Raw genomic sequence first — 42709 nt, forward strand, 5'->3', positions numbered from 1 at the left:
TCAGCCACTCAGACACCTCACCGTGTTCGTTACAGCGCGCACGTTGCAACGGGGCGCTACTATAGGGAGACCGCCGCGAAGGGTCAAGAAAATTTTCAGCGTTTTGTGTCAGGCGCTCAGAGTCTGTTCGCCGGGAGAATGCCGTGGCTGGCGGATTTTGAAAGCGCCCAAAAACAAAAAAGGCTCTGATTTTCATCAGAACCTTTTTTGTTTAATGTGGTGGAGAGAGAGGGGTTCGAACCCTCGATACGATTGCTCATATACACACTTTCCAGGCGTGCTCCTTCAGCCACTCAGACACCTCTCCAGTCGTCGGCTGCACCGCAGTGCTGCTGACCGGCGCTAATGTAGGGAAAAGTCGCCTCACCGTCAACACTCTTTTGCAGGTTCCATGCCGTTTAGACAAACTTAGAGCAATCTGATGATTTAAAGAGCAAAAAATGCGTTAAGGATGAACAGCCGGTATCTGGTTGCAGGGCGTGATTAAAATTGCTTATCAGAATGCATAAATAAGTAGAATTTTTGCATGAAAGCACAATTATCCCGCAAACACTTTTTGTTACGGCTAAATAGCAAGATATGTTGTGGTAATCATTCAGGGTAGCGGTATAACAATGCACTCTGAAAAAATGCTTCGCATAAGAACTGTACAAGTCATCCTTTGAAGCAGGGTTATTTATCACATAAGGGCAGGGGTTATTCTTGAGTCAGTCAAATAACGCGACCGCGTCGCAACACCGGACGGCAATTCCTGCCGGAGCGGGCACATTATTCTTCGTTCAGACATTCGCAACGCTCGGCTTTGCGGTGCTGTATTCCACGCTGGTCCTGTACGCCACCAAAAAACTCGGTTTCAGTGAAGATAACGCCAACGCCATCATGGGCGTGTTCGGCGCATTCAACTACGGGCTGCATATGTTCGGCGGCTACCTTGGCGGGCGTTATCTCAGCAACCGTAATCTGTTCGTGCTCGGCATGGTGTTGCAGGTCTTTGGCTGTGCGCTGATTGCGCTGGAAGGTGTGACCGGGTTGTACTGGGGATTAGCCATGTTCCTGACCGGCAGCGGACTGAATGTGACCTGTCTGAATATGATGCTGACCCAGCGTTTTGCACCGGACGATGACCGCCGTGAATCGGCCTTCCTGTGGAATTATGCCGGGATGAATCTGGGCTTCTTTATAGGCTTTGCGGTCGCCGGTTATTTCCAGCTCAGTGAAAACTACCGCGCGCTGTTCCTGTTCGCCACGTTAGGGAATGTCGCGGCGATTGTGGTGACACTTTCCCGCTGGTCGATTCTGGCCGATATCAGCACGCCGCTGAAAGAGGCCAGCCGCAGCCAGTTACTGCGCCGGATGGCGGTCGGTATTGCCATCCTGATTGTACTGGTGCCGGTTATCCGCATGTTGCTGACCCACGCAGAATTCAGCAGTTATTTTGTGGTCGCGCTGGGCATTGTGATTTTCGCATTAATGGCGCTGGTCACTTTTCGCCATCGCGATGCGGATGAACGCCGCCGCATGAAGGCGTATCTGCTGCTGGCGCTGGGTTCGTTAGTTTTCTGGACACTGTATCAGCTGGCACCCATGGGGCTGATGCTGTTCTCTGAAAACAACATCAACCTGAATGTATATGGTATCCGCGTGGCACCGCAGTGGATCCAGAACATTAATACCGTGGTTATCGTGATCGGGGGGCCGCTGATGGCACTGTGGTTCAACCGCCTGCGTCAGCGCGGCTGGAACATCGATATTCCGGCGCAGTTCTCCGCATCCCTGTTCTGTATGGGGCTGGGCATGCTGGTGCTGCCGTTGGGTATTCATCTGGCGGGCGGCGACGGCCTGGTGGCGTTTAAATGGATTGCCCTCAGCTATCTGCTGCAAAGCATCGGCGAACTGCTGATTTCACCGATCGGTTACGCGATGATCGGTAAGCTGGCACCGCCGCGTTATCAGGGTGTGATGATGGGCTGCTGGATGATGGTCACCGGCGTGGCGTCGGTGCTGGCCAGTTACATTTCCGGGCTGATGCCGCAGAACGCGGGCAGTACGCCAGCGCTGACCAATCCGGGCTACAGTCAGGTGTTTAATGCGCTGGGCTGGGGTTCCGTTATCACGGGTGTGGTGCTGCTGGTGCTTATCCCGCTGCTGCGCCGGATGATCCACCGTGAGCCGGTTGCCGCCTGATTTATTCGCAGTCTCCGTCACTCACTTCACAAGCCCCGAATTCCGGGGCTTGTTCTTTTTTACGCCACAGGGTTGCATCCCGATGATATTCAGGGAAATCTATCTGTTCACAGGAGGCTTCCCCGATGAACATTATTTTTTACCACCCTACATCTGATGCAAAACCCTGGATTGACGGAATAACAAAAAGATTACCGCAGGCCAACGTGCGTGCGTGGAAGGCGAATGATCAGGACCCGGCAGATTACGCGCTGGTCTGGCGGCCACCGCATGCCATGCTCGCGCCGCGCACGATGCTGAAAGGTATTTTCGCGCTGGGGGCGGGAGTGGATGCCATCCTGACACAGGAACAGCGTCAGCCGGGCACATTGCCCGCCGGCGTACCGTTGCTGCGCCTGGAAGATACCGGCATGGCGTTGCAGATGCAGGAATATGCGCTGGCGACGGTATTACGTTATTTCCGCCGGATGGATGAATATCAGCTCTTCCAGCAACAAAAACAATGGCGCCCGCTTGTTCCGCATTCACGCAGTGAATTCATTATCGGTATTCTTGGTGCCGGTGTGCTCGGCAGCAGCGTGGCGAAAGCACTGGTGGATATGCAATTCACCGTGCGTAGCTGGAGCCGCAGCGCCAAGTCGCAGGAAGGCGTAGAGAGTTTCTATGGTGACGATCGGTTGGCAGCGTTTGCCAGCGGCTGCAAAGTGCTGATCAATCTGTTACCCAACACGCCGCATACCGCCGGTGTTCTCAATCATAAACTGTTCACAAATCTTTCGCATAATGCGTACCTGATTAACCTTGGTCGTGGCGGACATCTGGTGGAAGGCGATTTGCTGCGTGCGCTCGACAGCGGGCAGATTGCCGCTGCCACGCTCGACGTTTTCGTTGAAGAACCGTTGCCGGGCATGCACCCGTTCTGGTCGCATCCGCGGGTCAGCATCACGCCACACGTCGGTGCGGATACGTTGCCGGAGCAGGCGATGGACAGCATCGTGAGTAACATTCTGGCGATAGAGGCAGGGCGCGAGCCGACGGGACGTGTCGATCCCGGCCGGGGTTACTGATATTCATCTGCTAACATTATAAATGCTGCGGTTATGTTGCCGCAGCGGAATACTTTCAAGGAGAGTACATGCCTTACCCGGTTGATTTACATATGCATACCGTTGCCAGCACCCACGCCTACAGCACGTTACATGATTACATTGATGAAGCCGCCGAAAAGGGCATTAAGCTGTTTGCCATCACTGATCATGGTCCTGATATGGCTGATGCGCCGCACTACTGGCATTTTATGAATATGCGGGTCTGGCCGCGTCTGGTGAATGGCATCGGTATCCTGCGTGGCATCGAGTCGAATATTAAAAACATTCATGGTGATATCGACTGTACCGGCCCGATGCTCAAAGAAATCGACGTGATTATTGCCGGTTTCCATGAGCCGGTGATGCAGCCCGTCGATAAAGAAACCCATACCGCTGCGATGATTGCAGCGATGGCGGGGGGTGAAGTGCATATTATTTCGCACCCGGGCAACCCGAAATACCCGATTGATATTCCTGCTGTGGCGGCGGCTGCCGCGAAATATAACGTCGCGCTGGAGCTGAATAACTCATCGTTTATTCATTCACGTGCGGGCAGCGAGCCAAATTGCCGTGCGATTGCGCTGGCAGTAAAAGAAGCCGGTGGCTGGCTGGCGCTGGGGTCAGATTCGCACATCGCTTATTCACTCGGGGGCTTTGAACATTGCGAACGTATCCTGCGTGAAATTGATTTTCCGCAAGACCGTATTCTTAATGTCAGCCCGCGTCGTTTCCTCGATTTTCTCGAGGCCCGGGGTCGCGCGCCCATTGCTGAATTAAGCGAACTGTGACATTGTCGCGACCAAATTGCGGGGGATTAACCCTTTTCATTGTCTGAGCAGGTTACTGTTATGAATGAATTTTCGATTGTCTGCCGCGTGCTGGGCACGTTGTTTTACCGTCAGCCGCAGGATCCGTTGCTGGTTCCGTTGTTTGGTCTGATTCAGGACGGAAAGCTGCGTGAACACTGGCCGCTGGAGCAAGATGCATTGCTGATCCGCTTGCAGGAAAGTGCCAATCCGCAAGCGCTGGCCGCTGAATTTAACCGTCTGTTTGTCGGTTCAGAATGTGCGGTATCGCCGTTCCGCAGTGATTACGTTGACGGCGCAAATGAAATGGATGTGCGCACATTCCTGCAACAGCGCGGTATGCCGCTGGGCGAAACGCCTGCTGATCATTTCGGTGCCATGTTACTGGCCGCCTCCTGGCTGGAAGATCAGTCGCAGGAAGATGAAGTCAGCGCGCAAATTACGCTGTTTGATGACTACCTGTTCCCGTGGTGCGGTAAATTCCTCGGTAAAGTGGAAGCCCATGCAACCAGCGGTTTCTACCGCACGCTGTCTGAAATCAGCCGCGAAGCCTTGCAGGCGATGCGCGACGAACTCGAAGAGCAACTGCCGCCGGATCTGGATGACGCGGAAGAAGACGACCAGTAATCCTGAACACAGCATGTAAAAAGCCCGGCGGTGAGTCATCACGCCGGGCTTTCTTATTATCGGTTTACTCAGACTAATCAGTAAAAGGTATCACCAACTGACCCGGTTTCACTTCAATTCCTTTCGCCAGTTTCTTCGCCATCGCTTCACCTTTGCTGTGATCGCCATTGAGCACATAAGCCGGACGCTGGTTGAAATAGGTGTTCAGCGAATTGTTCAGATAAGGCATCAGGCCTTTCATCACGTTGTCCATTTTCTCAGGCTTGATGGTGTAATCCACCACCTGCATATCCCGCAGGAAAATGGCGCCTTTCTCGCGATCATAAGTTGGATGCGCTTTCAGGGTCAGGCGCATATCGGCTTTCTGCGGGCCGAACAGTGAGGATACATCGACATGGGCGTCGCCGGTCAGCGTCACGATACCGGGTTCAGCCCGGCCAATCTGGCTGCTGAGATTGGTCAGCACCAGTTTGGCATCCACCAGTCCCGGAACGCCCAACTGTTTTTCAAAGTTGTTGTTCTTTTGCAGGTAATCATTCACCTGCTGCTCACTGATGGTGTACTGCGTCAGTTGATTACAGCCTGCCAGTAAGCTTGCACACATCAGTACTGCGGCACCCAGAAATCGCTTTGTCATTCTTCCCTCATTACGTAAAAACTATTTCGTCAGCATGACCGTAAAGCATCATGGCTCCAATCAGACAACGCTGATTAGCCTAAGTGCTGAAGGGAGGGAATAAAAGGGAAAATTGCCGGAAGCGGACTTCCGGCAAAAAGTATAACGGGCTTAGCTTGCGAGACGGGAGAGAAGATTTACCTGAGTCTGTTTCGCCATATTATCGCGGTAGGCCTGAACCCGTGAAGGCCAGTCGATGCCTTGCACAATCGACAGCGAACGCAGCAACGGCCAGAGATTAATGTCATCTTCGGAAAGCTCGCCGTTCACCGCATTCGGCTCGACGATCAGTTTGTCGAGTGCGCGCAAATCCTGACTGATTTTCTTCACCAGACCTTCGGAATGTTGCAGATGCTCCTGAAAACTGCCGCTGGCAGCCTGCTTTTTATCGGCGAAGTATTTACGGGCTTCCGGCGTGGAGAATTCTTCCAGTGGTGCGGTGGCAAAACGCGGCAACAACAGACGTCCGGTATATTCAGAAACCTGACGCAACCACGCGGCAACAGACGCGTTCAGCGGGCCGGTCAGCAGCGGTTTACCGTCACTTTTGTCGATGTAATGCACGATATCCATACTTTCCGGCATGAAGCCGCCATCCTCTTTTTGCAGGACAGGCACCATCTTTTTACCCACCATTGAAATGGGTGTTTTTTCATCGTCGTTGAGCAGCACCTTGATCTCAACCGGGATGTTCTTCAAACCGAAAATCATGCGGGCTTTCACGCAGAAAGGGCAATGTTCGTAAACGTAAAGTCTCATAGTACGTAGCTCCTGTTATCGCCGGCGGTGACCTGTAGGGTGCATGAAAACTGCCGGATGTAGGTTCGGATTTTGTCTAACGCTATGATTCAGTATGGGTATAGATGGATGTGAGATCAAACCGCATTCTCTGGAACGCGGTTTCCATCAGGGTACTGCATAAGAAATTACGGAAGATCAACTGCCGCTGAGCATGGCCGGTTCGATGCGGCGCAGGTTGAACTGCCAGTACAAACCGGTGAGGGTGATGAAGCCAACGACGCCGAGTAATAACCACGGCAATTCAGGCAGTTCGAGCGCACGGCCGGTGTCGTACATCCAGCCGCCACCGGTATAACCGATGACGCCGCCCAGAGCCAGTCCCAGACGGCTGAAGCCCATGTAGCTGCCGCGTGCGCGGGCGTCGGCCAGAGATGCACCCAGGGTTTCACGCGCCGGTTCGGCGATGATCGAACCAATGTAGAAAAAGCCAATCAGCAATAATAACGGATTGATTGAGGTAACCAGCCCGACCGGCAGCAGGCTCAATGTCATGATCAGCAGACCGAACATCAGGCGCTGTTCAAGACGGAAACGTTTTTCGCTCCAGCGGGCAATCGGATACAACAGCGTCAGCGACAGTACGGCTTCAATGGCGTACATCCATTTCACCGCCGACGGGCTGCCCGCGACATCATTGACCGCAATCGGCAACATCAGCATCACCTGCACGGTCAGCATGTAATAGCCAGTCAGCGTCAGCACGTAGGCCAGAAAACGACGGTCGCGCAGCACGCGCATCATGCCTTCGCGCATAGGGGTGCGCAGGGTGGAAATGCGGTAAGCCGGTAACAGCCAGGCGTTGCAGGCCGCGGCCAGACAAAAGATTGCGGCTCCGGTCCAGCACACGTAATGGAAATCATATTGCAGCAGCCAGCTACCGATCAGTGCGCCAATGACGGCACCCGCGCTGTCCTGCATCATCATCAGGGAGAAGAAGCGGCTGCGCTCGTGCGGACGGGTCAGTTTTATGACCAGCGCGGTACGCGGCGGATCAAACAACGTGCCGCCAAGACCGGAGAGAATACACGAACAGACCAGGATCCACGGTTGATCGGCCATCGCCATCGTGGCAAAGCCCGCCGCGCGCAATAACATGCCGGTGATAATCATGGGTTTCGCCCCAAACCGGTCAGCAATCGCCCCGCCAAAAATGCCCAGTCCCTGTTGCGTAAGCTGACGAACGCCGAGTGCCAGGCCGACGGCCATTGCCGCCCAGCCAAGCTGATCGACAAATCGGATCGAGATCAACGGAAAAACCACGAAAAAGCCTAAAATAACCAGCGCGTTGTCTAATAACAGAAAATACTTACCCAAGCTCCGAGCTTGTGATACCAGAGACATGCTTCACCATGAGCGATTATATGTATCCTGTCCGGCAGATACAGAAAGGAGAAAAGACCGTTCCAGTCTGAACCGGAAACAGGCATTTAGATAGGGCGCTATTGATAATATTTTTTTATCGTCAAGCCGCGCTCTGACTGGCAGAATTAGCGGTGATCTGTCGTTTCCTATAAATTCTATTTATCGACCCATGCGGGATGTGGAGGGAAGGGATGTTTGGCTACAAATCTGCCGTGCCAAAGGTGCGGCTTACCACTGATCGGATGGTCCTGCGCCTGGTTCATGACCGTGATGCGCACCGGCTGGCTGAATACTACGCTGAGAACCGCGCGTTTCTGAAACCGTGGGAGCCGGTCAGGGATGAAAGCCATTGTTATCCCTCAGGATGGCAGGCGCGTCTGGGGCTGATTACCGAGATGCAAAAACAAGGCAGTGCGTATTACTTCATCCTGCTCGACCCCGATGAAAATCGCGTGATGGGCGTGGCGAATTTCAGCAATGTGCTGCGCGGTTCTTTCCATGCCTGTTTCCTCGGGTATTCGCTCGGCCAGGAATGGCAGGGTAAAGGTCTGATGCAGGAAGCGTTGCAGACGCTTATCCGCTATATGCAACGCCAGCAAAAAATGCACCGCATCATGGCCAATTACATGCCGCACAATAAACGCAGCGGCCAGCTTCTCGAACGTCTCGGCTTTGAACGCGAAGGTTACGCCAAAGATTACCTGCTGATTGACGGCAAATGGCAGGATCACGTGCTGACGGCATTAACCTGGCAAGAATGGACACCCCCGTCCCGATAAGGAGAGCAACATGAAACACGAACTCAGCGCCCGGGAGGCCCGTGTTGTGGGCTGTTTACTGGAAAAACAACTCACCACGCCAGAACAGTATCCGATGACCCTTAACGGCCTGACCACGGCCTGCAATCAGAAGACGAACCGCGAGCCGGTGATGGAACTGAGCGAAAGTGACGTTCAGCAAACGCTGGATTTGCTGCTGCGCAAACACATTATCCGCACCCTGAGCGGCTCACGTACCATGAAGTATGAGCACCGTTTCTGTAATTCTGAATTCGGCAATCTCAAATTTTCCCCGCAGGAAGTGGCTGTAGTGACCACGCTGTTGTTGCGCGGCGCACAAACGCCGGGCGAGTTGCGTACCCGCACTAACCGTCTGCATGATTTCTCGGACGTTGCCGAAGTTGAACAAACGCTGACTGAACTGACAAACCGCGAAGACGGCCCGTTCTGCGTGCGTCTGGCCCGAGAACCCGGGAAACGTGAAAGCCGCTATATGCATCTTTTCAGCGGCGAAGTCAGCAATGTGGCCAGTACCCATGAAGAACCGCTGTTCAGCGCCGGGGCACAAAGCGCTGATCTGACTCTGACCGCGCGCGTGGAAACACTGGAAGCTGAAGTGGCGGAGCTGAAACAGCGTCTGGAAAATTTGTTGCAACATCTGGCTGATTAACAGGAGCGGGTTGTGAGTAAATTACGTATTGGTGTTATCGGGCTGGGTGGGATTGCGCAAAAAGCCTATCTGCCGGTACTGAGTCACGCTGAAAACTGGACGCTGGTCGGTGGTTTTTCCCCCAATCAGCAAAAGGCGCAGGCCATTTGCGACAGTTATCGTATGGCGTGTTTTTCCCGCATGGATGAACTGGCGGGCCAGTGCGACGCGGTTTTTGTGCACAGCAGCACCGCCAGCCATTTCGATGTGGTTGGACAACTGCTGGCGCAGGGCGTGCATGTGTATGTCGATAAACCGCTGGCCGCTGAACTTGAGCAGGCTGAGCAGTTGGTTGAACAGGCGCGCAAGGCAGGCAAAACGCTGATGGTCGGCTTCAACCGTCGCTTTGCACCGTTGTATCGTCAGCTCAAAGATAACATGCAGAGCGCCGCATCTTTGCGCATGGACAAACACCGGACCGATAGCGTGGGGCCAAACGATCTGCGATTCACCTTGCTGGACGATTATCTGCACGTGGTCGATACCGCGCTGTGGCTGGCAGGCGGTAATGCCAGTCTGGAAAGCGGTCTGATTCAGATTAACGAAGCGAATCAGATGTTGTACGGCGAACATCATTTCCTCTGTGGCGAAACGCTGGTGACGACATCGATGCACCGCCGGGCAGGGACTTTCCGCGAGAGCGTGCAGGCGGTGACTGAAGGCGCGGTGTATCAGCTGGACAATATGCAAATCTGGCGCGAGGAACAGCAGGATATTCTCACACAACTGCCGGTACCGGGCTGGCAAAGTACCCTGACACAGCGCGGATTTGTCGGTGCCATTGAACACTTTGTGGCCTGCGTGAGTAATCAGACGGCGCCGGAAACCAGCGGCGAGCAGGCGATTTATGCGCAGGCAATGATCGAGAAGATTCTGAATTCTTAACAAAAAAGCCGCGCGGGATGGCGTGGTTAACACTCTATAACAACATAAAACAACTGCCGGTGGCTATTGTATTGCGGATGCGTAGACTAAGCGCATCTTTGAGCCATGCGGCTTCATCTCTCACGCTGCTGATGCAGGCGTGATGGTTTAACTATTTGATATACATGTAAACCGGTAAACAAGAAAAGTGACATGAATCTACTTAAATCTCTGGCAGCCGTCAGTTCCATGACGATGTTTTCACGTGTATTAGGTTTTGCCCGCGATGCCATTGTGGCACGTGTATTTGGCGCCGGAATGGTCACCGACGCCTTTTTTGTGGCGTTCAAACTGCCCAATTTGTTGCGCCGTATTTTTGCCGAAGGCGCATTTTCACAGGCGTTCGTGCCAATTCTTGCCGAGTACAAAACTCAGCAGGGCGAAGAAGCTACGCGCACCTTTATTGCGTATGTCTCCGGGTTGCTGACGCTGGTTCTGGCGATTGTCACCGTGCTGGGCATGCTCGCGGCGCCGTGGGTGATTTATATCACTGCGCCGGGTTTTGTGGATTCACCGGACAAATTTGCGCTCACCAGTTCTCTGCTGCGGATCACCTTCCCGTATATCCTGCTTATTTCTCTGGCCTCGCTGGTCGGAGCGATACTCAACACCTGGAACCGCTTCTCGATACCGGCGTTTGCGCCGACCTTCCTGAACGTCAGCATGATCGGTTTTGCGTTATTTGCCGCGCCGTATTTTCACCCGCCGGTGCTGGCGCTGGCCTGGGCCGTGGTGGCCGGTGGCTTGCTGCAACTCGGTTATCAGCTGCCACACCTGAAGAAAATCGGCATGCTGGTGCTGCCGCGCCTGAACCTGAAAGATGCCGGTGTATGGCGCGTAATGCGCCAGATGGGACCGGCGATTTTGGGTGTTTCCGTCAGCCAGATTTCACTGATCATCAACACGATTTTTGCCTCGTTTCTGGTCTCCGGCTCAGTTTCATGGATGTATTACGCTGACCGCCTGATGGAGTTTCCTTCCGGTGTGCTGGGCGTGGCGCTGGGCACGATTTTGCTGCCTTCGCTGGCGCGAAGCTTTTCCAGCGGAAATCACGGTGAATACAATCGCCTGATGGACTGGGGCTTGCGTCTGTGTTTCCTGCTGGCGTTGCCAAGTTCCGTCGCCCTGGGGATTCTGGCCAAACCGCTTACGGTGGCATTATTCCAGTACGGCAAGTTCAGCGCGTTTGATGCTTCGATGACGCAACGTGCACTGGTGGCCTATTCCGTCGGGCTGATGGGGCTGATCGTGGTGAAAGTGCTGGCTCCGGGCTTTTATTCACGTCAGAACATCAAAACGCCGGTGAAAATCGCCATCATTACCTTGCTGATGACGCAGGTGATGAACCTGGCCTTTATCGGCCCACTCAAACACGCGGGGCTTTCCCTGTCGATTGGTCTGGCCGCCTGTCTGAATGCTTCGCTGCTTTACTGGCAACTGCGTAAGCAGGATATCTTCCAGCCTTTGCCGGGCTGGAGAGTGTTCCTGATTAAGCTGATTGTCGCGGTGGTTGCCATGTCAGCAGCATTGCTCGGCATGATGTGGCTGATGCCTGCATGGGATGTGGGGGGAATGGCGTATCGTCTGGCGCGTCTGGCGGCAGTGGTTGCTGTCGGCGTAGTCGCTTACTTTGCCGTGCTTGGCCTGCTGGGCTTCAGGGTGAAAGAATTTGCCCGTAAGCTGGACTGACGCAGATTACAGAAACACAAAAGGGCGCATGAGCGCCCTTTTTTAATATCCACAACCGTGCGTTACATGCGTTCTACGGTTTCGATACCCAGCGTATCCAGACCGGTTTTCAGCGTGCGTTGTGTCAGCAGTGCCAGTTTCAGGCGGCTGTTACGGCTGGTTTCATCTTCTGCATTAAGGATCGGGCAATGCTCGTAGAAGCTGGAGAACAGGCCAGCCACGTCGTACAGATACGCACACATGGTGTGTGGCGTGCCTTCGCGGGCGACAACGGTCAGTACTTCTTCGAACTGCAACAGACGGGTCGCCAGCGCAGCTTCACGTTCCTCGCTCAGTACAACCGGTTGAGTCAGACTGTTCACGTCGATATCTGCACGTTTAAAGATAGAGGCTACGCGGGTATAGGCGTATTGCATATACGGCGCGGTGTTACCTTCAAACGCCAGCATGTTGTCCCAGTCGAAGATGTAATCGGTAGTACGGCTTTTTGACAGATCAGCATACTTGATTGCGCCGATACCCACCGCGTTAACCAGTTTTTCCAGCTCCCCGGCGTCTTTCATTTCCGGATTCTTTTCGGTGATCAGCTTACGTGCGCGATCAATCGCTTCATCCAGCAGATCAGACAGTTTCACTGTGCCACCTGAGCGGGTTTTGAACGGCTTACCGTCTTTGCCCAGCATCATGCCGAACATATGGTGTTCCAGCGCCACAGAATCCGGCACGTAACCGGCTTTACGCGCTATGGTCCATGCCTGCATCAGGTGCTGGTGCTGACGGGAGTCGATATAATACAGCACGCGGTCGGCCCCGAGTGTTTCGTAGCGGTATTTCGCGCAGGCGATATCGGTGGTGGTGTACAGGTAGCCGCCATCTTTTTTACGGATGATGACGCCCATCGGATCGCCTTCTTTATTTTTGTATTCATCAAGATAGACAACAACTGCGCCTTCGCTGTCGACGGCCAGACCTTTGGCCTGCAGGTCGGAAACGATGCCCGGCAGCATGCTGTTGTACAGGCTTTCACCCATCACATCGTCTTCGGTCAGGGTGACGTTCAGACGATTGTAGGTTAGCTGGTTTTGCTTCATGGTCACGTCAACCAGCTTGCGCCACATCTGCAGGCAGTATTCATCGCCGCCTTGCAGTTTCACCACGTAGCCACGCGCCCGCTCGGCGAAGGCTTCGTCTTCGTCGTAGTTTTTCTTCGCCGCGCGGTAGAATTCTTCCAGATCAGCCAGATTCATGTCACCGGCGTTTTCGTTCTGTACTTTTTCCAGATAGGCAATCAGCATGCCGAACTGTGTACCCCAGTCGCCAACGTGGTTAGCGCGGATCACTTTATGGCCGAGGAATTCATTGGTGCGCACAGCCGCGTCGCCGATAATGGTGGAGCGGATGTGGCCAACGTGCATTTCTTTCGCCACGTTTGGCGCAGAATAATCGATGACGATAGTTTGGGGTTCAACCGGTGTGATACCCAGTTTTTCATCGTTCAGAGCGCTGTCTACATGCGCAGCAACAAAAGCAGGATCCAGGAAGATATTGATGAAACCCGGCCCGGCGATTTCGACTTTATTCGCGATGCCGCTCAGGTCTAACAGTTCAACGACTTTCTCTGCCAGTTGTCGCGGTGGCATACCGAGTTTTTTTGCCACGGACATAACACCATTAGCCTGATAGTCGCCAAACTGAGCTTTAGCGGACTGACGGACTTGCGCTTCGCTGTCGGCTGAGGCGCCTGCAGCGATCAGCGCCTGGCTGACTTTTTCTGAAAGAAGTGACTGAATATTCACCGAAGTACCTTTATTTAGGAATGTGGTTGTTTGCTGTTCATCCCATGGTGGACGAACCTAAAATGATGCGTGTTTATATCATATTAGCCTTGCGGCGTCAGTATCACCGCACGTCCGGGCTAAGGAAAACGCGATTGTGCGGCATGTCTCTGGCAACCGGATGAAAGGCTGTGTAAATTACCCGACCCTGAAGATCTGCAAACGAAAACAAGATAGGATGACCGCCATGAATCACGTGCCGGAGTTACAGGATTTAGCTGATGATTTACCGCGCTTTGTCGACGTACTGACGGCGTTCGCTGCAAAATTGCACATTAATCTGGATGGGTTTCACGCAGATCATATTTCAGTGCGTTGTCATCAGAACACGACGGCGGATCGCTGGAAAACCGGCCTGGAAAAGTGCGGCAGCCTGTTGAATGAGACCCTGATTAACGGCCGGCCAATTTGTCTGTTTTCGCTCAACGAACCTTTGCAGGTCGGGCCGCTGAGTATTGATCTGGTCGAGTTACCATATCCCGGCGATAAACGTTACCCGCACGAAGGCTGGGAACATATTGAGATTGTCCTGCCCGGTGCTGAAGACGAATTATATACACGGGCGCTGGCGCTGATTGCTGATGAAGCGCTAATGACGCCCGGTATTAAGCTGAAACAAAGTGCGCCCAAAGGGGAGAACGAGCGTTTGCCTAACCCGACGCTGGCGATCACTGACGGCTCTGTGACCATCAAATTTCACCCGCACAGCCTGCGGGCGATTGTCGCCAGCGAAAGGGAAGACGGTTAACGTTGCAGCGTCAGTAACGCCGCTTCCATGCGATCCAGCGCTTTTTCCAGTAACGCGCGCTGGCAACCCAGATTGATACGCACATAAGCCGGTGCGCCAAAATCAGCGCCACCTGAGAAACCGACCCCGGCGTCCACAAAGAAATGGTAAGGGTCCTGCACCGGCAGTGCGCTGGCATCAATCCAGCCAAGGTATGTGCCTTCCGGCGCCAGCATGCGCAATCCTGGCATAGCGTTGATTCTGGCTGTCACCCGTTCGCGGTTACCTCGCAGGTATTCGAGCTGTGCGTTAAGCCATTCCTCGCCATCGCGATAAGCGGCGGTCGCGGCGACATACGCCAAAATATTGACGTGCGGCACAATGCCGTGACTGGCCTCAAGGAATTTCCGGCGTAGTTCCGGGTCAGGAATAATCGCCATCGACGCGCCCAGACCGGCAAGGTTGAAGGTTTTGGACGGCGACATCAGCGTGATCGAACGCTGTTCGGCATCGGCATTGAGTGAGGCGAACGGGATGTGTTTCAGGCCCGGTTCGAGGATCAGGTCACAGTGGATTTCATCCGAACACACCACAAGATCGTGACGTTGCGCGAAGGCCTGCTGTTCGAGTAATTCCTCGCGACGATACACCGTGCCACCGGGGTTATACGGGTTGCAGAGCATCAGCAGCTTTTCGCTGCCATCCAGTAGATTGTCGGCCGTGGAAAAATCGGCCACCCAGCGCTGTTGCTGCTCAGTTACATTAATGGATTTAAACTGACGCCCTTCAGCCTGAGCCGCCTGCATAAACGGCGGATAAATGGGCATGGGCATCAGACTGGAGTTTTGTGGTGCAACAGTGGCGCGGACGGCGACGTTTAATCCGCACACCAGGCCTGGTAACCAGACGATCCATTCGGGCTTAATAGCCCATTCGTAACGATCCGCCAGACGTTTTACCACTAAATCAATGAGTTCCGGCGGTGTGAAACCATACCCAAATACGCCTTCTGCGACCCGTTGCTGCAACTCTTTGATAACCTGAGGCGGAGAAGTGAAGTCGGTATCGGCAACCCAAAGCGGTATCACATCCTGATTATTGTATTTATTCCACTTAACGCTATCACTGTGACTGCGGTCTACCCATAAATCAAAATTGAGTGTCATAGTTAGCTTTCCTAAGCAAACAGATTGGGTGGGGATGCTCATCTCAAAGCCTACGCGACATGGCCGGCTGCAGACAAGTGTTGTAGCATAATGCCGTAATCAGGAGAGATCACATGACTAAATTAGAAGTGTGTTGTTACAGCGTGGACTGTGCATTGACAGCAGAACAAGCCGGGGCCGATCGTGTTGAATTGTGCGCCAGTCAGGCTGACGGGGGCATTACGCCGAGTTACGGTACCCTCAAACTGGCAAGGGAAAAAGTGACCATCCCTGTACATCCGATTGTCCGTCCAAGGGGGGGTGACTTTTGCTACAGCCAGAGTGAATTTGAGGTGTTGAAAAGCGACATCGCTTGTATTCGCGATCTCGGCTATCCGGGTCTGGTGGTCGGCATGCTGGATGCGGAAGGGCATATTGATATGGCGAGAATGTGGGAGGTGATGGCGCTGTGCGGCGATATGGACGTAACATTCCATCGCGCATTCGACATGTGCCTTAACCCGAAGATTGCACTGGAGCAGTTGACTCAGTTAGGGGTGGCGCGCATTCTGACCTCCGGGCAACAACAAAATGCTGAAGTCGGTTTACCGATGCTTCGGGAACTCAATCAGCTGACGCGTGGTCCAATTATTATGGCTGGCGCGGGTGTGCGTCTGACGAATTTGCAGAAGTTTGTGGATATCGGGCTGACGGAGTTACACAGTTCAGCAGGGCGTCAGGTGAAATCCGCCATGCGCTACCGGAAAGCCGGTGTCACTATGAGTTCTGATACTGACTTTGATGAATTCAGTCGTTATTGCGTGGATGGCGATATTGTTGCCGCAATGAAAAGCACATTGCAGTTTGACGATGAAATATCCCGCACGGCGTAATAACTCAAAGATTTAACCGGGTCACACGACCCTTATTGCGTCGCCCTGCGCAAGTACCAGGCCCCGTCATGTTGGCGGGGCTTTTTTTGTGCTCCTGATTCTGCTGTCGTTGCGTAATTGATTCGGATAATCTGTCTGCTCATCAAATTGTTACCGCCGGACAGGGACATGAAAAAGTTAGTGATTACTCTCGCGCTGTTGGGATTTACGCACTCATTATTTGCCGCTGATAAACAACCCAGCAGTGTTCTGGATAATGGTGCTGAGACATTTGCCATTGACTGTGCAGGCAACCCTCAGCAAACGACGCTGGATATGAACGATTGTTATGCGGAAAAAATCGACAAGCTGAATTGGGTGAAACAGACGTACCTTGTGGCGGCCAGAAAACGTATTGAGCAAACGGCTACAGGTCCGAACCCGGATCCTGACGCAGCAGCTGTGCTGAAAGCGTTTGATGAGGAAACTCAGGCGTGGGATGCGTTTGAAGAGAAAGCCACTTTTGCGACGTACACTGACTATCAGGGCGGGACGATCAGAGGCGTGATGTCGCTGTCGCGGAAAATGGAACTCATCGAGTTGCGTGTTAAAGATATCTGGAGCAACTGGCTGCAATATCAGGATTCAACGCCAGCGGTATTACCCGAACCAAAATTTAAAGATGACCATTAATCCGGTTTTCTTGGCCTGAAAAAGCGCCCCGGGCGGCGCTTTTTATGACGGGCAACACTCAGCCCCAGGTCAGCAGCGCCACACCGAACATTCCTGCTTTCACCACCAGGCACATCACGAAAAGGCCTAGAACAATAACAGCCCGATCCATGAGGAATCGAATTCTTCTGCGCATTAATTTCTCCACGAAATACTTGCGTACGGATAAATTGGTTGGCCGAATTTATACACGAAATGCTATGAATCAATCCAATGATATAGCGTCAAAACGTGGAGCTTTACAAAGGGCTGTGGCTGACGCGGAAACAATTACTTCTCGTAAAAATTTTTTATTCTGATAGCGACGTCAATATTTGCCCAGTGCAATTCGTTTTCCTTGTGCAGACTGCTGCTGCCATCTTCCCAGGAAACGTAATACGACACGATGTCGTGCTCTGATTCAAAAGTATTCATCACGGTACCTTTGATATCGCCAGATCTGTGTTTAACGATGCTGCCTTTAGGGAACTTCATACTTCCTCCCGTAATGCGAACGACGATCTCCGTCATAACAAACCGATAGCCTTCTGAAAGGTTAGACCTTTTTACAGCGTGATGTACAGAGTGACGTGACTGAAAGTGAGGATAAAGTGTGAGCAATGACTTCCGCCAGACAGGAAGATGTCTGGCGGAGGAGGAAGGTCGTTATGGTTTGCGGGCGATGAGCAAGGCGCGGCGAGGAGCCGGATAACCTTCGATAGTTTTGGTCGGATCATTCGGGTCGAGGAATTCAGCCAGTGATTCGCTGGTCATCCAGTCGGTACGGCGCTGTTCTTCAAGTGTCGTGACGCTGACATCCGCAATACGCACATCCACAAAGCCGCATTTGATCAGCCAGTTTTTCAGGGCTTCAGCAGAAGGGATGAAATAAATATTCCCCATCTGCGCGTAACGGTCACCCGGCACCAGGACCTGCTCGCTGTTACCTTCGACAACCAACGTTTCGAGCACCAGTTCCCCTTCGCTGACCAGCTGATTTTTCAGTTGCAGAAGATGATCTAATGGCGAACGGCGGTGATACAGCACGCCCATAGAAAAAACGGTGTCGAAAGCGTTCAGCTCGGGTAATTGTTCGATGCCCAGCGGCAGCAAATGTGCGCGCTGATCGCCCCCCAGTAATTTACGCACGGCCTCGAACTGACACAGGAACAACTGCATCGGATCGATACCCACCGCCAGATGTGCGCCTGCACCAATCATGCGCCACATGTGATAACCGCTGCCGCAGCCGACATCTAAAATCGTGCGGCCAGCAAGGGAGGAAATGTGCGGCAAAACGCGATCCCATTTCCAGTCAGAGCGCCATTCAGTATTGATTTCAACGTCGTACAGCGAGAATGGTCCTTTGCGCCATGGCATCATATTACGCAGCAGGTTTTCAATCCCTTCGCGCTGACCGGCAGGCAAAGGGACTTCCATATTGGCGCTGACGCTGTGCAACAAATCCAGACGTTCCGGCTGCAACAGCGGCAAACGATCCACCGAGTTAAACCACAGTTTGAATTTGCCGTGCAGAGATTCTTTCTGCCACGCGGTCAGTTGCGAAGGCAAAGTATTGAGCCACGGACTTAACGGCCCTTTGGCGATAACGCGATAAAAATCACCGAAATCAATCATTGTGCTTCTCCGGCTTTCAGCGCAATCAGTGAGCCGAAATTAAAACACTGGAACCAGACTTCCGTGTGCTGGAAACCGGCCTGATGCAGGCGGGCTTTATGCGTTTCGACGGAATCGGTCAGCATAACGTTTTCGAGCATGCTGCGTTTCTGGCTGATTTCCAGCTCGCTGTAGCCGTTCGCACGTTTGAAGTCGTGATGCATATTGAACAACAGTTCGCCGACGTCTTTGTCTTCGAAGCTGAATTTTTCTGACAGCACCAGCGCCGCGCCCGGACGCATGCCCTGATACACCTGATTCAGCAAACGCTGGCGGTCAGCCGGTTCGAGGAACTGCAGGGTAAAGTTGAGCACTACCATCGAGGCATTTTTCAGCTCGATATCGAGAATATCGGATTCGATCACGCTGACCGGTGTATCCGCGCGGAAAGCATCAATGTGACGACGGCAGCGTTCCACCATGGCGGGAGAGTTATCGACAGCAATAATTTCGCAGCCCGGCACCTTAATGTTACGACGCATCGACAGCGTGGCAGCACCCAGCGAACAACCCAGATCATAGACATTGGAGTCGGGCTGAACGAAGCGCTCGGCGAGCATGCCAATCATCGAAATAATGTTGGAATAGCCCGGAACAGAGCGTTGGATCATGTCGGGAAAAACTTCCGCGACGCGTTCATCGAACGTCCAGTCGCCAAGCTTATCTATAGGTGCAGAAAACAGCGTATCGTGGTTTGCCATAGCGGTGAGTCAGGCCAAAAAGAATGTGGGTAAAAAGTTGAGGGCAGATTTTAGCAGATACTGGCGCAGGCAGATACCTGCGCGCCTGGGAGTTGTTTCAAAAGGGCATCAAATCTGTCTGGCAAATGTTCAGTGCTCAGTCAAAGTTGAGGAATTGCGACCACGGCAGATAGATAATATTGATCACGACCATCAGCACCAGAGAAATATAGGTGGCAGCCATGCCATTACGGCGCCAGGCAAATTCGCGGTTTTTCAGCCCGTAATAATGGAATAACCGGCCGAGGATCAGTAATAGGCCGCAGGCGTGTACAGTCCATATCGCCGCGCCGTTCATTTCCATATACAACAATAATAAACAGCCAATCGGCAGATATTCTACAGCGTTGCCGTGTACACGTATGGCGGTTTGTAATTCGTAGGATCCGCCGTCGCCGGTGGCGATACGGTATTGCATCCGCAGACGGACAACATCGAAAGAGAGTTTGATCAAAAGTATGGCGGCAAGCACGACATATAACGCGCTAATCATGATGACTTCCTTGGTTATTCCCTGTATCCCGGCGGAACAGCACTGATTTTCCGCTGCGTAGCTATGATAACGGGAAGGCATAAAACTGTCGTCAGAAAAACCTGAATATTCTTAGAACAACGCATCCTGCTCCGGCCAGTCCGGCGCGGGCTGGACCGAAGGAATGTGCTGACGCAGATCCTGCCACAGGTAGCGTGCCTGCTGGGGCGCGTCGGAACAATCGGGCGTATGAATAAACAGATACGGTGACAATCCCTGTGATTGCCAGTCGTTGAGTTTTGCAATCCACTGGCCGAAAAGTGGACGGTTTGCCTCAAGACTGTCGCCGCCGATAAAGCGGACAATCGGGCGGGAGGATGTCGCCAGCGCGTGCAGCGGCAGTATCGGTTTTTTGCGTTTGGCTTCGAGCACCGCTTCGGTGGTGGAGGTTGAGCTGTGAACCGGGCGACTGTCAAGGATCGCACGATTAATGCCGCGCAGATGTAATCCCTGATTCAGCGCCCGTTCTTCCTCACCTTTATTGAAGAAATCCGCATGGCGCACTTCAACGCCGTAATCGAAACCGGCGGGCAGGGCATCAAGAAATTGCCACAGGCGATCAAGATGTACGGGCGCAAATGCGGCAGGAAGTTGCAGCCAGAGCTGGCCGATGCGTTCACCGAGCGGTTCGAGCGTGCGGTAAAACATATCGACGTCTTCCTGACAATTCGCCAGTGCGGCTTTATGGCTGATGATGGAAGGAAATTTAAAACAAAAACGGAAAGACTCAGGCGTCATATCACGCCAGCGCATCACCACTTCCTGTTTGGGCAGGGCGTAAAACGTAGTATTGCCTTCGACGCAATTGAAGTACCGCGCGTAATCGGCCAGATCACGCAAACCCATCTTTGCCCAGGCGCTGTGATGCCATTGCGGTAAACCAATATACATATCGATGCTCCCTTTTCCGGGCCAGATCCCAAATAAAACGCCGCCTCAGCGGGCGGCGGGCAGGCATAAAATCAGGGTAACGTTACTCTGGCAACGCGGCAAGCACTTCGGCAGTGGAACGGACACGGCTGATACGCGGGAAAATAAACTGCATGCTGGACTGATGATGGTCATTGTTGTGTGCGCTGCACGCATCTTCTGCGATCACCAGTTCATAGCCATGTTCCCAGGCATTACGGGCCGTAGATTCCACGCCGATGTTGGTGGAAATACCGGCAAGCACGATGCTTTTAATGCCGCGGCGGCGCAGTTGTAAATCCAGATCGGTGCCGTAAAACGCGCCCCACTGACGTTTGATCACCAGCAGATCGCTGTCGGTTACGCCCAGTTGTTCCGGGAATTCCCACCAGCTTGCCGGTAAACCGCCTTCCGGCGCAGCCGCAGGGACATCAACCGGTTGTTTCAGCGCTTCGTCAAAAGAGTCAGACCAGCCCACGCGCACCATGACGACCGGCGCACCCAGTTTACGGAAACGGGTTGCCAGTTCAGTGGCATTATCCAGCACCTGCTGTGCGGTGTGCGGGCCGCCTGCGAACGGTAAAATTCCTTTCTGTAAGTCAATCAGTACCAGCGCGGTGTTTTTTGGATCAAGTTTCATGTTTAGCTCCCGGTTTTCAAAATGGGTAATGAGAGAAAGGAATCATTTAGTGCGTGTACAAAGGGGATTGCGTGAGTCTATGCTAGCGCGGGGAGCAAAAAGATATAATTTTGTTAAATTATGTGTAGCCAGCAACACGAGTGAATTTCCGCGCCAGCGTTGACGTGTTCGCACTTATCCTTCGCCGGAAATTCCTTTATAATAGCCGCCTTTTTTCGACCTGAATAAAACCCATTCCGTGCGCTGCTGAGTTTTGCGGCGGGCGACCAGAGTCAATAACCGTTTCTGTGCCTGTGAGCCATGAGGCCGGGTAGTGGGATCAAAAGGATACCGTTATGCGTACTGTATATTGTGGAAAACTGAATGCGTCCAATGTGGGCCAGGAAGTAACATTGTGTGGCTGGGTTAACCGTCGCCGCGATTTGGGTGGTTTGATTTTCATCGATATGCGTGACCGCGAAGGCATCGTTCAGGTTTTCTTCGACCCCGATCAGGCAGAAGCCTACAAGCTGGCGTCTGAACTGCGTAACGAGTTCTGCATCCAGTTAACCGGCACCGTGCGCGCACGCCCGGAAAGCCAGTTCAATAAAGACATGGCGACCGGTGAAGTGGAAGTGTTCGCCAGTAATCTGAACATTATCAACCGTTCAGAATCGCTGCCGCTGGACTCCAACCACGTCAACACTGAAGAAGCGCGTCTGAAATACCGCTATCTGGATTTGCGTCGCCCTGAAATGGCTAACCGCCTGAAAGCGCGTGCAAAAATCACCAGCTTCGTACGCCGTTTCATGGACAGCCATGACTTCCTCGACATCGAAACTCCGATGCTGACCAAAGCTACACCGGAAGGCGCGCGTGACTATCTGGTGCCAAGCCGTGTGCACAAAGGTAAGTTCTACGCCTTGCCGCAGTCTCCTCAGCTGTTCAAACAACTGCTGATGATGTCTGGTTTTGATCGTTATTATCAGATCGTAAAATGCTTCCGTGACGAAGATTTACGTGCTGACCGTCAGCCTGAATTCACCCAGATCGATGTGGAAACCTCTTTCATGAGCGCCGAACAAGTGCGCGAAGTGATGGAGAAACTGGCCCGCGAACTGTGGCAGGAAGTGAAAGGCGTGGATCTGGGCGACTTCCCGATCATGACCTTCGCAGAGGCCATGCGTCGCTACGGTTCTGATAAACCGGACCTGCGCAACCCGATGGAAATGGTGGATGTTGCGGACCTGATGAAAAACATCGAGTTCAAAGTGTTTGCTGATCCGGCCAACGATCCGAAAGGCCGCGTGGCTGCATTGCGCGTTCCGGGCGGTGCCTCCCTGAGCCGTAAACAAATTGACGAATACGCCAAATTTATCGAAATCTACGGTGCGAAAGGCCTGGCTTATATCAAAGTGAATGAAGTGGCGAAAGGCCTGGAAGGTATCCAGAGCCCGGTGGCTAAATTCCTGAATGAAGAACTGCTGGCTGCCTTGATCGCACGCACTGGTGCACAGGATGGCGACATGATCTTCTTCGGCGCAGCCAGCGCGAAGATTGTGACTGACGCGATTGGCGCACTGCGCCTTAAAGTCGGCCGTGACCTGAAAATCACTAAAGAAGACATGTGGGCTCCGCTGTGGGTGATCGACTTCCCGATGTTTGAAGACACTGACGAAGGCGGCCTGAGCGCTATGCACCACCCGTTCACTGCACCAAAAGACATGAGCGCAGAAGAACTGGCAGCGAACCCGGTTTCTGCTATCGCTAACGCCTACGACATGGTGATCAACGGCTACGAAGTGGGCGGCGGTTCTGTGCGTATTCACCGCAGCGAAATGCAGCAGACCGTGTTCAGCATTCTGGGTATTAACGAGCACGAACAGCGCGAGAAATTCGGCTTCCTGCTCGACGCCCTGAAATACGGTACGCCTCCGCACGCCGGTCTGGCATTTGGTCTCGATCGTCTGGTGATGTTGCTGACCGGCACGGATAACATCCGTGACGTGATCGCCTTCCCGAAAACTACCGCTGCGGCGTGTCTGATGACCGAAGCGCCAAGTTTTGCCAACCCTGCGTCGCTGCTGGAACTGGGCATTGCGGTTGTGGCGAAAAAAGAAGTGACACCAGACACAAATACAGAGAATAACTAATGAGCTATAAGCGTCCTGAGTCGATACTGTGCGTCATCTACGCCAGAAACACCGGCAGGGTGCTGATGCTTCAACGAAAGGATGACCCGAATTTCTGGCAGTCGGTGACCGGCAGTCTGGAAGACGGGGAATCCCCAAATCAAACCACGCAGCGTGAAGTCATGGAAGAGGTCGGTATCGACATTGCAGGTGAAAACCTGACTCTGCAGGACTGCCATCGCTGCGAGGACTTTGAAATATTTGCGCATTTGCGCCATCGCTATGCTCCCGGTGTGACCCGCAATAAAGAACATTGGTTCTGTCTGGCGTTACCCGACGAGCGTGATGTGGTTCTCACCGAACATCATGCGTACCGGTGGCTCGATAAACTGGCAGCGGCAGCGCTGACAGTCTCCCCGAGCAACCAGCAGGCGATTGAAGAATTTGTAAACTATTCGGTCTGTTAAGACTTTAGACTTTTTGGAGATATTTATGGCAGGTCACAGTAAGTGGGCCAATACCAAGCACCGCAAAGCGGCGCAAGATTCTAAACGCGGCAAAATTTTTACCAAAATCATTCGTGAGCTGGTTACCGCTGCGCGTCTGGGTGGCGGCGATGCGGGTTCAAACCCACGTCTGCGTGCGGCTATCGATAAAGCGCTGTCCAACAACATGACCCGCGATACCCTCAACCGGGCTATCGCACGTGGCGTGGGCGGTGACGAAGACACCAACATGGAAACCATCATTTATGAAGGTTACGGACCTGGCGGTTCAGCCATCATGGTTGAATGTCTGAGTGATAACCGCAACCGTACCGTGGCAGAAGTGCGTCATGCCTTCACCAAAACCGGTGGCAATTTGGGTACTGACGGTTCCGTGGCTTATCTGTTCTCCAAAAAAGGCGTGATCACTTTCGCTCCTGGTCTGGATGAAGACGTGCTGATGGAAGCCGCGCTGGAAGCGGGTGCTGAAGACATCATTTCTTACGATGATGGCGCTATCGATGTCTTTACTGCCTGGGAAAATCTGGGCGAAGTGAAAGACGCGCTGGAAGCCGCCGGTTACAAAGCTGATTCCGCTGAAGTCACGATGATCCCATCGACCAAAGCCGACATGGATGCAGAAACTGCACCTAAACTGTTGCGCCTGATCGACATGCTGGAAGATTGTGACGATGTGCAGGAGGTTTACCACAACGGTGAAATCTCCGACGAGATCGCAGAAACCCTGTAATCTCAGTGCCGCCGGTGGCTACCACCGGCTGGCTATCCTGTTGTCCCTCAGCAGTTTATACTCTCCCCAACTTTCCAAAAAAACGACAACACAAGGCGTTGACTGGCTATGGCTATTATTCTGGGGATCGACCCCGGTTCGCGTATTACCGGCTATGGCATTATCCGCCAGACAGGGCGTCAGCTCAGCTATCTCGGCAGCGGCTGTATCCGCACCGTGGTGGACGATATGCCGGGACGTCTGAAACTGATTTACGCCGGTGTGTCGGAAATCATTACGCAATTTCAGCCTGATTTTTTTGCCATCGAATCCGTGTTTATGGCGAAGAACGCTGACTCCGCGTTAAAGCTCGGGCAGGCACGCGGTGCGGCAATTGTCGCTGCTGTCAATCAGGATCTGCCGGTGTTTGAGTATGCGGCGAGGCAGGTCAAACAGACCGTCGTCGGTACCGGTGCGGCAGAAAAAGCGCAGGTTCAGCATATGGTGCGGTCAATCCTGAAATTACCGGCTAACCCGCAGGCCGATGCCGCCGATGCGCTGGCAATTGCCATAACGCATTGTCATATGAGTCAGAATGCTATCCGGCTCAGCAGTGACAAATTACAGATGGCGCGCGGACGGATGCGATAGACGCCGCAAGTCCATTAGGCTGGATATCCATCCAGCCTTTTTTATGATATAAACATCGCTGCTTTTGACCTGATAAGGAAAATGAACGTGATAGGCAGACTACGAGGCATTATTCTGGAAAAACAGCCCCCTTTGGTGCTGCTTGAAACCAACGGCGTGGGCTATGAAGTGCATATGCCGATGACCTGTTTTTATGAATTGCCGGAACTGGGTCAGGAAGCTATCATCTTCACGCAATTTATCGTCCGTGAAGATGCCCAGTTGCTCTACGGATTTAACGATAAACAAGAGCGCGCGCTGTTTCGCGAGCTGATTAAAGTCAACGGCGTTGGGCCGAAGCTGGCGCTGGCGATTCTGTCAGGCATGTCGGCGCAGCAGTTTGTCAGTGCGGTAGAAAAGGAAGAAATCACCGCATTAATTAAGTTACCTGGCGTCGGTAAGAAAACCGCAGAACGCCTGGTCGTCGAAATGAAAGACCGGTTTAAAGGATTAAACGGTGATCTATTTAACAATCATACTGATATCACGCTACCTGCATCGGCGTCGAAAGCTAAAGAATCTGACGCCGAAGGCGAAGCCGTTGCAGCCCTGATATCCCTCGGATATAAACCACCGGAAGCCAGCCGCATGATCAGCAAGGTGGCCAAATCGGGCGCAGAATCTGAAACGTTGATTAGAGAAGCGCTGCGCGCAGCGCTGTGAGGTAAACGATGATTGAAGCTGACCGCCTGATTTCTTCCGAAGTTTTCAGTGAAGAAGAGGTCATTGACCGTGCGATCCGCCCGAAGTTGCTCAGCGAATACGTTGGACAGCCGCATGTGCGTTCGCAAATGGAAATCTTTATTCAGGCGGCTAAGCAACGCAAAGATGCGCTCGATCACCTGTTGATTTTCGGACCGCCGGGACTGGGTAAAACCACGCTGGCCAACATCGTGGCGAACGAGATGGGCGTGAATTTACGTACCACGTCGGGGCCGGTGCTGGAAAAAGCCGGTGATCTGGCCGCGATGCTGACCAACCTCGAGCCGCATGATGTGCTTTTTATTGATGAAATCCACCGTCTCTCACCGGTCGTCGAAGAAATTCTCTATCCGGCGATGGAAGACTATCAGCTGGATATCATGATTGGTGAAGGTCCTGCGGCACGCTCCATCAAACTCGATTTACCGCCGTTTACCCTGATTGGTGCGACGACCCGCGCCGGTTCCCTGACGTCACCGTTACGTGACCGTTTCGGTATCGTACAGCGTCTGGAGTTCTATCAGGTGGCTGATTTGCAGCACATCGTCGGGCGTAGCGCCTCCTGCCTCGGGCTGGAGTTGTCGGAAGAGGGCGCGCATCAGATAGCCCGCCGTTCACGCGGAACGCCGCGTATCGCTAACCGCTTATTACGCCGTGTGCGTGACTTCGCGGAAGTGAAAGGCGACGGTACCATTAATGGTGATGTGGCTAACGGCGCGCTGGATATGCTGGATGTTGATGCCGAAGGTTTCGATTACATGGACCGCAAACTGTTGCTGGCGATTATCGATAAGTTCAGCGGCGGGCCGGTCGGGCTGGATAACTTAGCCGCGGCGATTGGCGAAGAGCGCGAGACGATTGAAGACGTCATCGAACCCTTCCTGATCCAGCAGGGGTTTATTCAGCGCACACCGCGCGGGCGTATGGCGACCAATCATGCGTATAAGCATTTCGGTATTGCCAGAGAATCTGAGTAACAGATCTCCTGAGCATAAAAAACGGACGCCCTGAGCGTCCGTTTTGCTTTCCGTCATCAGGTATTAACGACTGACTTCACAGCGGCTGACCATCCGCCAGTTACGTGGCAACTCGCGTACTTCACCCGCCAGAATCACCTTTCCTGTTGCATGAATATCGGCGCTTGAAGAGCCCACCTGAACTTCAACAGAACCCGGTTCGACGATGCGCTTACCGGTGTGACTGGTGAAATTCAGCATATCGGTCGGAATGCTGAAACTGAGCGTCGCAGTTTGTCCGGCATCCAGTTCAACGCGTTCAAAGGCTTTGAGTTCCTGCATCGGGCGTACCAGTGATGCCACACAGTCACGCAGATAAACCTGCACCACCTCGCTGCCCGCCTGATTTCCGGTATTGGTGACTTTGATTTGTACTGCAATATCGCCATTTTCGATGGCGACCGGTTGCTGATTGAGTTGCAGGTCGTGATAGCGGAACGTGGTGCCGCTCAGCCCGAAGCCAAACGGGTATTTTGCGCCAAAGTGGAAGGCGATCGGCGTGCCGCCACTTTTCAGTTTGTGATTGTAGTAATACGGCATCGCACCGGCGCTTTTCGGTACGGAAACCACCAGCCGCCCGGACGGAGCCTGTTTGCCACTGATAATGTCGCTGATGGCGCGTCCCCCTTCCTGTCCGGGGGCAAATGCCATCAGGTATCCGGCGACTTTTTCTTCCAGCCCGCCAAGGGAATACGGACGACCGCCGGTCATTATCACAATGGTCGGTTTGCCGGTTGCGATCACGGCTTCCAGCAACTGCTGCTGAACGCCCGGCAGTTGCAGGCTGTCTGTATCAGAGCCTTCGCCGACAGTACCGCTCTGGAATAAACCGGCCAGATCGCCGACAAACACCAGTGCGACGTCACTTTCCTGCGCCAGTTTTACGGCCTGCGGGATCAGCGCGGTACTTCGTGATACCGGCGAGCTTTGCATGGGTGTTGCGGCATCGCCGGGGAAGACCGGCGCACCTGCCGTACGTTTTTCGAGAATATGGCAACCTTTGGTATAACGGATATTTTGCTCACCATAGGCCTCGCGTAATGCCTGTAATGGCGTAATGATCTGTTCTGTCTGCGCCTGCATTTCGCTGATGATCAGATGCACCGGGAAACTGTAACCGCTGAGCAACGCCAGCGGATCATCTGCCGTCGGGCCGATCACCGCGATTTTTTGGCCGGATGTGGGTTTCAGCGGCAGGATGCCATTATTTTCCAGCAGAGTGATTGAGCGGACCGCGGCTTTCCAGGCCAGTTCCCGCGTGGCAGGTTGCTGAAGCTGCGGCTCAGGCTCAATGGCGTAAGGCTGTTCAAACAGGCCAAGGCGAAATTTTTCAGTCAGCACGCGTGCGACAATTTCGTCAATTTTCGCCATATCAATCAGGCCACGCGAAACGGCATCCGCCAGATGTTGTGCGCAGTCACCTTTCGGTAATTCAATATCCAGACCCGCATTGAACGACAGCGCGGCGGATTCGGCATCGTCATGGCTGACACCGTGATGCTGATGCAGCAGGCTGACACCACCGTAATCGGCAACAATCAGACCGTCGAACCCCCATTGTTCACGCAAGATTTCGGTCAGCAGGAAGTGATCGCTGTGGCAAGGCTGACCATCAATGTCGTGATATGCCGGCATCACAGAACCGGCATTCGCCAGCTTCACCGCCATCTCAAACGGCAGCAGGAAAGTGTCATTCAGCTCGCGAAAACCAAGATGAACCGGCGCATGGTTGCGCGCCCCTTCGCTGAAAGAGTGCCCGACATAATGTTTCAGCGTGGCCAGCAGGTCCCGCGCTTCGCCCTGTAATCCGCGCACGTAAGCGGTCGCCATCACGCCGACCAGATACGGGTCTTCACCAAAGGTTTCCTCGGTACGTCCCCAGCGCACATCGCGCGACACATCCAGAACCGGTGCCAGCCCCTGATGACAACCAACGCTTTGTGCTTCCTGACGGATAGCACCTGCAATTTGCTCCATCAGTTGCGGATCCCACGTTGAGGCGTAGCTCAGGGACGAGGGAAACAGTGTGGCGTCTTTGCACAATAAGCCGACCAGACATTCTTCGTGGAACATCGCCGGAATACCCAGCCGGGTGTCTTCTACCAGCGTTTTTTGCAGCCGGTTCAGCGCCTGTACGCCTTCTGCCGGGCTGACCACGTGCGTGCCGAGCGGACGGGTGATTTGCCCGGCGCCAAGTGCCAGTTGCTGTTCCAGCGCCTGACTCTGTTTGTGACCGGAAAAATCATCGCTCAGATCGGTACGTTCTTTGTGATTGCCGTTGCTGTCGAGGATCAGCCAGAACGCATGCATCTGCGCGAATTTTTCCTCCGGCGTCATGCGTGCCAGAAGATCGGCGACGCGGCGGGCAACGGGCTGTGAAGCATCCTGATAAAGATAAGTCATCTTACATCTCCTTGATTAATCAAAGGGCGTGAACCGCTGAGCACGGGGTCATCGTCGCCCCCGAAAGAACGTCGCGTTGCGAGGGATAAGGCGATAGTTTGCATGGTGCGGCTGTTGAGTTTGTAGGTAAAAAGCAGCGCGGCCATCAGCAGGAATAACGCACAGGGCACCAGTGTGAACAGTGAATTGATGGTCAGCATCACCGAAGCACTTTGCGTGGCGCCGTTCGGCAGGTAACCGACCATACCAAGCACCCAGCCGACGATGGCACCGCCCAGTGCCAGCCCGAATTTGATGGCAAACAGCGCAGTGGAGAATACCAGCCCGTCAAGCCGGCGGCCGGTGCGGGATTCTTCGTGATCCACAACGTCGGAGAACATCGTCCATTGCAGCGGCGTGGTCAGGTTTTGGATAAAACTGAACACAAGATTGAGGGCGAAAATAAGACTGACGGAAGGGGAGGGAATAAAGAAAATCGCTGCATTACACACCACAAAAGTCAGAATTGTCCATTGATAGGATTTAATCCGGTCGAATTTACCCAGTATTTTCTCAGACAATAGTGCGCCAAATAACGAGGCGATCATGCCAAAAACAATAAAATTAAAAATCAGATCCGGGCGGCCTAGCACATATTTCACATAATACATGGTGGCGGAACCACGGATAACGACGGCACATAATAGTAAGATATTAAAAATAAAAACAATGCGCCATTGTGAGTTATTCCACAGTAATTTCAGGTCGCTCAGCATTGAACCGGAGGTGTCATTGCGCGGTTGATAACGCTCACGCGTCAGTGCGAAACAACAGAAAAATAATACGATACCGAGTAATCCCATCAGGCTCATGGCATAGAAATAGCCTTTCTGCGGGTTACCTGCGCCGAGTTTTGCCACCAGCGGCAGGGCGATCACTGTTACCACCAGCCCCCCGACAAATGACAGTCCGAAGCGCCACGACTGCAGCGAATGGCGTTCGCGCGGGTCGAGTGTTAACGCCCCCGGCATGGCACAATACGGCACATTGATGGCGGAATACACCAGGCTGAGTAATGTATAAGTGACTGCTGCATAAATAATTTTACCGGTCGGTGATATGTCTGGTACATAAAATGTGATCAGGCAACAGACCCCAAACGGTATTGCAAACCACAGCAGCCACGGACGGAATTTTCCATAGCGTGTTGTGGTGCGATCAACCAGCGCACCGATGCAGGGATCTACGCAGGCATCCACGGCGCGTACCACTAAAAATAGTGTGCCCATGATCGCGGCGGGTAAACCAAAAACATCTGTGTAGAAATAAGCGAGAAATAAAGTCGCAGTTTGCCAGACCAGCGCACTGGCCATATCGCCGAGTCCGTAGCCAATCTTATCTTTTACTGAAAGAACCGGAGTGATCACCATTATTTGTTACCTGCTTTCTGTAAGGAGAGATAACCGACGGAAAATAATTCATGTCTTTAACGGAAAAAAAGATAAACAGCCTGGGAAGTAAAATGGTGCCAAAAGTATTGTGAATAGAACTCAGGTAAACAATTGAGGAAATGAATATGCAATTTACGTTTTTTGATTTTGTTTTTTATTTGTGAACGGGATCAAACTGACGGTGGTGTTTGCTTCATCGGCGCGGGGATCCGGACTGGCAAAGGCCCGCGTTGAGCGGGATGCCATCTCCGGTGAAAGGGGGTTTATAACTCTTCCCGCCAGCGGAAATAACCAGTCACCGCTTTTAATGCGGCGGGCAACTGGCGGTGGCCGGGGTAATAGAGAAAGAATCCGGGAAAGGTGACCGACCAGTCTTCAAGCACCCGGATCAGCTTACCTTCCGCCACCAGCGCATCATGTTCAGCACTCTGCGCGCTGTACACCAGCCCGATTCCATCGAGCGCAATGCGGGTCATCATGCTGACGCTGTCGACCACCAGCGGCCCGCTGACGGGCACGGTAATCTGTCGCCCATTTTTTTCGAACTCCCAGCGGTACAGCGAACCGCTGGCAATTTCCCGACGCCCAATGCAGGCATGGTTTTTCAAATCGGCAGGCGTTTGTGGTTGCGGGCAGCGGGCGAAATAATCCGGCGAACCGTACACCGCAGAGTGAAAATCGGCGGTCAGGCGTACCGCACTCATGTCCTGCTGAACATCGCCCCTGATGCGTACGCCTGCATCAAACCCCTCACTGATGATGTCCACGAAACCGTCATTGGTGGCAAGTTCCAGGGTGATATCCGGGAACGCCTGACAAAATTTGGGCAACTGCGGCAGGAAAACCATGTCAGCAGCGATGCGTGGCGTATTAATACGCACCGTGCCTTTGGGTATCCCCCGTAAAGCGTTCACTTTCTCCATCGCATCAGAGATGACTGATAATGCCGGCACCACTTCCGCCAGCAATGCGTAACCCGCTTCGGTGGGCGATACCTGCCGCGTTGTGCGGTTCAGCAATCTGACGCCCAGACGCTCTTCCAGCGAACGTAAGGAATGGCTCAGCGTTGAAGCGGTTAAATTTAGCCGCGCCGCGGCTTTGCGGAAACTCTTCTCTTCCGCTACGGCGACAAATGCTCTCAGTTCTCCGAATTCGTGGGTGCGCATCAGTTTCCTATTGATGAATAAAAGCCAGTAAAGCATGCGATATAACATGGCTTATTCACAATAATCAATGCGCTTATAGTCAGGCCTCGGTTTGGAAAATTCATCAACGGAGAAAAATATGTCGCAAACATTACGGTTACAGGGGCGGGTTGCGCTGGTCACGGGCGGTGGCTCAGGCATCGGGCGGGCAGCCGCACTGGCGTTTTCACGCGATGGTGCGAAAGTCGTGGTGGCAGGAAGACGGGAAACGGCGCTCCAGGAAACGGTGATGATGATCCGTGAACGGGGCGGTGATGCCCTGGCGGTGCCGACCGATGTGTCAGACAGCGCACAGGTCCGGCATCTTATTGCCGCGACGCTGGCGCATTACGGGCGACTGGACGCCGCGTTTAATAATGCGGGTGTGGAAGGTTTTGCGCCAGTCAGTGACATGACAGAAGCGGAATTTGACCGGGTGATTGCCACCAATCTGAAAGGCGTCTGGCTGTCAGTGAAATATCAGCTGGAAGCCATGACCGCCGCAGGGCGTGGCGGTGCGATTGTGAATACCTCTTCCTGGCTGGCGCACGGAGCCAGTATTGGCTCTGCTGCGTATTCCGCCAGCAAAGGCGGGCTTGACGCGATGATCCGCGCTATAGCGCTGGAAACCGGTGCGCAGAATATCCGCATCAATAACGTTAATCCCGGCATTATCGATACCCCGATGGCGCGGCGGATGGGCGCAAATGAAGAAACGCTGATCCCTTTTGTACGCCTGACACCCGCAGGGCGCGTGGGCGAACCGGCAGATGTCGCGGATGTTGTGGCGTGGTTGTGCAGTGATGAAGCGCGATTTGTGACCGGTCAGAATCTGCTGGTCGATGGCGGATTTACGGTGGCGGGGCTGCGTTAGTCAGGACAAAAAAGACCGAGGCTCAGGGACGGGCGTCAGTCTGCACAAAGTCTGAAGCCGATCACAGTTTCATCATCCGGCGAATATTACGACTTGTTTCTGTTTCCGATTCGCCCGAGAATCCGTTTCAGAAAGCAGGATTGTTACTGTCTGACAGGCAAAACCTAAACTTCTCGTTTCTTCGTGTATGACGAAGATACCGGACGTTTAGGTTTTTTTTTGGCCTGAATTCAGGGGCAGGCCGCCCCTTTGCAACGCAACGGCAATGTCGTGCACGACGCCCTTACTCTGATGAGATGACACTATGGAATACAGAACATTAGCCGACGAAATTCTCCGCGGAGTGGGCGGAAAGGAAAACGTCAACAGTGTGGTGCATTGTGCCACCCGTTTACGCTTCAAGCTAAAAGATACCCGCAAAGCCGATGCTGCCGGGCTGAAAGAAAATCCGGGCGTGATCATGGTGGTCGAGAGCGGTGGTCAGTTTCAGGTGGTGATTGGTAATCACGTCGGTGCCGTCTATGAAGCGCTGGTGAGAGGCAGTGCGCTTTCAGACGGCAGCGATGACGACAGGGGTGATAACGGCAGTGTGTTTGCCCGTGCGATAGATGTCATCTCCGGCATATTCACGCCGTTTATCGGCATTATGGCGGCATCGGGGATCCTCAAAGGTTTTCTGGCACTGGCGCTGGCCTGTGGCTGGATGGTGCCGGAAAGCGGTACCTATAAAGTCTGGTTCGCCGCCAGCGACGCTATGTTTTATTTCTTCCCGCTGGTGATCGGTTATACCGCCGGTAAAAAATTCGGCGGTAATCCGTTTGTGACCATGATGATTGGCGGCGCGATGGTGCACCCGCTGATGATCGCCGCATTTGATGTACAGCAGTCCGGCGCGCACAGCGAGCATTTCTTAGGCATCCCGCTGGTCTTTATCAATTATACCTCTTCGGTCATTCCGGTGATTCTGGCCGCGTGGGCATCGAGCTGGCTGGAAAAGCAGTCGATGAAAATTTTACCCGGCGCGCTGCGTAACTTCATCACACCGCTGATCTGCCTGATGGTGATTGTGCCGCTGACATTCCTGGTTATCGGGCCGGTCGCGACCTGGGCCAGTCAGCAACTGGCCCATGGCTACCAGTTTGTTTATCACGTCAGCCCGATGGTCGCCGGTGCCTTTATGGGCGCACTGTGGCAGGTCTGTGTGATCTTCGGTCTGCACTGGGGGCTGGTGCCGTTGATGATCAACAACTTCAGCGTGCTCGGCCATGACACCATGCTGCCGCTGTTACTGCCTGCGGTGATGGGACAGGTTGGTGCGGTCGCGGGTGTGATGCTGCGGACCAAAGATGTCCGTACCCGAGCATTGTCAGGGTCGGCGATCAGCGCCGGGATTTTCGGTATCACGGAACCGGCGGTGTATGGCATCACCCTGCCGCATCGGCGTCCTTTTATTTTCGGCTGCGTCGGCGGTGCGCTCGGCGCTGCGGTGCTCGGTTACTTCCAGACCACGGCGTATTCCTTCGGTTTCCCCAGTGTCTTCACGTTTACCCAGATTATTCCGCCCACTGGTTTTGATAAAACAGTGACCGCCGGGATTGCCGGCACCCTGATTGCGCTGTTGTTTGCCGCACTGGCGACTTATTTCTTCGGTGTAAAACAAGAAGCGGTCGCGCCGGAAGTCAGCGAGAAGGCCCAGGCCGATGCGTTACAGGCGCCGCGCGGCAAAATGCTGATCGCCAGCCCGATGAGCGGACCGTGTATCGCACTCGATACAGTGAAAGATCCGACATTCGCCAGCGGCCTGCTGGGTAAAGGTGTGGCCATTGTGCCTGTCGCCGGAAGGGTGGTCTCACCGGTAGACGGCACGGTGGTTTCACTGTTCAAAACCCATCACGCCATCGGAATTGAATCGGCAGACGGCGCAGAAATTCTGATCCACGTCGGCATCGATACGGTGAAGCTCGACGGCAAATTCTTTACGCCACACGTTGACGTCGATGCGGTGGTGAAGCAGGGCGATTTGTTGCTGGAATTCGACGTGCAGGGGATCACTGATGCCGGTTACGACCTGACAACGCCGGTGCTGGTCACCAACAGCGACGATTATCTCGACGTCATTCCGGCCTGTGTCGGACAGGACGCCAGCGAACAAACCCTTTTACTGACTTTATTACGCTAACGAACAGAGCCAGGAGGTTCATATGAACAAGCCATTTCCAAACGGATTTTTATGGGGCGGAGCCGTTGCCGCTAATCAGGTTGAAGGGGCTTACCTGACCGACGGTAAAGGCTTATCCACATCGGATCTGCAACCGCAGGGTGTTTTCGGCCCGGTGCAGGAACGCACGGAAGGGGATTTCGGCGTGAAAGATGTCGCCATCGATTTCTACCACCGTTATCCGCAAGATATGAAATTGTTCGCTGAAATGGGTTTTACCGTATTGCGTACCTCAATCGCCTGGACGCGTATCTTCCCTCAGGGGGATGAATCGCAGCCGAACGAAGCGGGGCTGGCATTCTACGACCGACTGTTTGATGAGATGGCAAAATACGGTATTACACCGCTGGTGACGCTTTCCCATTACGAAATGCCGTACGGCATCGTAAAAAAACACGGTGGCTGGGGCAGCCGCGATACCATCGGTTTCTTTGAAAATTACGCCCGCACGGTGTTCACCCGTTATAAAGATAAAGTCAAACACTGGCTGACCTTTAACGAAATCAATATGTCGCTGCATGCGCCGTTTACCGGCGTCGGATTGCCGGAAGACAGCAGCAAACAGGATATCTATCAGGCCATTCACCATCAGCTGGTTGCCAGTGCCAAAGCGGTAAAAGCCTGTCACGAGATCATTCCTGACGGCAAAATCGGCAATATGCTGCTTGGCGGAATGCTGTATCCGCTGACCTGCAAACCGGCCGATATGATGGAAACCTTGCAGCAGAACCGCGACTGGTTATTCTTCGGCGATGTTCAGGTGCGTGGCGCGTATCCGGCTTATATGCCGCGTTTCTTTAAAGACCGCGGCATGGAAATTAATATTACTTCTGAAGATAAAGCCGCGTTGAAAGAAACCGTCGACTTTATCTCATTCAGTTATTACATGACCGGTTGTGTCACCACGGATGAAGAACAAAATATTAAAGCGCGTGCCAATATATTAAATATGGTGCCGAACCCGCATCTGCAAAGTTCCGAATGGGGATGGCAGATTGACCCGGAAGGGTTGCGCTTCTTAATGAATGAGCTTTATGACCGTTATCAGAAACCGCTATTTATTGTGGAAAACGGTTTGGGTGCGCGGGATAAAGTCGAAGCTGACGGCAGCATTAATGATGATTACCGTATTCAGTACATCAATGACCATCTGGTTCAGGTGCGTGAAGCCATTGAAGACGGCGTGGAAGTGATGGGTTACACCAGCTGGGGACCGATTGATCTGGTCAGCGCCTCGAAAGCGGAATTCTCCAAGCGTTATGGTTATATCTATGTAGACCGCGACGATCAGGGCAATGGCACGCTGGAGCGCCGCCGTAAGAAAAGTTTCTTCTGGTATCAGGAAGTGATTAATTCAAACGGTGCGTCATTAACATCCTGATCTGATCCGGTCTGAAGGGACTTAAGGCCATCGTCACGTTTTGAGGGCAAAATTTACGTCTGACTGAGGATCGGATCTGGTAAAATCATCAGGCAGATCCCAAGACTGCGGCAGACAAAACCTGATCATCCATACGGACGATCAGGTTTTTCTTTTCAGGGAGTTACAATGAAAATCGCCAAAATACTCAATAATAATGTGGTGGTTGTCGTCAGCGGGCAGCAACGCGAACAGGTGGTGATGGGGCGCGGGCTGGCATTTATGAAGAAAGCCGGGGATGAGCTGGATGAAAGCAAAATCGAGAAAATTTTTGCCCTGCAGAATGACGAACTGGTCGCGCATCTGACGGAGTTGCTGTCGCATATTCCGATGGAAGTGATGACCACCTGTGATCAGATTATTTCGCTGGCGCGGGGACGGCTGGGGAAATTACAGGAAAACCTGTATATCGCACTCACCGATCACTGCAATTTTGCCATTGAACGGCAGAAGAAGGGCGTGCCGATCAGCAATGCCTTGCTGTGGGAAACCCGTCGTCTGTACCCGAAGGAATATGCGCTCGGGCTGGAAGCGCTGGAGATTATCGATTCCCGCCTCGGCGTGCGATTGCCGGTGGATGAAGCCGGTTTTATTGCCCTGCATCTGGTCAATGCGCAGCTTAACGGCGAAATGCCGGAAGTGGCGCAGATTACCCGCGTGATGCAGGAAATCCTCAATCTGGTGAAATACCAGCTGCGTATTGAATACGACGAGGAGTCGCTGAGCTACCAGCGCTTCGTCACCCATCTTAAATTCTTCGCCCAGCGGATGCTCAGCCGCACGGTGGTGGCCGACGATGACATGACCCTGCACGCGGCGGTAAAAGAAAATTACCCACAGGCGTGGCTGTGCGCGGAAAAAATCGGCGATTATCTGGCCGCGCAATATCAGCGCGAACTGACCACGGAAGAAATTATGTATCTCTCCATTAATATCGAACGGGTGAGAAAAGAGTGTCTGCCGAAAGAATCGTCCTGAGCGCACGCAAGCGCAAAATTTGCTGCGCGAAATATGACTGTTCACAATTTTTAATGACGGTTTTTTTTGCCACGGTTAGTGAGAACAGGTAGCATCCTTCGCCGTTATTGCACCAAAACAGTTCCGGCTAAAAAAACTACAGTGGGTAAACCCCATAAACGGCGAGGCTTGCAATCGTTTGCTTGCAGCACCCGGCGTCAGGTGAAGGTTATTTTGGAGAACAACTCATAATGAAGTCTCATAAAAAAACGGCAGAGGCGAAGCACGCGGCTAAACGGCGCTGGCTGGACTCTCACGATCATGGTTATCACAAGAGTATGGGCAACCGTCAGGTTCAGATGATTGCCATTGGTGGTTCTATCGGTACCGGTCTGTTTCTCGGCGCGGGTGCGCGTTTACAGATGGCGGGTCCGGCGCTGGCTATCGTGTATGCGGTGTGTGGTATTTTCTCATTCTTTATCCTGCGTGCACTGGGCGAACTGGTTTTACACCGTCCGACCAGTGGCAGCTTCGTATCCTATGCCCGTGAATTCCTGGGTGAAAAAGCGTCTTACGTAGCAGGCTGGATGTACTTCCTGAACTGGGCGATGACCGGCATTGTCGATATCACCGCAGTGGCTCTGTACATGCACTACTGGGGAACCTTCGGTGATGTTCCGCAATGGATGTTTGCGTTGGGCGCACTGGCGATAGTGGCAACCATGAACATGATCGGCGTGAAGTGGTTCGCTGAGATGGAATTCTGGTTTGCGCTGATCAAAGTGGCGGCGATTGCTATCTTCCTGGTGGTTGGCGTGGTGTTCCTCGGCACCGGCAAACAACTGGACGGTAACACCACCGGTCTGCATCTGATCACCGACAACGGCGGTATTTTCCCGCACGGTTTGTTACCGGCGCTGGTTCTGGTGCAGGGCGTGGTCTTTGCGTTCGCGGCCATTGAGCTGGTCGGTACGGCGGCGGGCGAAACCAAAAATCCGGAAAAAGTGCTGCCGAAAGCCATTAACAGCGTTATCTGGCGTATCGCTTTGTTCTACGTCGGCTCCGTGGTGTTACTGGTGCTGTTGCTGCCGTGGAATGCCTATCAGGCGGGCCAAAGTCCGTTTGTCACCTTCTTCAGCAAGCTGGGCGTGCCTTACATCGGTACCATCATGAATATCGTGGTTCTGACCGCAGCGCTGTCGAGCCTCAACTCCGGCTTGTATTCCACCGGTCGTATTCTGCGTTCCCTGTCGATGGGCGGTTCAGCACCGAAATTCATGTCGAAGATGAGTGCGCAGCAGGTGCCGTACGCCGGTATTCTGGTCACTGTCGGCATTTATGTGATCGGTGTAGTGCTCAACTATTACGTGCCTTCGCAGGTGTTTGAGATTGTCCTGAACGTCGCCTCACTCGGCATCCTCAGTTCATGGGCTTTCATCATTGTCTGTCAGATGAAACTGCGTACTGCGATCAAAGAAGGTCGTGCGAAAGACGTTTCCTTCAAAATGCCGTGGGCACCGGTGACCTCGTGGCTGACGCTGGCCTTCCTGGCGGGCGTTCTGATCCTGATGGCGTTTGACTACCCGAACGGCACCTACACGGTGGCGACCATTCCGGTGCTGATCATTCTGCTGGTACTGGGCTGGATAGGTCTGCGCAAACGTGCTGCTGAAGTGCATGCCGAACAGGCTGCGCAGGAAGAAGCACATCAGGAAAGTATTGAAGCGAAGTAATTCGTTTCGCAGATTCCAGCAAAGGGCTGCCGTCATGGCGGCCCTTTTTCATTCCTGCCCGTAAAAAATCTGAAACAGCCACAATGTCTCTTTCCTTTGACTAGGCTTATTCTTTTATGAGGAGAGGCAAACCTATGTTGAAGATTGTTTTACAAATATTTTCCAGCCCGGAAAAGTTCCTCGGACTGTTCAGCGCCGCAGACATGGAAAATACGCTGGAAGAGGGCGAGCGTATTCTGATTGATGAAAACGGTACGGCATCAGTCAATCCGGCTAATCAGGAGATGCAGCAAGACTTTGCCCGCCACGTCAAACGCATGAGCGTGCTGTAATGGCGACAGCCGTTTTCATGGTGTTAATGGTCTGCGGCTACTGGTATACCACCCGCGACATTTCATCGCGCTTCAAACTTAAACGCACCTTTGGCTGGGACGTCTATTTTCTGGTGGCGCTGTATGGCTGTATTTTTGTCCTGCAGGGTGTACTGGTCATAGCACTGCTATATCTGGCGCTGTGGGGGATTTCCGGTGTTATCAACTGGCTGCCCGCCTTGCCGCATTTGCATCAGGATGTGCACTACCAGCGTGATTTCATCAACTGGAGTTTCTTAGGCATTCAGGCACCGGTGGTGATTATGCTTGCCGTCTCCGTGATGCTGTGTCTGGTCCGCACTACCTGGTCACCGGGCTTACGCCTTAATACTGCCGGACGCAGAGAGTTGTACAAACAACTTACCCGCGCCAACGGCGTGGAAGGACTGTTGTATCAGTGTATGGAAGAGGGCGATATGGTATTCATCACCCTGCAGTCGCGGCGTGTTTATATCGGCATGGTGCATACCGCAAGGTGTGAAACAAGTTCGTCGGACAATGTGGTCGTGATCCCGATGGTCAGCGGTTATCGCGATAAAGACACACTGGAGCTGCGCGTTGAGCATAATTATGCCCGCTATTATCAGGAACATGGCATCACGCCGGTGTCAGATCCGGTGAGCGCGCTGAAGTTTCGTAAGGTGATTTTACTGAGCCAGATAGAAACGCTGTCGCTGTTTGACCCGTCAAGTGCCTGTGCGTTCGAGAAGCTTATTCCGCTGGTTGAAGAAGAAATGGCCCGGAAAATTGGTGAGAAGGACGCCTGAAATAAGGCGTCCTGCATGCATTACACGATAGTGAAGCTGAAATCACTCAGACCTTCGATGCCGCCGGTGATCACATCACCGCGCACTACCGGACCCACACCTGCTGGCGTACCGGTATAGATCAGATCACCGGGCTTGAGTTCAACCGCCTGAGAGAGATAGCTGATGACGTCCGCTACCTGCCAGATCTGGTCGCTCAAATCACCGCGCTGACGTTTTTCACCGTTCACATCGAGCCAGATTTTACCGGCAGCCGGATGACCTGTCTGACTCACGGGTTGCAGCGGATTCGCCGGTGCGGAATCATCAAACCCTTTGGCGAAATCCCACGGACGTCCCAGTTTCTTGGCCTGCGCCTGAATATCACGACGGGTTAAATCTACGCCCACGGTATAACCCCAGACGTGTGACAGCGCGTCTTCAGCGGCAATATCTTTACCGCCTCTGGCAATCGCAACGACCAGTTCTACTTCATAATGCAGATCGTCGGTCAGTGTCGGGTATGGCACATTGCCGCTGGCGGGAACCACGGCATCCGCCGGTTTGCCAAAAAAGAAAGGCGGTTCGCGGTCAGGATCATGACCCATTTCGCGGGCGTGTTCGGAATAGTTACGGCCAACACAATACACGCGGCGCAACGGAAAGCGGGCGCTCTGGCCTTCGACGGCGAGAGACGGAACTTCGGGTGCAGCAATTACATATTCAGTCATCGTATTCACTTCACAAAGTTATCGAATTAACATATTTGCAAAGCGAATCAACATTGACCAGTAAATTTATGTTACTGGTCAATGTGTCACTGTCAGGCCTTGTAACGCGGTGCGGCGTGAGCCTGCAGGAAGTTCGGTACCATTGCACTGCGCAGGGCATCAAATTCATCCCACTGTTTTTCGTCCTGCAATGGCGGAATGGTGATTTTTTCTTTGCGGTCAAAGCCCAGCAAGGCGGCATCCACCAGTTCACCCACTTCCATTACACCCGGCACTTCATCGATATTTTTGCCCGAACGTTCCCAGATTTCTGTACGCGTTGCGGCAGGTAATACGGCCTGAACGTACAGACCGCGCTCGGCCATTTCAAATTGCAGCGTCTGGCTGAAAGTCAGCACAAAGGCTTTGGTGGCGGAATACACCGCAGATTGCAACTCTGGCGTCAGCGCCATCACGGACGCGATATTAATAATCGCCCCGTCTTTATGCTTGATCAGACCGTCGAAAGCGACGCGTGAAAGACGCGCCACCGAGGTGACGTTCAGGGTGATCAGATTCCCGATGGCGTCAGCATCGCTGTTTTCAAAACCGGCTTTCAGCGAAGCCCCGGCGTTATTGATCAGCAGGGAAATCTGCGGTGTTGCACGGATAAAATCTTCTACCCGTGCCAGATCTTCGCTGCGGGTTAAGTCAGCGGGTAACACGGTGATTTTTACGCCGGTTTCATCCTGCAGGCGTTCAGCCAGTGTTTTCAGGCGCGTTGCATCACGGGCAACCAGCACTAAATCATAACCGCGTTTCGCCAGACGGTCGGCGTAAGTGGCCCCGATGCCGCTTGATGCGCCGGTGATTAAGGCCACGGACTGAGTGCGAATTGTATCTGACATAGTAGAACCTCGGTGTTGGATAGGGTGGTTTAATAATAAAACCAGGTGATTTTTAGCACTGGTGGTTTTATAATGCAACCAGATTTTTTAAACCGCATTGAGCAGGAAGTGCCATGAAACGAACCCGTCTGGAAAACACGCCTTGTCCGGCTGGCCGCGCGCTGGATCTCATCGGTGACTGGTGGACGTTGCTGATTGTCCGCGATGCGATGTACGGCCTCTCACGATTCAGTGAATTTCAGCGCAGTCTGGGGGCGGCGAAGAACATTCTCAGCTCCCGCCTGAAAGCGCTGGTTGCCGAAGGCATTATGAAGATTGAACCGGCGGCAGATGGTTCGGCGTATCAGGATTACGTGCTGACGGAAAAAGGGCTGGCGCTGCAACCGGTGCTGGTTGCGCTGGGGCAGTGGGGAAGTGAATATCTGTTTGAAGCCGGCGAAGCCTGCACGCAACTGGTAGATATCGAAAATCGCCAGCCGCTGCGTAAGCTGGAAATCCATGCGCAGGACGGGCGGGTGCTGGAAAGCCGGGATATAAAGGCGATTATTCCTGAATCTTGATCGAGAATTCGGTCGACTCCCTCCCCTG

The 42709-nt window shown here is 53.3% G+C and carries 42 protein-coding genes and 1 tRNA gene; 26 read left to right on the plus strand and 17 right to left on the minus strand.

Going from position 1 to position 42709, the window contains the following annotated elements; all coding sequences use genetic code 11:
- A partial coding sequence (locus UC14_RS27230; protein WP_232829738.1) for a hypothetical protein occupies positions 1 to 189 on the plus strand: 189 nt, incomplete at its 5' end.
- A 28-nt stretch (positions 190 to 217) separates the two neighbouring features.
- Here the strand turns inward: UC14_RS27230 and UC14_RS24930 are convergent.
- Positions 218 to 307 (minus strand) — tRNA-Ser (locus UC14_RS24930).
- Between the two features lie 395 nt (positions 308 to 702).
- Here UC14_RS24930 and UC14_RS24935 point away from each other — a divergent pair.
- The 4 genes from UC14_RS24935 (at position 703) to UC14_RS24950 (ending at position 4705) form a co-directional block, all read left to right on the plus strand.
- On the plus strand, positions 703 to 2184 hold the full coding sequence (locus tag UC14_RS24935; RefSeq protein WP_013575010.1) for a peptide MFS transporter: 1482 nt from the start codon (positions 703 to 705) through the stop codon (positions 2182 to 2184).
- A gap of 125 nt (positions 2185 to 2309) precedes the next feature.
- On the plus strand, positions 2310 to 3251 hold the full coding sequence (ghrA, locus tag UC14_RS24940) for a glyoxylate/hydroxypyruvate reductase GhrA (RefSeq protein ID WP_013575011.1): 942 nt from the start codon (positions 2310 to 2312) through the stop codon (positions 3249 to 3251).
- 68 nt (positions 3252 to 3319) lie between these two features.
- Positions 3320 to 4060, plus strand: a complete 741-nt coding sequence (locus UC14_RS24945) for a phosphatase (RefSeq protein WP_013575012.1) — start codon at positions 3320 to 3322, stop codon at positions 4058 to 4060.
- A gap of 60 nt (positions 4061 to 4120) precedes the next feature.
- Entirely contained in the window at positions 4121 to 4705 is a 585-nt protein-coding gene (locus tag UC14_RS24950) for a molecular chaperone (RefSeq protein WP_013575013.1), read from the plus strand.
- Positions 4706 to 4778: 73 nt separating this feature from the next.
- Here UC14_RS24950 and UC14_RS24955 read toward each other — a convergent pair whose 3' ends face one another.
- The 3 genes from UC14_RS24955 to mdtH form a co-directional block, all read right to left on the minus strand.
- Entirely contained in the window at positions 4779 to 5342 is a 564-nt protein-coding gene (locus tag UC14_RS24955; RefSeq protein WP_013575014.1) for a lipoprotein, read from the minus strand.
- 150 nt (positions 5343 to 5492) lie between these two features.
- Complete coding sequence (gene grxB / locus UC14_RS24960) at positions 5493 to 6140, minus strand: glutaredoxin 2 (protein ID WP_013575015.1); 648 nt, start codon at positions 6138 to 6140, stop codon at positions 5493 to 5495.
- A gap of 177 nt (positions 6141 to 6317) precedes the next feature.
- Complete coding sequence (gene mdtH / locus UC14_RS24965) at positions 6318 to 7523, minus strand: multidrug efflux MFS transporter MdtH (protein ID WP_013575016.1); 1206 nt, start codon at positions 7521 to 7523, stop codon at positions 6318 to 6320.
- 212 nt (positions 7524 to 7735) lie between these two features.
- Between mdtH and rimJ the strand changes: the two genes are divergently transcribed.
- The 4 genes from rimJ (at position 7736) to murJ (ending at position 11645) form a co-directional block, all read left to right on the plus strand.
- Entirely contained in the window at positions 7736 to 8323 is a 588-nt protein-coding gene (gene rimJ / locus UC14_RS24970) for a ribosomal protein S5-alanine N-acetyltransferase (protein ID WP_013575017.1), read from the plus strand.
- 10 nt (positions 8324 to 8333) lie between these two features.
- The gene (locus UC14_RS24975) at positions 8334 to 8993 is read left to right on the plus strand and encodes a DUF480 domain-containing protein (protein WP_112198646.1); all 660 of its coding nucleotides are present in this window, start codon (positions 8334 to 8336) and stop codon (positions 8991 to 8993) included.
- A gap of 12 nt (positions 8994 to 9005) precedes the next feature.
- A complete protein-coding gene (locus tag UC14_RS24980) occupies positions 9006 to 9917 on the plus strand; it encodes a Gfo/Idh/MocA family protein (RefSeq protein WP_112198647.1) in 912 nt (303 codons plus the stop codon).
- 192 nt (positions 9918 to 10109) lie between these two features.
- On the plus strand, positions 10110 to 11645 hold the full coding sequence (murJ, locus tag UC14_RS24985) for a murein biosynthesis integral membrane protein MurJ (RefSeq protein ID WP_013575020.1): 1536 nt from the start codon (positions 10110 to 10112) through the stop codon (positions 11643 to 11645).
- Between the two features lie 62 nt (positions 11646 to 11707).
- Here murJ and argS read toward each other — a convergent pair whose 3' ends face one another.
- Positions 11708 to 13441: an arginine--tRNA ligase gene (argS, locus tag UC14_RS24990; RefSeq protein WP_112198648.1), complete on the minus strand. Its 1734-nt coding sequence runs from the start codon at positions 13439 to 13441 to the stop codon at positions 11708 to 11710.
- 217 nt (positions 13442 to 13658) lie between these two features.
- On the opposite strand from argS, the gene UC14_RS24995 reads away from it, so the two are divergent.
- A complete protein-coding gene (locus UC14_RS24995) occupies positions 13659 to 14228 on the plus strand; it encodes a VOC family protein (protein WP_112198655.1) in 570 nt (189 codons plus the stop codon).
- On the opposite strand, the gene UC14_RS25000 is transcribed toward UC14_RS24995, so the two are convergent.
- Positions 14225 to 15373, minus strand: a complete 1149-nt coding sequence (locus UC14_RS25000; RefSeq protein WP_013575023.1) for a MalY/PatB family protein — start codon at positions 15371 to 15373, stop codon at positions 14225 to 14227. The two genes, UC14_RS24995 and UC14_RS25000, sit on opposite strands and share 4 nt — an antisense overlap.
- Before the next feature lie 113 nt (positions 15374 to 15486).
- Here UC14_RS25000 and cutC point away from each other — a divergent pair, with 113 nt between their 5' ends.
- Entirely contained in the window at positions 15487 to 16245 is a 759-nt protein-coding gene (gene cutC, locus UC14_RS25005; RefSeq protein ID WP_112198649.1) for a copper homeostasis protein CutC, read from the plus strand.
- A gap of 168 nt (positions 16246 to 16413) precedes the next feature.
- Complete coding sequence (locus UC14_RS25010) at positions 16414 to 16917, plus strand: lysozyme inhibitor LprI family protein (protein ID WP_013575025.1); 504 nt, start codon at positions 16414 to 16416, stop codon at positions 16915 to 16917.
- 309 nt (positions 16918 to 17226) lie between these two features.
- On the opposite strand, the gene UC14_RS25015 is transcribed toward UC14_RS25010, so the two are convergent.
- The 6 genes from UC14_RS25015 to UC14_RS25040 all read right to left on the minus strand — a co-directional run bounded on the left by UC14_RS25015 (position 17227) and on the right by UC14_RS25040 (position 21433).
- A complete protein-coding gene (locus tag UC14_RS25015; protein WP_013575027.1) occupies positions 17227 to 17430 on the minus strand; it encodes a hypothetical protein in 204 nt (67 codons plus the stop codon).
- 171 nt (positions 17431 to 17601) lie between these two features.
- Entirely contained in the window at positions 17602 to 18573 is a 972-nt protein-coding gene (gene cmoB / locus UC14_RS25020; RefSeq protein ID WP_013575028.1) for a tRNA 5-methoxyuridine(34)/uridine 5-oxyacetic acid(34) synthase CmoB, read from the minus strand.
- On the minus strand, positions 18570 to 19313 hold the full coding sequence (cmoA, locus tag UC14_RS25025) for a carboxy-S-adenosyl-L-methionine synthase CmoA (protein WP_013575029.1): 744 nt from the start codon (positions 19311 to 19313) through the stop codon (positions 18570 to 18572). Before cmoA ends, cmoB begins: the two co-directional genes overlap by 4 nt.
- A gap of 136 nt (positions 19314 to 19449) precedes the next feature.
- Entirely contained in the window at positions 19450 to 19845 is a 396-nt protein-coding gene (locus UC14_RS25030) for an MAPEG family protein (RefSeq protein WP_013575030.1), read from the minus strand.
- 111 nt (positions 19846 to 19956) lie between these two features.
- Positions 19957 to 20775, minus strand: a complete 819-nt coding sequence (locus UC14_RS25035; RefSeq protein WP_013575031.1) for a DUF72 domain-containing protein — start codon at positions 20773 to 20775, stop codon at positions 19957 to 19959.
- 82 nt (positions 20776 to 20857) lie between these two features.
- Positions 20858 to 21433 (minus strand): hydrolase, encoded by a 576-nt coding sequence (locus tag UC14_RS25040; RefSeq protein ID WP_112198650.1) that lies wholly within the window; start codon positions 21431 to 21433, stop codon positions 20858 to 20860.
- A 335-nt stretch (positions 21434 to 21768) separates the two neighbouring features.
- On the opposite strand from UC14_RS25040, the gene aspS reads away from it, so the two are divergent.
- The 6 genes from aspS (at position 21769) to ruvB (ending at position 27128) form a co-directional block, all read left to right on the plus strand.
- Positions 21769 to 23565, plus strand: coding sequence for an aspartate--tRNA ligase (gene aspS / locus UC14_RS25045; RefSeq protein WP_112151804.1), 1797 nt, complete (start codon positions 21769 to 21771; stop codon positions 23563 to 23565).
- Positions 23565 to 24011: a dihydroneopterin triphosphate diphosphatase gene (gene nudB / locus UC14_RS25050; protein WP_013575034.1), complete on the plus strand. Its 447-nt coding sequence runs from the start codon at positions 23565 to 23567 to the stop codon at positions 24009 to 24011. The genes aspS and nudB overlap by 1 nt, the downstream gene beginning before the upstream one ends.
- 25 nt (positions 24012 to 24036) lie before the next feature.
- Positions 24037 to 24780 (plus strand): YebC/PmpR family DNA-binding transcriptional regulator, encoded by a 744-nt coding sequence (locus tag UC14_RS25055; protein ID WP_013575035.1) that lies wholly within the window; start codon positions 24037 to 24039, stop codon positions 24778 to 24780.
- Positions 24781 to 24888: 108 nt separating this feature from the next.
- Entirely contained in the window at positions 24889 to 25410 is a 522-nt protein-coding gene (gene ruvC / locus UC14_RS25060) for a crossover junction endodeoxyribonuclease RuvC (RefSeq protein WP_013575036.1), read from the plus strand.
- Positions 25411 to 25497: 87 nt separating this feature from the next.
- The gene (gene ruvA, locus UC14_RS25065; RefSeq protein WP_112198656.1) at positions 25498 to 26112 is read left to right on the plus strand and encodes a Holliday junction branch migration protein RuvA; all 615 of its coding nucleotides are present in this window, start codon (positions 25498 to 25500) and stop codon (positions 26110 to 26112) included.
- Between the two features lie 8 nt (positions 26113 to 26120).
- Entirely contained in the window at positions 26121 to 27128 is a 1008-nt protein-coding gene (gene ruvB / locus UC14_RS25070; protein ID WP_037034899.1) for a Holliday junction branch migration DNA helicase RuvB, read from the plus strand.
- Between the two features lie 63 nt (positions 27129 to 27191).
- Here ruvB and UC14_RS25075 read toward each other — a convergent pair whose 3' ends face one another.
- From UC14_RS25075 to UC14_RS25085, 3 genes are all read right to left on the minus strand, one after another.
- The gene (locus UC14_RS25075; RefSeq protein WP_112151805.1) at positions 27192 to 29570 is read right to left on the minus strand and encodes a glycoside hydrolase family 3 N-terminal domain-containing protein; all 2379 of its coding nucleotides are present in this window, start codon (positions 29568 to 29570) and stop codon (positions 27192 to 27194) included.
- Entirely contained in the window at positions 29567 to 30979 is a 1413-nt protein-coding gene (locus UC14_RS25080; RefSeq protein ID WP_015689678.1) for an MFS transporter, read from the minus strand. The genes UC14_RS25075 and UC14_RS25080 overlap by 4 nt, the downstream gene beginning before the upstream one ends.
- 284 nt (positions 30980 to 31263) lie before the next feature.
- Positions 31264 to 32166, minus strand: a complete 903-nt coding sequence (locus UC14_RS25085) for a LysR family transcriptional regulator (protein ID WP_112198651.1) — start codon at positions 32164 to 32166, stop codon at positions 31264 to 31266.
- A 118-nt stretch (positions 32167 to 32284) separates the two neighbouring features.
- Between UC14_RS25085 and UC14_RS25090 the strand changes: the two genes are divergently transcribed.
- The 7 genes from UC14_RS25090 (at position 32285) to UC14_RS25120 (ending at position 40524) form a co-directional block, all read left to right on the plus strand.
- Positions 32285 to 33058 (plus strand): SDR family NAD(P)-dependent oxidoreductase, encoded by a 774-nt coding sequence (locus UC14_RS25090; RefSeq protein ID WP_013575043.1) that lies wholly within the window; start codon positions 32285 to 32287, stop codon positions 33056 to 33058.
- A gap of 304 nt (positions 33059 to 33362) precedes the next feature.
- The gene (gene bglF, locus UC14_RS25095; RefSeq protein ID WP_112198652.1) at positions 33363 to 35237 is read left to right on the plus strand and encodes a PTS beta-glucoside transporter subunit IIABC; all 1875 of its coding nucleotides are present in this window, start codon (positions 33363 to 33365) and stop codon (positions 35235 to 35237) included.
- 22 nt (positions 35238 to 35259) lie between these two features.
- Positions 35260 to 36657 carry a glycoside hydrolase family 1 protein gene (locus tag UC14_RS25100; RefSeq protein ID WP_015689682.1) on the plus strand — a complete coding sequence of 466 codons (1398 nt, stop codon included), beginning with the start codon at positions 35260 to 35262 and terminating at the stop codon, positions 36655 to 36657.
- 168 nt (positions 36658 to 36825) lie between these two features.
- Complete coding sequence (gene bglG, locus UC14_RS25105) at positions 36826 to 37674, plus strand: transcriptional antiterminator BglG (protein ID WP_112198653.1); 849 nt, start codon at positions 36826 to 36828, stop codon at positions 37672 to 37674.
- 230 nt (positions 37675 to 37904) lie between these two features.
- On the plus strand, positions 37905 to 39386 hold the full coding sequence (gene ansP / locus UC14_RS25110) for an L-asparagine permease (protein WP_112198654.1): 1482 nt from the start codon (positions 37905 to 37907) through the stop codon (positions 39384 to 39386).
- 134 nt (positions 39387 to 39520) lie between these two features.
- Entirely contained in the window at positions 39521 to 39718 is a 198-nt protein-coding gene (locus UC14_RS25115; RefSeq protein WP_013575048.1) for a hypothetical protein, read from the plus strand.
- The gene (locus tag UC14_RS25120; RefSeq protein WP_015689685.1) at positions 39718 to 40524 is read left to right on the plus strand and encodes a hypothetical protein; all 807 of its coding nucleotides are present in this window, start codon (positions 39718 to 39720) and stop codon (positions 40522 to 40524) included. The genes UC14_RS25115 and UC14_RS25120 overlap by 1 nt, the downstream gene beginning before the upstream one ends.
- Before the next feature lie 20 nt (positions 40525 to 40544).
- Here the strand turns inward: UC14_RS25120 and UC14_RS25125 are convergent, their stop codons facing one another.
- Positions 40545 to 41234 carry a fumarylacetoacetate hydrolase family protein gene (locus tag UC14_RS25125; RefSeq protein ID WP_013575050.1) on the minus strand — a complete coding sequence of 230 codons (690 nt, stop codon included), beginning with the start codon at positions 41232 to 41234 and terminating at the stop codon, positions 40545 to 40547.
- Between the two features lie 92 nt (positions 41235 to 41326).
- Complete coding sequence (locus UC14_RS25130; protein ID WP_037034883.1) at positions 41327 to 42121, minus strand: SDR family oxidoreductase; 795 nt, start codon at positions 42119 to 42121, stop codon at positions 41327 to 41329.
- 113 nt (positions 42122 to 42234) lie between these two features.
- Between UC14_RS25130 and UC14_RS25135 the strand changes: the two genes are divergently transcribed.
- Positions 42235 to 42681 (plus strand): helix-turn-helix domain-containing protein, encoded by a 447-nt coding sequence (locus tag UC14_RS25135; RefSeq protein ID WP_013575052.1) that lies wholly within the window; start codon positions 42235 to 42237, stop codon positions 42679 to 42681.
- Positions 42682 to 42709: the final 28 nt, after the last annotated feature.

The sequence above is a fragment of the Rahnella sp. NRRL B-41462 genome, from assembly GCF_003263525.1.
GTDB classification, from domain to species: Bacteria; Pseudomonadota; Gammaproteobacteria; order Enterobacterales; family Enterobacteriaceae; genus Rahnella; species Rahnella aceris.

Coding starts and splice junctions, on each gene's coding strand:
- cmoA (WP_013575029.1), bottom strand. CDS start 19,313: ATGGCAAACCACGATACGCTGTTTTCTGCACCTATAGATAAGCTTGGC.
- UC14_RS24995 (WP_112198655.1), top strand. CDS start 13,659: ATGACCGCCATGAATCACGTGCCGGAGTTACAGGATTTAGCTGATGAT.
- cmoB (WP_013575028.1), bottom strand. CDS start 18,573: ATGATTGATTTCGGTGATTTTTATCGCGTTATCGCCAAAGGGCCGTTA.
- aspS (WP_112151804.1), top strand. CDS start 21,769: ATGCGTACTGTATATTGTGGAAAACTGAATGCGTCCAATGTGGGCCAG.
- cutC (WP_112198649.1), top strand. CDS start 15,487: ATGACTAAATTAGAAGTGTGTTGTTACAGCGTGGACTGTGCATTGACA.
- UC14_RS25085 (WP_112198651.1), bottom strand. CDS start 32,166: ATGCGCACCCACGAATTCGGAGAACTGAGAGCATTTGTCGCCGTAGCG.
- ansP (WP_112198654.1), top strand. CDS start 37,905: ATGAAGTCTCATAAAAAAACGGCAGAGGCGAAGCACGCGGCTAAACGG.
- UC14_RS25080 (WP_015689678.1), bottom strand. CDS start 30,979: ATGGTGATCACTCCGGTTCTTTCAGTAAAAGATAAGATTGGCTACGGA.
- murJ (WP_013575020.1), top strand. CDS start 10,110: ATGAATCTACTTAAATCTCTGGCAGCCGTCAGTTCCATGACGATGTTT.
- UC14_RS25130 (WP_037034883.1), bottom strand. CDS start 42,121: ATGTCAGATACAATTCGCACTCAGTCCGTGGCCTTAATCACCGGCGCA.
- rimJ (WP_013575017.1), top strand. CDS start 7,736: ATGTTTGGCTACAAATCTGCCGTGCCAAAGGTGCGGCTTACCACTGAT.
- ghrA (WP_013575011.1), top strand. CDS start 2,310: ATGAACATTATTTTTTACCACCCTACATCTGATGCAAAACCCTGGATT.
- UC14_RS25125 (WP_013575050.1), bottom strand. CDS start 41,234: ATGACTGAATATGTAATTGCTGCACCCGAAGTTCCGTCTCTCGCCGTC.
- grxB (WP_013575015.1), bottom strand. CDS start 6,140: ATGAGACTTTACGTTTACGAACATTGCCCTTTCTGCGTGAAAGCCCGC.
- UC14_RS25030 (WP_013575030.1), bottom strand. CDS start 19,845: ATGATTAGCGCGTTATATGTCGTGCTTGCCGCCATACTTTTGATCAAA.
- ruvB (WP_037034899.1), top strand. CDS start 26,121: ATGATTGAAGCTGACCGCCTGATTTCTTCCGAAGTTTTCAGTGAAGAA.
- UC14_RS25040 (WP_112198650.1), bottom strand. CDS start 21,433: ATGAAACTTGATCCAAAAAACACCGCGCTGGTACTGATTGACTTACAG.
- UC14_RS25115 (WP_013575048.1), top strand. CDS start 39,521: ATGTTGAAGATTGTTTTACAAATATTTTCCAGCCCGGAAAAGTTCCTC.
- UC14_RS24945 (WP_013575012.1), top strand. CDS start 3,320: ATGCCTTACCCGGTTGATTTACATATGCATACCGTTGCCAGCACCCAC.
- UC14_RS25015 (WP_013575027.1), bottom strand. CDS start 17,430: ATGAAGTTCCCTAAAGGCAGCATCGTTAAACACAGATCTGGCGATATC.
- UC14_RS25135 (WP_013575052.1), top strand. CDS start 42,235: ATGAAACGAACCCGTCTGGAAAACACGCCTTGTCCGGCTGGCCGCGCG.
- bglG (WP_112198653.1), top strand. CDS start 36,826: ATGAAAATCGCCAAAATACTCAATAATAATGTGGTGGTTGTCGTCAGC.
- mdtH (WP_013575016.1), bottom strand. CDS start 7,523: ATGTCTCTGGTATCACAAGCTCGGAGCTTGGGTAAGTATTTTCTGTTA.
- UC14_RS24955 (WP_013575014.1), bottom strand. CDS start 5,342: ATGACAAAGCGATTTCTGGGTGCCGCAGTACTGATGTGTGCAAGCTTA.
- UC14_RS24975 (WP_112198646.1), top strand. CDS start 8,334: ATGAAACACGAACTCAGCGCCCGGGAGGCCCGTGTTGTGGGCTGTTTA.
- UC14_RS25000 (WP_013575023.1), bottom strand. CDS start 15,373: ATGACACTCAATTTTGATTTATGGGTAGACCGCAGTCACAGTGATAGC.
- UC14_RS25090 (WP_013575043.1), top strand. CDS start 32,285: ATGTCGCAAACATTACGGTTACAGGGGCGGGTTGCGCTGGTCACGGGC.
- bglF (WP_112198652.1), top strand. CDS start 33,363: ATGGAATACAGAACATTAGCCGACGAAATTCTCCGCGGAGTGGGCGGA.
- nudB (WP_013575034.1), top strand. CDS start 23,565: ATGAGCTATAAGCGTCCTGAGTCGATACTGTGCGTCATCTACGCCAGA.
- UC14_RS25035 (WP_013575031.1), bottom strand. CDS start 20,775: ATGTATATTGGTTTACCGCAATGGCATCACAGCGCCTGGGCAAAGATG.
- UC14_RS25010 (WP_013575025.1), top strand. CDS start 16,414: ATGAAAAAGTTAGTGATTACTCTCGCGCTGTTGGGATTTACGCACTCA.
- UC14_RS25055 (WP_013575035.1), top strand. CDS start 24,037: ATGGCAGGTCACAGTAAGTGGGCCAATACCAAGCACCGCAAAGCGGCG.
- UC14_RS25120 (WP_015689685.1), top strand. CDS start 39,718: ATGGCGACAGCCGTTTTCATGGTGTTAATGGTCTGCGGCTACTGGTAT.
- UC14_RS25075 (WP_112151805.1), bottom strand. CDS start 29,570: ATGACTTATCTTTATCAGGATGCTTCACAGCCCGTTGCCCGCCGCGTC.
- UC14_RS25100 (WP_015689682.1), top strand. CDS start 35,260: ATGAACAAGCCATTTCCAAACGGATTTTTATGGGGCGGAGCCGTTGCC.
- ruvC (WP_013575036.1), top strand. CDS start 24,889: ATGGCTATTATTCTGGGGATCGACCCCGGTTCGCGTATTACCGGCTAT.
- UC14_RS24950 (WP_013575013.1), top strand. CDS start 4,121: ATGAATGAATTTTCGATTGTCTGCCGCGTGCTGGGCACGTTGTTTTAC.